Origin of the sequence: Stenotrophomonas sp. 22692 (assembly GCF_052045015.1) — a bacterium.
Classification (GTDB): Bacteria; Pseudomonadota; Gammaproteobacteria; order Xanthomonadales; family Xanthomonadaceae; genus Stenotrophomonas; species Stenotrophomonas geniculata.
The window spans coordinates 1-55,644 of sequence record NZ_JBQEMR010000008.1 but is presented as its reverse complement, the minus strand read 5'-3'; the positions used below and the strand labels follow the sequence as shown (position 1 = coordinate 55,644).

Here is a 55,644-nt window from a genome sequence, read left to right as displayed (position 1 = left end):
ACCACGTGCAGTGCAAGAACTCGCCGGGCATCGTGCCGATCCGCGACGGGGAAGTGACCTGGGGTGACCTGGATCGCGTGCTCGATGCGGCCAAGGCGGTGGCGATTCCGGCCGACCAGAAGATCCTGCATGCGATCCCGCGCGAGTACGTACTGGACGATTCGCAGGAAGGCATCCGCAACCCGGTCGGCATGACCGGCGTGCGCCTGGAGGTGCACGCGCACCTGGTGGTGTGCGCGCAGTCGGCCGCGGCCAACATCAGCAAGTGCGTGCAGCGCTGCGGCCTGCAGGTGGATGACCTGGTGCTGTCCTCGCTGGCCTCCAGCGTGGCGGTGCTGACCGCCGACGAGCGCGAGCTGGGCGTGGTGCTGGTCGACATGGGCGCCGGCACCACCGACATCGCGGTGTTCGTGCAGGGTGCGATCTGCCACACCGCCTCGCTGCCGATCGCCGGCGACCACGTCACCAACGACATCGCGCACATGCTGCGCACGCCGACCCCGGAAGCCGAGCAGATCAAGGTGCGTTACGCCTGCGCCCTGGCCCAGCTGGCCACCGCCGAGGAAAGCATCCAGGTGCCGTCGGTGGGTGACCGTCCGCCGCGCCGCATGCCGCGCCACTCGCTGGCGCAGGCGGTGCAGGGTCGTTACGAGGAGATCTTCGAGATGGTGCAGGCCGAACTGCGCCGCTCCGGCTTCGAGGAACTGGTGCGCGCCGGCATGGTGCTGACCGGTGGCGCTTCGAAGATGGAAGGCGTGGTCGAGCTGGCCGAGGAAATGCTGCAGATGCCGGTGCGCGTGGGCATTCCGCAGCACGTCACCGGCCTCGGCGAAGTAGTCGGCAACCCGGTGCATGCCACCGGCGTGGGCCTGCTGCTGATGGGCAGCCAGATCGAGCATCCGCGCCGGCCGTCGCTGCCGACCGGGCGCGCTGGAAGCATGTTCAAGAAACTCAAGACCTGGTTCCGCGGCGAGTTCTGACGCGGAACCCGTAATGCCGGGCCTGGCCCGGTCGCAGTACCCGCAGTACCCGCATCACAAGGCAACACCGGCAACACACAACCCACACAGCCGCAACGTTGGCATGCAGCAGGACGGCAGGACGCCCGAATGCCCATGCCAGCCAAAGCGGATACAACGAGGACACGGACATGGCGCATTTTGAACTGATCGAAAAGATGGCACCCAATGCGGTGATCAAGGTGGTTGGCGTGGGCGGCGGCGGCGGCAATGCCGTGGCGCACATGGTCAACTCGGCGGTGGATGGCGTGGAATTCATCACCGCCAACACCGACTCGCAGGCCATCAAGAATTGTGGTGCCAAGCTGCAGCTGCAGCTGGGTACCAACGTGACCAAGGGCCTGGGCGCAGGCGCGAATCCGGAAGTCGGCCGCCAGGCCGCGCTGGAAGACCGTGAGCGCATCATGGACGCGCTGCAGGGCGCGGACATGGTCTTCATCACCGCCGGCATGGGCGGTGGCACCGGCACCGGCGCGGCACCGGTGGTGGCACAGCTGGCCAAGGAAATGGGCATCCTGACCGTGGCCGTGGTCACCAAGCCGTTCCCGTTCGAAGGCCGTCGCCGCATGCAGGTGGCGCTGAAGGGCATCGAGGAACTGAGCCAGCACTGCGACTCGCTGATCACCATCCCGAACGAGAAGCTGATCACCGTGCTGGGCCGCAACGCGACCATGATCCAGGCCTTCCGTGCCGCCAACGACGTGCTGCAGGGCGCCGTGCAGGGCATCGCCGACCTGATCGTGCGTCCGGGCCTGATCAACGTCGACTTCGCCGACGTGCGCACCGTCATGTCCGAAATGGGCCTGGCGATGATGGGTACCGGCACCGCGCGTGGTGATGACCGCGCCCAGGCCGCCGCCGAAGCCGCGATCCAGAACCCGCTGCTGGACGATGTGAACCTGGCCGGTGCCAACGGCATCCTGGTCAACATCACCGCCGGTGCGGACTTCACCATGGCCGAGTTCGACGAGATCGGCCGCACCATCGATGGCTTCGCTTCCGAAGACGCCACCGTGGTGGTCGGTACCGTGCTGGATCCGGACATGCAGGACGAAGTGCGCGTGACCGTGGTCGCTACCGGCCTGAACCGCGTGTCGGCCAGCAAGACCCAGCGTCCGGGCGAGCGTGCGCCGATCAAGCTGGTCCGCAATGCCACCACCGGCCAGCCGGAATTCGGTGACTTCGACAACGGCGGCGACGCTGTGTCCAAGGCCGTCGGTGGCATGGGCCTGGGCCTGCGTCGTGCCAGCAGCGATACCGCAGCGGCTTCGGCCCCGTCGGCCCCGTCGGCTTCGGCACCGGCTGCGGCGGAACTGCCGAACGACTACCTGGACATCCCGGCGTTCCTGCGCCGCCAGGCGGACTAAGCGGGGCGGCCCGGGGTTGTCCTCCCCGGGTTGCGCCACCATGTCCTGAAAATGCGGGCGCCGGGCCAGGATGGGCCCGGCCGCCCTGCTTCATGTGCGTCCCATTGGCGCGCCGGTGCGTCCTGCCTGCTTTCAGCCGGGGTAGGGGACCTTGCGTGTTAATCTAATGTGTCACTTCCGGTCCATCCCCCATGATCCAGCAACGCACCCTCAAGAACACGATCCGCGCCACCGGCGTTGGCCTGCACAGCGGTGACAAGGTCTATATGACCCTGCGCCCGGCACCGGTCAACCATGGCATCGTGTTCCGCCGCGTGGACCTGGACCCGGTGGTGGAAGTGCCGGCCAAGGCCGAGCTGGTCACCGAAGTGACCCTGTGCACCGGCCTGACCTGCAACGACGCCAAGATCCAGACCGTCGAACACCTGATGTCGGCGCTGGCCGGCCTGGGTGTGGACAACATCATCGTCGAACTGTCCTCGGCCGAGCTGCCGATCATGGACGGTTCGGCCGGCCCCTTCGTGTTCCTGCTGCAGTCGGCGGGCATCGTGGAACAGGATGCGCCCAAGCGCTTCATCCGCGTGCTGAAGACCGTGGAAGTGACCGAGGGCGACAAGGTGGCCCGCTTCAGCCCGTACGAGGGCTACAAGCTGGGCTTCACCATCCAGTTCGACCACCCGATGATCCCGGCCAAGCAGTCGCGCCAGGAAATCGAGTTCTCGACGCTGGCCTACACCAAGGAAATCTCCCGCGCGCGCACCTTCGGCTTCATGCGCGACCTGGAATACATGCGCGAGCGCAACCTGGGCCTGGGCGGTTCGATGGACAACGCCATCGTGCTGGACGAGTTCCGCGTGCTCAACGAAGACGGCCTGCGCTACGCCGACGAATTCGTGCGCCACAAGATCCTCGACGCGATCGGCGACCTTTATCTGGCCGGTGGCCAGGTGCTGGGTGCCTACGAGGGCTTCAAGTCGGGTCACGCGCTCAACAACAAGCTGGTGCGCGCGCTGATGGCCGATGCCACCGCCTGGGAATGGGTCAGCTTCGACTCGCCGGCCACGCCGGATCCGGTCGAATATGCCACTCCGGCCTACGCCTGATTTCTGCAGGTTGTTGAATTTAAAGACAAAAACGCCGCCTTCCAGGGCGGCGTTGTCGTTTCAGGTATCTTCGTCGCATTCAGCATGCTTGACGCGCATCAAGGCCGGTTCGAGGTCACGGTTTTGTGAACCTGTTGGATCGGAAGCCTGAATTTAACGTAGTTTTAACAACAATCTAACGACAGGCCCCCGGATGGCAGCTAGGATGCGACCCGGCCCCCGAAATGTTTCACGCCGTGGTGACACGTGCGACGGGGAGCGGAGCCGGATGCTCCGTTGTCGTCAGGACCGCTTCTTCGGCTTCGAAGGAACGTCCTGCAGGCAAGCCAAGGCGTCGCGTAGCCCTTTGTGCGTGGCGGCTGAAACTGCGTGGGGTCCATTCCGGTTGTCGAGCGCTGGGGAGCGCGTGGGAGTGGGAGACGCAGTCTTGATGGTCACCTTGGTGGCCTTCAGCCCGATGGAACGGGCCGCGTCGAGCAACTGGGCTTCGGCAAGCCGCAACTTGGCATGCCAGACCGGGGACTCGACGAGAAAAACGAGGTGTTCCCCGTCCACATTGGCCAGCCGGCAACGGCTGCGCAGAGGTGGCGGCAACTGGGGGCGCAACTGACGGTCCAGCGCGTCGAGCCACAAGGCACGCCGCAGCGGGTTCCCGCTTTTGTCCGCCATCACCGCATCCAGCGCCGGCTTCGGCACTGACGCGGGGCGAACGCTGGATTTCGGCTCAGACATGAAAACTCACTGATGGCATTCAAAAAGATCGTAATCAAAACGCGTGAAGGACAGGCCAAATCGTCGCCCATCGCGCGTTTGCGGTTCTATTTCGAGGACCGCCCCCGCGCCCTGCTGGGCAGCGTGCTCGGGGTAGGCTGCATTATCGGCCTTGCCGGTGGCATTGGCGCCAGCGCGCTGAATGACTCCCGCCTGCAGGCCAAGGTCGAGCGCCAGGATGCGGAGCTGGCCAAGGTCAAGCGCGATGCGCAGACCCAGGTCAACGCGCTGGCGGCCCGCCTCGGCGAGCTGCAGGCCCAGGCCACACGCCTCAACGCCCTCGGCGAACGGCTGACCCAGATGGGCAAGCTGGAAGACGGCGAGTTCGACTTCAACGAGACCCCCGGCCTCGGTGACGGTGACGCCGGCGGCCCGACCAGCGACATCCCGGTCAAGGACGTCAACGCCGACTTACAGGTGCTGGAGCAGCGCTTCGCTGCTTCAGGCCGCCAGTTGTCGGTGATGGAATCGCTGATGTTCGACCACCAGCTGCAGCAGAACGCCGTGCCCTCGCGCATGCCGATCCGCAACAGCTATGTGACCTCCGGTTTCGGCACCCGTGCCGACCCGTTCGGCCGCGGTGCCGCCACCCACAAGGGCATGGACTTCCACGCCAAGGTCGGTGACCCGGTGATGGCCGTGGCCGAAGGCGTGGTCAGCTTCGCCGGCGTCAAGGGCGGCTACGGCAACGCGGTCGACGTCGACCACGGTAACGGCTACGTCACCCGCTACGCGCACAATTCGCGCCTGGTGGTGAAGGTCGGCGACCTGGTCCGTGCCGGGCAGGAAGTGGCCAAGGCCGGTTCCACCGGTCGTTCGACCGGCGCCCACGTGCACTTCGAGGTGTGGGAGAACGGCAACGTGGTCAACCCGCGCAAGTTCCTTGGCGACGGCGGCAATACGCCGGTTGGCCGCATCAGCCGCGGTTGAACCCAACGCCGGGCATGGCCCGGCGCTACCGGCACGCCGTCGGATCCCGGCGGTAGCGCGGGGCCATGCCCCGCGAGCGCGAAGCGCGGCCGCCAGGACCCCGGTCCCGGCCGCCTGGACGACCGCAAAGGGTTGAAACCCCTCACGGCCGTCCCAAGCTACAATGGGTGTTGCCATCGACAGGGCGCCAGGCGCCCTGTTTCGTTTGCGGCGGACGGATCCCAAGGGGGAGGCCGGGCGTCGTGTCCATCCAACCCGGTTCCTTCAATGATCAACAGCCTGCTTACCCGCGTATTTGGCAGTCGTAACGAACGACAGCTGCGCCAGCTCAACCGCATCGTCGCCAAGATCAATGCGCTGGAACCGGAGATCGAGAAGCTTTCCGACGAGCAGCTTCAGGCCAAGACGCCGGAGTTCAAGCAGCGCATCGCCAATGGTGAAGCCCTGGACAAGGTGCTGCCGGAAGCGTTCGCGGTCTGCCGCGAAGCCGGCCGCCGCGTGCTGGGCATGCGCCACTACGATGTGCAGCTGATCGGCGGCATGGTGCTTCACCTGGGCAAGATCGCAGAAATGCGCACCGGTGAAGGCAAGACCCTGGTGGCGACCCTGCCGGTGTACCTCAACGCGCTGGAAGGCAAGGGCGTGCACGTGGTCACCGTGAACGACTACCTGGCGCGCCGTGACGCCGCGCAGATGGGCAAGCTGTACAACTGGCTGGGCCTGAGCGTGGGCGTGGTCTACCCGGGCATGCCGCACAGCGACAAGCGCGAAGCCTACGCCTCGGACATCACCTACGGCACCAACAACGAATTCGGTTTCGACTACCTGCGCGACAACATGGCGCTGTCCAAGGCCGACCGCTACCAGCGCGGCCTGCACTACGCCATCGTCGACGAAGTCGACTCCATCCTGATCGACGAAGCGCGTACCCCGCTGATCATCTCCGGCCCGGCCGATGATTCCCCGGAGCTGTACATCCGCGTCAACCGCGTCGTGCCGAACCTGGTCAAGCAGGAAGTGGAAGACGGCGAAGGCGACTTCTGGGTCGACGAGAAGGGCAAGCAGGTGCACCTGTCCGAAGCAGGCATGGAGCACGCCGAGCAGCTGCTGGTCGAGGCCGGCATCCTCGACGGCGAGACCGAAGGCCTGTACGCGCCGCAGAACCTGACCGTGGTCCACCACCTCAACGCCGCACTGCGCGCGCACGCGATCTACCAGCGTGACGTGGACTACATCGTGCGCGATGGCGAAGTGGTCATCGTCGATGAGTTCACCGGCCGCACCCTGTCCGGCCGCCGCTGGTCCGATGGCCTGCACCAGGCGGTGGAAGCGAAGGAAGGCGTGCCGGTCCAGCGCGAGAACCAGACGCTGGCGAGCATCACCTTCCAGAACCTGTTCCGCATGTACAAGAAGCTGTCCGGCATGACCGGTACGGCCGATACCGAAGCCTTCGAGTTCCAGAGCATCTACGGCCTGGAAGTGGTGGTGATTCCGACCAACCGCCCGACCATCCGCAAGGACAGCCCGGACCAGGTGTTCCTCAACCGCAAGGGCAAGTTCAATGCGGTGCTGGCCGACATCGAAGAGTGCGCCAAGCGCGGCCAGCCGGTACTGGTGGGTACCACCTCGATCGAAACCTCGGAAATGCTGTCCGAGCACCTGCGCAAGGCGGGCGTGAAGCACGAAGTGCTAAACGCCAAGCAGCATGACCGCGAAGCGACCATCGTCGCCAATGCCGGCCGTCCGGCAGCCGTGACCATTGCCACCAACATGGCCGGCCGTGGTACCGACATCGTGCTGGGCGGTTCGCTGGAAGCGGAAATCCACGAGCTGGGCGAAGGTGCCACCGACGAGCAGAAGGCCGCGGTCAAGGCCGAATGGCAGAAGCGCCACGAGGCCGTCAAGGCTGCCGGCGGCCTGCACATCGTCGGTACCGAGCGCCATGAATCGCGCCGTATCGACAACCAGCTGCGTGGCCGTTCGGGCCGCCAGGGTGACCCGGGTTCGTCCCGCTTCTACCTGTCGCTGGAAGACAACCTGATGCGCATCTTCGCCTCCGACTGGGTGCAGAAGGCCATGCGCATGATGGGCATGAAGGAAGATGACGTCATCGAGGACCGCCTGGTCAGCCGCCAGATCGAGAAGGCGCAGCGCAAGGTCGAGGCCCACAACTTCGACATCCGCAAGAACCTGCTGGATTTCGACGACGTCAACAACGACCAGCGCAAGGTGATCTACGCCCAGCGCGACGAGCTGCTGGACGCCGAGTCGGTGAAGGACAACGTCGACGGCATCCGCGACGACGTGATCTTCGACGTGGTGGCCCGCTTCGTGCCGCCGAACTCGATCGACGAGCAGTGGGACCTGCGTGGCCTGGAAGCGACCCTGGAGTCGGACTTCGGCCTGCAGATGTCGCTGACCGACCTGGTCAAGTCGCACGAAGAGCTGGACGCCGAAGCCATCGCCGCCAAGGTGCAGGAACGCGTCAACCAGCACTTCGCCGAGAAGGAAGCCGGCGTGGGCGAAGAGACCATGCGCGCGCTGGAGAAGCACGTGATGCTGACCGTGCTGGACCAGAGCTGGAAGGAGCACCTGGCCCGCATGGATTACCTGCGCCAGGGCATCTACCTGCGTGGTTACGCGCAGAAGCAGCCGAAGCAGGAGTACAAGAAGGAAGCCTTCGAACTGTTCTCGGACATGCTGGAGAACGTCAAGCGCGAAGTGGTGACCCTGCTGTCGCGCGTGCGCATCCGCAGCGACGAGGAAGTGCAGGCGCTGGAAGCGGCCGAACGCCAGCAGGCCGAAGCCCGCCTGAGCCAGTCGCAGTTCCAGCACCAGGACGTGGGCGGCTACAGCGCCGACGAGGAAGCTGCGCAGGTGCAGGCTGCCCAGCAGGGCAACGCACAGGTGCAGCGCGACGAGCCGAAGATCGGCCGCAACGATCCATGCCCGTGCGGCAGTGGCAAGAAGTACAAGCACTGCCACGGCCAGCTGAGCTGACCCCGAAGAGCCCCGCGAAAGCGGGGTTCTTCTTTTATGGCGGCTGTTTCGCAGGGCTGATCCGGCCGGATCCGAGATTGCACGGGCCGCCCTGTTCTGGGCATGCTTCCTCCATGCCTTCCCCCACCCGATCGATCCACGTTGTGGCCGCCGTCATCACCGACGCCCGTGGCCGCGTGCTGCTCAACCGCCGTACCGAGAACCGCGACATGGCTGGCCTGTGGGAATTCCCCGGCGGCAAGCGCGAATCCGGCGAGACCTCCGAGCAGGCCCTGGTGCGCGAGCTGCGCGAGGAACTGGGCATCGAGGCCGATGTCGGCGAGTGGCTGATGGACGTGCCGCAGCGCTATCCGGACAAGCACCTGACCCTGGAAGTACGCCACGTGCGCAGCTGGAAGGGAACCCCCCGCGGCCGTGAAGGGCAGGCGATCACCTGGGTGGCGCCGGACAAGCTGGGCCGCTATTCAATGCCGCCGGCAGACCTGCCGGTGGTGGCCGCCCTGCGCCAGCCCGACAGCTACCTGATCACCCCGGCGCCGGCCGATGATGAGGGCGGCATGCAGCATTGGCACGAACAGCTGCAGCGCGCGGTGGCCGCGGGCCAGCAGCGCATCCAGCTGCGCTTGCCGACGGCGCATCCGCAGCGCCAGGCGATGGTCGAGCAGGCCCTGCGCGCGCATCGTCGCAGCGGCGTGCAGTGGCTGCTCAACCGCGATATCGAGCTGGCACGCGCACTGGGCGTGGGCGTGCATCTGGGCAGCGAACAGCTGCTGGAGCTGTCGCAGCGTCCGCTGCCCGAAGGCCAGCTGGTGGCCGCGTCCTGCCATGACCTGCAGCAGCTGCAGGCCGCACAGCAGTTGGGCTGCGACTTCGCCGTGCTGGGTCCGGTGCAGGCCACGGCCAGCCATCCCGATGCCGTGCCGCTGGGCTGGGATGCCTTCGCCGAGCTGCGTGCGCAGGTGTCACTGCCGATCTACGCGCTGGGTGGCATGGGCAGTGGCCACATCAGTGAGGCGCGTCGCCATGGTGGGCAGGGCATCGCCGCCATTCGCGCGCTGTGGCCGGCGTGATGTCAGGGTCGGATCATCGCAACGCGGGGCTCTGACCCTCCCGATCACAACGTGATCCAGAAACACCCGTACTGCCGCCGCAACCCCAGCACCGTCGAAGCGCGCGACACGCTGCCGGGCAAGGTCTGTTCCAGGCGCAGGCCGATCGGATGCCGCGCCACAGAGGCCACAGAGTCGGATCCCTGCGCGGCAGGGCTCTGGCCCTCATCCTGCGATTGCGGCAGCGCCTGCGAGGGATACACCGGCACCACGTCCACCAATGGCCGCCGCGCCAACGATTCCAGTTGGCCGAGGATGCGCTGCGCACCCGCATCAGAGACCGCGCCCCACAGGTACAGCGAGGACAGCCGGTTCACATCGTTGCTGAGGATGCCAGTACGCAGCGCATCCACCAGTTCGCTCAGTCGCCGCGGGCAGCGTGCCCCCAGGGTGTCGCGCTGCAGGGTGTTGCCGGCGGGCGCAGGCGGCGGCAGCCGCGACTGCGCACCCAGGCTGTCGCAGGGACGGTCGGTATACACGCTCTGACCCTGGGCATCGGTACAGCGGTTCAGGCGCGTGGACTGCGCCTGGGCGACGCTCGACAGCACGCACAGCGGCAGCAGCAACAGCAGGAAGGAAAGCCGGATCATTCCTGCAGGGTAGCGCCGATCACGCTTGCGCGTCGTGCTCTCAGCCCTGCAGCAGCTTCAGCACCGAGGTGGTCGGCTTGGCCAGGTTCAGGGTGTAGAAGTGCAGGCCGGGTGCGCCGCCCTCGATCAGGCGCTGGCACAGCCGGGCCACCACTTCAGTGCCGAATGCACGCACGGACTCCGCGTCATCGCCATAGGCCTGCATCTTGCGGCTGATCCAACGCGGAATCTCCGCACCACATTGTTCGGAGAAGCGACGCAGCTGGCTGAAGTTGGCAATCGGCATGATGCCGGGGGTGATCGGTACCTGCACGCCCAGCCGCCGTACTTCGTCGACGAAATGGAAGTACGCGTCCGGGTTGAAGAAGTACTGGGTGATCGCCGCATCGGCACCGGCATCGATCTTGGCCTTGAAGTGCTTCAGGTCGGCCAGTGCGTCGGAGGCCTGCGGATGCGTTTCTGGGTACGCGCCTACTTCGATATGGAACGCATCGCCGTGCTCGGCGCGGATGAAGTCGATCAGTTCGGCGGCATAGCGCATGTCGCCGGGAAAGCCCATGCCCGACGGCAGGTCGCCGCGCAGCGCGACCAGGCGGCGGCAGCCGATGGCGCGGTACAGCTTGAGCAGCTCGCGGATTTCCTGGCGGGTGCCGCCCACGCACGACAGGTGCGGCGCGGCATCGAAACCGTGGTGCTGGTTGAGATGGCGCACGGTTTCGGAGGTATAGCTCAGGGTCGAGCCACCGGCGCCGAAGGTACACGACACGTACTCGGGACCGTAGTCCTTCAGCTTGGCCGCGGCGCGGTCCAGCTGGCTGCGCTGTTCGTCGGTCTTGGGCGGATAGAACTCGAAGCTGATGGCAGTCATGACACGGGCGGTGGCGGCGGGTGCGGGTCAGTATATCGCTTCATCAAGATAGATGTTTGACGGCTGCGTGAGGGCAGGCCATCCGTGGCACGTGACCGTTCGCCCAGGTGTCCGGCCGTTGCTCCGAAATCGTAACCGGGGGCACTGGCCCGGCGGCACGCTGTTCCCATCCGGCACCACCCACCCGACGAAGGAGCAGACGATGAAGATCTTCCTGGCACTGTGGTACGCAATGAAGGCCTTGGCCCGGCTGGCGATGATCGGCATGGCGATGGCCGTGCTTGGCTCCGGTCCGGCCCATGCGGCGGCCGCCACAGGCACCGGCAAGGTGCAGGTCGAGGTGGTCGGCAAGGGCCGTCCGCTGCTGATGATCCCCGGTCTCAACAGCAGCGCCGAGGTCTGGCGCGAGACCTGCCTGGCGCTGAAGGACGTGCAGTGCCATCTGGTGCAGCTGCCCGGCTTTGCCGGCGCCGCAGCCGCTGATCCGCGCCCGGCCGACTTCCTGCCGGCCATGCGCGGGCAGCTGCTGGCCTACCTGCATGACCGGCACCTGGGCCCGGTGGTGGTGATCGGACACAGCCTGGGTGGCCTGCTGGGCCTGCAGATGGCGCAGGCCGAGCCGGCGGCGGTCAGCGCCCTGGTGGTGGTCGATGCACTGCCGTTCCTGCCAGCCGCGCGTGACCCGAAGGCCACCGCAGACAGCGTGCGGCCGATGGCCGACCAGCTGCGCAAGGGCATGCTCGCTGCCGACGCCGCGCAATGGCAGGCGCAGTTGAAGGCGGGCCTTCCGGGCATGACCCGTGATCCGCAGCGCCAGGCCGAGCTGGGCCGCTGGGGCGAAGGCAGTGACCGCCAGACCACCGCCGATGCCATGCATGCGGTGATGACCACCGACCTGCGCGACAGCATCGCCTCGATCAGCGCACCGACGCTGGTGCTGGGCAGCTGGGCCGGTTACCAGCCGATGGGCGGCACCGAGGCCAGCACGCGCGCGGTGTTCCAGGCCCAGTACGCGAAGCTTCAGGGCGTGCAGATCGCGATGAGCGCGCAGGGGTTCCACTTCCTGATGTGGGATGATCCGCGCTGGCTGCAGGAGCAGGTGCAGCGTTTCCTCGCCGCGCACCCCTGACCCTTGTCCTCGCCGAGAGCCCGCATGGACGCCACTACCTCATCCCGCCGCTTCTGGACGCTCAATGCACTGGCATGGGCGGGTTATGCGATGTACGGGCTGTGGGCGGGGATGCGGATCGGCGGCGGCGTGGTGTTCAGCGGCATCGTGTTGATCACCGTCAGCGTGGCCGCCTGCCTGTGGCTGTGCAGTGGCATGCTGCGCGCGGTGGCGCTGCGCCAGCGCTGGTGGGAGGGGAGCCTGGGCAGCCTGGTGTTGAAACTGGCCGCCGGTGTGGTGGCCGGTGCCAGCGTCGCACAGGCGATGACGGCGGCGCTGCTGCTGCCGGCGCTGGCACTGGGCTGGGTGCAGCTGCCCGGTGGCCACGCGGATTACCGATGGTCTTCGCTGTTGGTGTACTGGATGAACACCGCGCTGTTCCTGCTGATGTGGACCGGCCTGTGGGCCGGCCTGCACGGTCTGCGCCGGGCGCGCCACAGTGAACTGGCCCGGCTGCGAGCCGAAGCCGAACGCAGCGCACTGGAGCGCGATGCACTGCGCGCACGGCTCAACCCGCACTTCATGTTCAATGCGCTGAACAACCTGCGCGCGCTGATCCTGGAAGACCCCGAGCGCGCCCGCGACATGGTCACGCGCCTGTCGCGCACACTGCGCCAGGCGCTGGCGCACAACCGCAGTGAGCAGGTCACGCTGGCCGAAGAACTGGCGGTGGTGGACGACTATCTGGCGATCGAGGCCATCCACTTCGAGCAGCGCCTGCAGGTAGCTCGGCGCATCGATGCTGACGCCCTGCAGGCGCAGTTGCCGGCGATGGCGCTGCAGCTGCTGGTGGAGAATGCGATCAAGCACGGTATTGCCAGCCGCCCCGCTGGTGGCGAGGTACAGATCCAGGCCACGCTGGACGGCGATGTATTGCGACTGCAGGTGGACAACCCGCTGGGCAGCGCCAGCGAGCCTGCCGACGGGCATGGCGTCGGCCTGGCCTACCTGCGTGCGCAGCTCGGTTCGCGCGGCCGTTTCACCCTGCAACCGGTCGGCGACCGCATGCAGGCCCTGCTGGAGATTCCACAATGAGTGCCACGCTGCGTGTGTTGATCGTTGATGATGCGCGGCTGGCGCGGCAGGAGCTGCGCACGCTGTTGTCGGCGCTGCCCTGGGTGCAGTGCGTGGGTGAGGCCGACGATGTGCCTGCCGCGCGCGAGGCGATCGCCACGCTGGCGCCGGACCTGGTACTGCTGGATGTGCAGATGCCTTCCGGCAGTGGGTTCGATGTGCTGGACGGCCTGGAGACGGTGCCTGCAGTGGTGTTCGTCACCGCCTACGACACCTACGCCGTGCGCGCGTTCCAGGCCAATGCGCTGGATTATCTGGTGAAGCCTGTCGAGGCGCCACGCTTGCTGGAGGCGCTGGAGCGGGCGCGCCAGCGCGAGGTGGTGGCGGGCGAAACGCGGGAGCCGCGCAGCACACTGGGCGCGCAGGACCAGGTGTTCGTGCGCGAGGGAGAACGCTGCTGGTTCGTGGCGGTCTCCGAGATCCGACGGCTGGTGGTGGATGGCAACTACACGCGGCTGTGGTTCCGCGACCAGAACGCCTTGCTGACCCGCAGCCTGAGCGCGTTGGAAGCACGCCTGCCGCAGGATCTGTTCTTCCGTGCCAACCGCAATACCCTGGTCAACCTGCGCCGCATCCGTGGCGTAACGCCCAGCATTGCCGATGGTTACGAGCTGACGCTGGATGATGGCAGTGAGGTGGAAGTGTCGCGGCGGCAGGCACGTGAACTGCGCGAGCGGATGGCGTTGTAGCTGCCGCTACAGCTCGGCACTGACCGGGCTGGTGATGAAGCCCCACAGCAGGCGTGCCATTACGGCGGGTGAGCGTGCCTGCCCGCGCGCATAGGCCAGCAGCGCATCCAGCCGCGGGCGGTCATAGAGGTGGCCGGCCAGCAGTACCGCATGCACGCGACGGGTATTGGCGGTGTCGTGCAGCGGGTTGCCATCAAGCAGCACCAGGTCTGCGGCTTTGCCGACTTCGACGCTGCCATGCGATGCCTGCAACTGCAGATGACGCGCGGCCTGCAGCGTGGCTGCGCGCAGCACGTCGGCCTGGCTCAGGCCAGCGTGCCGCAGCCACTGCAGTTCATCGTGGTAGCGGAAGCCGCCCAATCCGGTATCGGTGCCGACCAGCACGGTCACGCCGGCACGATGCGCCGCACCGGTCAGTGCCAACCCATGCTCGAAGTAGGTCTTCAGTGCGTCTTCGCCGCGTCGGCCGGGATAGCGCGCCACGGTGGCCTGCAGGTCATCACGCCACGCCCAGCGTGAGAGCGGGTCCAGATAGGCCAAGCGCGGATCGTTGACGAAGGCGGGGTCGCGTGCACGTGCATCTTCTTCGCGGGTGACATGCGTTGGCACGAATGCTGCAGCACTGGCCTGCATCAAACCGAACGCTTTGCTGCAGAGCGCGGGCTGATAGCTGGCCACCATGCGTTCGGCCAGTCCAGTCGGGTCTTCGCCGTCAAGCGCGCCACCGCGCCATGCCGCCGCGTTGTCGAAGCAGTGGCGCACGAACAGATGGGCGTGTTCGAAGCTTCGCTGGCCTGCCTGCACCGCGTCTTCCAGAGGCACAGCCCTGGGCAGGTGGCCGACCAGTGGACGGTGCAGCTGCCGTGCCTCGGTGGCCAGCCGCTGGTAGGTATCCGCACGCAGCTTGTTGTAGACCTTCAACGCGTCGACGCCACGGGCGCTGTACGCGTGCGCCCGCAATGCGGCAGCCTCTGGCGAGAGTGATGGATCCTCGAAATAGAAGCTGGCGATCTGCACGAAGCGGGGTGCGACCTGTTGCCCTGCGATGGCCTGTGCAGTCCAGCGGCGCTTGTCAGCCACGCAGGCGATCAGCGGGTCGGTAGCCTGCGGGCAGTCCATCATGTCGCGGGTGCCGGTAATGCCATTGGCCAGCATCAGTGCGAACTGCAGTTGCGGTGACAGCTGCAGTGCATGGGTATGCATGTCCCAGAAGCCGGGCACCAGCCAGCGGCCACCGGCATCGAGCACCGGCAATGTGGTGTCCCGTGGAGCTTTGCCAATGGCAGTGATCGTGCCGTCGCGCACTGTCACTGTGGTGGGGGCGCTGACCTGGCCACGCGCGACGTCCACCACCCGCGCGTTGACGATCACGCGGCTGTTGCCCGGCTCGGGCAACGGCGGTGCCGACAGCGGCCAGAGCAGAGCGGCGGCGAACAGCAATGGCGGCGCCAGCAGGAGGATGGCCAGAACGATCGGCCATCGCCGACGGTGGGCGGAACGGGGCAACGCGCGTGCTGCATCCATGAGCCGGCAATCCTTGCATTGGGTCGTCCGCAGGGTGCTGCAAGCCGGACACGGGCACCAGTGACCATCGGCATCTGGCCCGGCCTGGCTCCGGGGCGGTTACCCTGTGCGGTGGAACTCCTGATCACGCCCTGCCATGTCCATCGTCCTGACCGATTTCGCCCGTCCCCGCCTGTTCCCGCGCGTGCCGCGCGGCAACACCATCCAGGACTGCACTGCCGAGCAGTTCGAGGCACACCTCAATGCGCACGCACCGCTGAAGGTGCTCGACGGCTACGCGCCGTTCTGCAAGTTGTTCGTCTACGAGAACTGGACCAGCACGCGCTGCCTGACGGTGCCGGTCACCGAGGCCAACCGCCATCTGCTGCGCAGCGGCTACGAAGCGCGCAACCGTGAGGAACTGCCGGTACTGGTGCGCTGGTTCGAGGGTGTGGAGTCCCCGCGCGCGAACTACCTGGTGGTGATCCTGTACAGCGCCGGGCAGCTGGCGAGGGAAGGTTCACCGATCGAGGCCGACTGGGGCATCGTCGGCTGCATCTACACCGCCGAACCGGAAGAGGTGCCGATGGCGCCGATCACGATGATGCGCAATGCGCTGGGCGTGGAGGAGGGCGGTTCCGGTGTACCGCTGGACCGGGAGGCCTACCGGCGCTCGGTGGAGTTCTGGGAGAACAACGCCAACTGGCGGCCCTGAGCCGACGCTGTGGCCGGACAGCCGGCATGTGAACAGGGTGACGGCAGTGGAGCGCTACCATGGCGGTGAATCAACGCAGGGAGCACAGGGATGGATGTTCGACGTTGGATGCCGTTTGCATGGGTCGCCGCAGGCCTGTTGGCCGCAAGTGAAAGCTCGGCAGCAAAGTACGATGCAGGCGCTGCCTGTGGGGCCCTGTCCGACGTGACGCAGATCCGCGACGCGGGCGTGGGGTCACTGCAGGCTCAGGCAACCTCGGGGCGTTGCACGTTCCATGTGGAAGCGGATGACGCAGCAGCGCTTTCGCGTCAGCAGTCATTGCTCCAGAGCGTGTCGGCGATTGCCTGTGGTGGGCCAGCCACCACCCGGCCTTCGCAAGGGGCTGGGGGCTTCGACCTGCAGATGCCTGCCCGTTGCCCGCTCTCTTCCAGCACGCCGTTGATTGCCCGGGAAGGAGGCTGGCACCAGCGGCGGCTCTCGTCGGTCCCGGCGTATCCCGCGGCCGCCATGCGCGAAGCCCAGCAGGGCGGTGTCGAGCTGATGCTGCTGCTGGATGCACAAGGCAAGACCCAGGCGATCATCCTGTCCCGGTCCAGTGGGTACCCACTGCTCGATGCGGCGGCGCTCAAGCACGCGCGCGACTGGCGTTATGAGCGTGAAGCGGCGGGCAAGGCGCCAGACATGAGCCTGATACGCGGAACGGTCACGTTCAAGCTCAACTAGGGCATCTGCAGGGCGGGCTCGGCCTTCCACTCCCACCAGCGGTAGTGGTACTCGCGCTCGGTCGCGCTCCATTGCCGCGCGCAGCAGGTGCACGTCAGCCGGTAGCATTCGCCCCAGCCATCCTCCGCTTCGCCCCGTGCACGCAGCTGCACGTGACCTTGTTCCAGCAGCGGCTCGGGGCTGAAGAACACATAGGAAGGGTAGAGCGCACACAGGCAGCCTTCGCGCGCCTGCCAGTAGCGCAGCCGTTGCAGGGCCGCCTTGAGGTGAGCCTGGTTGCTGATCAGCATGCCGCCAAGGGCGACGCCCTGGCAGCTGCGTTCAATCGTATCCACATGCGCGCTCAACGCCTCCAGGGATGCGGGGGTGAACAATCGGGCGACGGTGCGTGCGGCATCGGTGATGCGCGTTGCGTCGCGCGACAACAGGCCCTGCAGCAGCACATCGGCCTGTGCATCGTCGAGCCGGGGAATCGGCGCTGCAGACCACGGCCAGCGCATCAGCGTGACTTGCCGATGGCAGCGTAGTGGCCGGCGGTGAGGCGCAGCAGGTCAGCCGGCGCCAGTTCCACTTCCAGGCCGCGGCGACCGGCGCTGACATGCAGCGCGGGCAATGCCTGCGCGCTGGCGTCCAGGAAGGTGCGCAGGCGCTTCTTCTGCCCGAGCGGGCTGATGCCACCGACCAGGTAACCCGTCGCGCGCTGTGCGGCGTCGGCGGCGGCCATCTCGCACTTCTTGCAGCCGGCCGCTTCGGCCAATGCCTTCAAGTCCAGCTGGCCGGCCACCGGCACGATCGCCACCAGCAGTTCGTGTGCCTCGGTGCTGGCCAGCAGGGTCTTGAACACCTGGGCCGGATCGAGGCCCAGCTTGTCGACGGCTTCGCCGCCATACGATTCGGCGTGGGCGTCGTGCACGTAGCTGCGCACGGTGTGGGCGATCTTCTCGCGCTTGAGCAGGTTGATGGCCGGTGTCATGGGGGCATCGTAGCGCGCAGAAATAGGATTGCCTTGACCGAGGCTACTGAGTTCTCTCTCTGAAATAACACTCTACTGAGGCTGGCTGAGTTGGATTGGCGTTGACGAGAGTGCGAAGATTGGTGCGGATACTAAGGTTCGTCCGTGCGAGAAATCTATGTATCTGTTTGGTTCTTTGATGATCCGATGCGAAGGATGCTTTCGCTCTTAAATTATTTGATCGTGAAATTAATTACGACTCATTTCCTCGCGGAAATAATGGAAGTGTAGGTCCTTTCAGCGACGATTCTGCATAGCGGCCTTTATAGCCATGCTCTGATGGTGTGCTGCACTTGATGAGATACATCTGAGCCACTTGAGAGCCAACTGGCAAGGAAATTTTCCATGGGGAAAGATTGACGATTTCCAATGTTATGTGGCCGTGAAATCCAGGCTCAATTTGCCCGTCATTGCATGTGGCTTGGACGAATAGTCGTGCTAGCGTTCCCTTTGTTTGAACGATTCCAAGGTGATTCAAGGGGATTCGATAAATGTCTTTGCTGCATGCAAGTATCTGTTCGCCAGGAGCTATGTCAATGTTCTGTTCCGCTGTCTTTAGTTCGGAGAATAGTGTCGAGGAATTTGGGTGGGATCCATAGACAATGCTTGCGGGTCCGCCTCCAAGTGGTCTGTAGAATTTCTCGCCGAGTTCGATTTGTATGGAAAATTTATCAACCAGATTATCTCTGCAAATCTCTTTCTGATTTACTAGTGATTTCAAGTTGGCTTCAATGCAGATCATTTGCTTGCTGCGCCCTTGATGTTGGTGTTTTGGGGGTCGGGTGATTTCGTAAGCGTTGTTAGTGCGTAAACGGCGAGCGAGCTGCAAGCAAGTTGGATTAACCAGCTTATTATTTGATTTCTATTGGTGGATGACCACTTAATGATTTTGTTGATTCTTGAGATGGGTCTTTCTGAAATCGTGCTGTTCCTGTGGATGGCATTGTGATGCTTTGTTGATTCTGTTGCAAAAAATATTACAGAACCTATTTTTTCTCCTTTTGCTATTTTGGTTCTATTCTGAGTTGTGTTGTAAATGCGCAACTTAAGCTTTCCGGAAAAGGCTGGTTCAACCTTCGCTGGCGCAATTAGTAGTCCCTTGGTTAGGAATAGACTGCCCGTCGGCAATACTATTCCATATCTGTTGTTCGGAATGATTAGCTCTTCGGCTGCCTCAACTACGATAGATCCTTGTGGGCCGATCGTAATATCCTGGTCTATCGACCACATTCGACTGTCGTGGGGTGAGTATCTGTCATTCCAGCCGTCTCCAAGGGTGATCTCAATGGAGAATTCTTCGATTCTTTGCGGGTCAGCATCCGCATATATGCGGCTGTCAATGGATGAGGCGAACCTCCAGAAATCCTCTTTGCACTTCGTCGTGTTTCCAGAGATTTTTACGACTGTCATCAGATTTGATCCTCGTCCTCGGGCTGACTAGTTCTTCCGTGATTCCATTGGCCACGATATCTCGTAACTTCTCCCATTACACGGTGGAAAACTACATGTGCAAAGCGAGCCCCGATCTCGATTTCGAATGCGCACGAATGTTGGTTGAACAGTGAGAAGGTCATTGGCCCTCTGTAGCCAGGTGGCGTCACACCGGAGCCCATCATTACGCCGCTTCGAAACAGCGTACTCCTTAGTGTGAAGGTGGCTGCCAGATCGTCAGGTAGTAAGAACTCTTCGGTTGTCCTTGCGAGATAAACGATTCCTGGATCAATCTTTAGAATTTTTCCGATGGGATGAGTCTCGTGACTGTCAGGTGTTCTTCTTTGCTTTACGCTGAGGCGGCCGTTTGATTTATCTAGTGTGGAGAGTGACTTAAGTCTTAGGTCAAAACCAACACCCTCTGGTTCGTAAAGCTCTCTGCTGTCGAGATTCTGAATTATCTTTCCCATTCTAATAAGGGGGATAAGTTCTCGCGGAGGGATGATCATGGCCGTCTTCTCTCAATATTTCTGTCGCGTTGGAGATCGCGTAGCGCTGGTGTCCAGCGGCGGAACGGGCACCCGAAGGCGCCCGTTCTGTCTGCATCCGTTGCTGGGGTCAGAGCCCTTTCCTGCGGAAAGGGATCCGACCCCGGGGCGCTGCATCAGTAGCGGTAGTGGTCCGGCTTGAACGGGCCTTCCACCGGCACGCCGATGTAGTCGGCCTGTTCCTGGCTCAGGGTGGTCAGCTTCACGCCGATCTTTTCCAGGTGCAGGCGTGCCACTTCTTCGTCCAGCTTCTTCGGCAGCAGGTAGACCTTCTTCTCGTAGCTGTCCTTGTTCGCCCACAGGTCGATCTGTGCCAGGGTCTGGTTGGCGAAGCTGTTGGACATCACGAAGCTCGGGTGGCCGGTGGCGCAGCCCAGGTTCACCAGGCGGCCTTCGGCCAGCAGGAAGATCGCGTTGCCGTTCGGGAAGATGTACTTGTCCACCTGCGGCTTGATGTTGACGTGCTTGATGCCGGCGAACGACACCAGCGCATCGACCTGGATCTCGTTGTCGAAGTGGCCGATGTTGCAGACGATGGCCTGGTCCTTCATCGCGCTCAGGTGCTCGATGCGGATGATGTCCCTGTTGCCGGTGGTGGTGACGTACAGGTCGGCACGGCCCAGGGTCGATTCGATGGTGTTGACCTCATAGCCTTCCATCGCCGCCTGCAGGGCGCAGATCGGGTCAATCTCGGTGACGATCACGCGCGCGCCATAGGCACGCAGCGAGGCGGCGCAGCCCTTGCCCACGTCACCGTAGCCGCAGACTACGGCCACCTTGCCGGCCAGCATCACGTCCATCGCGCGCTTCAGGCCATCGGCCAGCGACTCGCGGCAGCCGTACAGGTTGTCGAACTTGCTCTTGGTGACCGAGTCGTTGACGTTGATCGCCGGGATCAGCAGGGTGCCGGCCTGGGCCAGCTGGTACAGGCGGTGCACGCCGGTGGTGGTCTCTTCGGAGACGCCCTTCCAGTCCTTGACCACGCGGCCCCAGTAACCCGGGCGCTCCTTGGCGACGCGCTTGAGCAGGTTCTTGATGACCTGTTCTTCGTGCGAGGAGGACGCGGTGTTGACCCAGTCGCTGCCGTTTTCCAGCTCGTAGCCCTTGTGGATCAGCAGGGTCACGTCACCGCCATCGTCGACCACCAGCTCCGGGCCGGTCAGGGTGCCGTCGGCCAGGGTGAAGGTCAGCGCGTCCAGAGTGCAGTCCCAGTACTCTTCCAGGGTCTCGCCCTTCCAGGCGAACACCGGGGTGCCGGTGGCGGCGATGGCCGCGGCAGCGTGGTCCTGGGTCGAGAAGATGTTGCACGAGGCCCAACGCACGTCGGCGCCGATGTCCTTCAGGGTCTCGATCAGCACCGCGGTCTGGATGGTCATGTGCAGCGAGCCGGTCACGCGCACGCCCTTCAGCGGCAGGCTGGCGGCATGCTTGCGACGGATCGACATCAGGCCCGGCATTTCGTGCTCGGCGATGTCCAGTTCCTTGCGGCCCCAGTCGGCCAGCGTGATATCGCGGATCTTGTAATCACCTTCGGTGGAGAAGGTCTTGGCAACAGCGTTCATTCGTGTGCTCCGGTTGTGGACGAGCGGGTGCTCGCATCTAGCCGGGCGCCGTTGTTACAAAGCCACCTTACCGAGCCTGGCCGGGCCTCATGGGATCCGGTCGCAGCGCCCCTCGGCAGGGGAGAACGCCCAGTATATCGCGGCCCCGGCATGACATCGGAACGACCCAACCATCGGCAGATGGGATCGCGTGCACAGACTGTTAAGGTCGGTGTTTTCACGCATCACACAGGTGGAACGATGAGCATGCACGCGCGCCGCACACGGCGCTGGACCGGCCTGGTCCTGTCGATGGGACTGCTGGCGGTGGCCCCGCTGGCCTGGGCGGCAGCGCCGCAGCCTGTGGCCGCACAGGCCCAGGGCGTCAACGGCTACGAACTGCCGTCGGCCGCGCTGCAGGCGGTGGTGGACGCGCCCCGTGCGCCCTCGTTGTACCTGTCGCCACGCCGCGACGTGGCCGCGATGATGCAGATGCCGTCGCTGCCGTCGATCCAGGTGGTGGCGCAGCCGGAACTGAAGCTGGCCGGCCTGCGTATCAACCCGCGCACGTTCTCCGACAGCCGCTTCAGCTTCGGCGAGAAGCTGTGGCTGATGAACGTTGCCGACGGCAAGGAACGGCAGATCAGCGGCCTGCCGGCCAAGCTGTCGATCGCCAGTGTGATGTGGTCGCCGGACCAGAAGTGGCTGGCCTTCAACCAGGTCGATGCCGCCAGTGGCGCCAATGAACTGTGGCTGGTGGACGTGGCCGGTGGCAGTGCCCGCCGTCTGGTTGCCGGCCTGAACACGGTGATCGGCAGCGGCTACCAGTGGCTGCCGGACAGCCGCGGCCTGGTGGTGTTCACCCGCCCTGCCAGCCTCGGTGCGGCCCCTGCCGCCGACGGCATTCCGACCGGCCCGGCCGTGCAGCAGACCCGCCAGGGCGGCGGCGTGGTGTCGATCCGTACCTACCAGGACCTGCTGAAGAACGAGGCCGACGCCCGCCAGTTCGATTACTACGCCACCACCCAGCCGATGGAAGTCAGCCTGGATGGCAGCACCCGCGCGATCGGCGCGGCCGGCATCTTCATGGGCTTTGCAGTGTCGCCGGATGGCCGCTTCGTGCTGCGCCAGCCGGTGCAGCGCCCGTACTCCTACGTGGTGCCGGTGAGCAGTTTCCCGCGCCGCATCGAAGTGATCGACCGTGCCAGCGGCAAGCTGGTGCACACCGTGGCCGTGCGTCCGCTGGTGGAAGGCCTGCCGACCGGCAACGACGCCGAAGTGACCGGCGTGCGCGACATCAGCTGGCGGGGTGATGCCGATGCCACCCTGGTCTGGGCCGAGGCACAGGACGGTGGTGATCCGAACCGGGAGGCCAAGATGCGCGATGCGGTGCTGATGCAGGCCGCGCCGTTCGACAAGCCGCCGGTGACCCTGGCCCAGCTCGGCAGCCGTCTGGTGGGTATCAACTGGGGCCGTGGCGACCTGGCCCTGCTGACCGAGTCGTGGTGGAAGACGCGCAAGACCAGGACCTGGCTGATTGCCCCGGACAATGCAGGTGCCGAGCCGCGCCTGCTGTGGGATCGTGACGCGCAGGACCGCTATTCCGATCCGGGCCGTCCGCTGTTGTCCAGCGACGACCGCGGGCGCTCGCTGCTGCAGACCACCGCCGATGGCAGCAGCCTGTACCTGGCCGGTGCCGGTGCATCGCCGGAGGGCGACCGCCCGTTCGTGGACCGCTTCGACATCTCCACGGGCAAGGCCACCCGCCTGTTCCACTCGCAGGCGCCCAGCTACGCCGCGCCAGTGGCGCTGCTGGACGACCAAGGCAGCTCGCTGCTGCTGAGCCGTGAAAGCCCGGATGAGCCGGCCAACTTCTACGTGCAGTCGCTGGCCGATGCCGGTGCCGCACCGCGCGCGCTGACCCATTTCGCCCATCCGCTGCCGCAGCTGAAGGGCGTGCAGAAGGAGCAGATCCGCTACAAGCGCAAGGATGGCGTCGACCTGACCGCGACCCTGCTGCTGCCGCCGGGTTACGACCCGAAGCGCGATGGTCCGCGTCCGCTGCTGATGTGGGCCTACCCGGGTGAGTTCAAGAGCGCGGCGGCGGCCAGCCAGGTGACCGATTCGCCGTACCGCTTCAATGCGGTCAGCTACTGGGGCCCGCAGGCGTTCCTGGCCAAGGGCTATGTGGTGCTGGCCAGCCCGTCGATGCCGATCATCGGTGAGGGCGACAAGGAGCCGAACGACACCTACATCGAGCAGCTGGTGGCCAACGCGCAGGCCGCGGTGGATGAAGTGGTGCGTCGTGGCGTGACCGATCGCGAGCACATCGCCATCGGTGGCCATTCCTACGGTGCGTTCATGACCGCCAACCTGCTGGCGCACACCCGCCTGTTCAAGGCCGGCATCGCGCGCAGCGGTGCCTACAACCGCACGCTCACCCCGTTCGGTTTCCAGGCCGAGGAACGCAACTACTGGCAGGCGCAGGACGTCTACCAGAAGATGGCGCCGTTCAATTATGCCGACAAGATCAAGGACCCGATCCTGTTCATCCACGGCGTGGACGACAACAACTCTGGCACCTTCCCGATCCAGAGCGAGCGCATGTTCGCCGCGGTGAAGGGCCTGGGTGGCACCGCGCGGCTGGTGATGCTGCCCAACGAATCGCACGCCTACCGCGCACGCGAATCGATCATGACCATGCTGGCCGAAAGCGAGCGCTGGCTGGAACAGACCATCGGCCCGGCCGAGCAGGGCAAGGCGAAGAAGAAGCGCTGACTAGTGTGACGGCGGCCCCCGCAACGGGGCCGCCTGTGCGGCTGCGCCGCCGCCCGAGCATGGGCTCGGGCGCTACACGGTGTCACGCGCCACGACGCTTGTAGAGCCGAGCCCATGCTCGGCTGCGTCCGTCATGGATACGTGCAGATGAAACCATTTTTGCATCGCAGCACGACGCCCGTTCTGGTTTAGGCTTGGGGCCTGGATCCGTTGACCGAGGCCTGTGCGTCGCCGATGAACGAGTACCGCAGCAGCATCGAGTTTGCTTCTCCCGATCTTCCGCTTCGCGATGACGTGCGCCGGCTCGGCGCGCTGGTCGGTGACCTGCTGGTTGAACAGGTGTCCGCCGCGTTTCTCGACGACGTCGAAGACGTGCGCACCCGCGCCATCGCCCGCCGCGAGAATCAAGCTCCATTGTCGGAGCTGGCCGATGGCCTGGCCGGGCGCACGCCGCAGCAGGCCGAAACCATGGTGCGTGCGTTCAGCACGTACTTCCAGGTGGTCAACATCGCCGAGCGCGTGCATCGCATCCGCCGTCGCCGTGACTATCAGCGCGCCGGTACCGCAGGTGCACAGCCTGATGGCCTGCAGGACGCGCTGCAGCACCTGAAGGCGCAGGGCGTGGGCCTGGACGAACTCGCGCAGTGGCTCCCGCGCATCGACATCGAACCGGTGTTCACCGCGCACCCAACCGAGGCGGTGCGCCGCGCGCTGCTGGAAAAAGAGCAGCTGATGGTGGCCAGCCTGGTCGACAACCTCGACGGCCAGCGCACGCCAGGTGAGGCCGCGGCCGACGCCGCGCGCTTCCGCATGGCGCTGACGGCCTCGTGGCAGACCACCGACTCCTCGCCGGTGCGGCCCACCGTGGATGACGAACGCGAGCACGTCGGTTTCTATCTGGTGCAGGTGCTGTACCGCGTGATTCCGGTGCTGTACGAATCGCTGCAGCAGGCACTGCGCGATACCTACGGCGAGGAGCTGCCGCTGCCGCGCCTGCTGCGTTTCGGCACGTGGGTAGGTGGCGACATGGATGGCAATCCGAATGTGGATGCCACCACCATCCGCAACACGCTGGATGCGCAGCGGCAGGCAGTGCTGGGGCGCTACCAGAAGGAACTGCTGCAGCTGGCCAGCCTGCTCAGCCAGTCTACCGAGCGGGTGGGTGTGAGTGATTCGCTGCAGGCACGCGTGGCGCAGTACCAGCAGCTGCTGCCGCAGGTGCAGTCGCGCCCGCGTCATGCCGACATGCCGTACCGCCTGCTCAATGACCGCATGCGCGCACGCCTGCAGGCGACGCTGGATGATGGCAGGGGCGCCTACGCCGGCCCCGCCGAACTGATCGACGACCTGCAGCTGATCCTCGACAGCCTGCGCGCCAATCGCGGCGAACATGCAGGCGGCTTCGCCGTGCAGCGCCTGCTGTGGCGGGTGAAGACCTTCGGCTTCCATCTGGCGCGGTTGGATGTGCGCCAGGAATCGAGCGTGCATGCGCGCGCACTGGCTGCGGTGCTGGGCGGCGAAGAAAGCTGGCAGGCGCTGGATGCGCTGGGCCGTGCGCGCCTGCTGGGCCGGCATGCCAGCGGGGAAGACACGCTGCCCAATGGCGATGACGAGGGCAACCAGCGGCTGGATGCGGTGTTCGCTGCACTGGCCGATGCGCGCGCGCGGCATGGCAGCGATGCACTGGGCAGCTACATCATCTCGATGGCACACGACCGCAGCGATGTGCTGGCGGTGCTGGCGCTGGCACGCCGTGGCGGTTTGGTAGAGGAGGGCGGTGCGGTGCCGCTCGACATCGCGCCACTGTTCGAGACCGTGGATGACCTCAAGCGCGGCACCGCGACCCTGCGTGACCTGCTGGCCGACCCGGTCTACCGCGCCCATCTGCGCGCGCGCGGCGACGTGCAGATGGTGATGCTCGGCTACTCGGACAGCAGCAAGGACGGTGGCATCGCCGCCTCGCGCTGGGGCCTGCAGCGCGCGCAGGTGGAACTGCTGGAGGTGGCGGCCGAGGCCGGCATCCGCCTGACCTTCTTCCATGGCCGTGGCGGTTCGATCAGCCGTGGCGGTGGCAAGACCACGCACGCGGTCGATGCGTCGCCGCGCGGCAGCATCGATGGCCGCCTGCGGGTGACCGAGCAGGGCGAGGTGATCCATCGCAAATACGGCATCCGCGCGCTGGCCCTGCGCTCGCTGGAACAGGCCGCCGGTGCAGTGCTGCGCGCCAGCCTGCGCCCGCGTGCCGCCGAGCCCCGCGAGGATGAGTGGCGGCCGGTGATGGACGCGGTGGCCTCGGCCAGCAGCGAGGTGTATCGCGCGTTCGTTGGCCAGGCCGGCTTCATGGACTACTTCCGTACCGCCACACCCATCGACGTGATCGAGCGGATGACGCTGGGGTCGCGTCCTTCGCGTCGGCTCGGCCAGGACGCGGCACTGGGCAACCTGCGCGCGATTCCCTGGGTGTTCGCCTGGAGCCAGGCACGCGCGGTCATCCCCGGCTGGTACGGCGTGGGCAGTGGCCTGCAGGCGGCGGTCGATGCCGGCCACGAACAGACCCTGCGCGATATGGCGCGTGACTGGCCGTTCTTCCGCACCTTCCTGGACGACATCGCGATGGTGCTGTCCAAGGGCGATATCACCATCGCCGAGCAGTTCTCGCTGTTGTCGGGCGACCTGCATGGGCGTTTCTTCCCGCAGGTGCAGCGTGAACTGGAACTCACCCGGCACTGGCTGCTGGCGTTGATGGACCAGCAGACGCTGCTGGACCACGATGCGCGGCTGGCGCTGTCGATCCGCCTGCGCAATCCCTACGTCGATCCGATCAGCGTGCTGCAGGTGGATCTGCTGCAGCGTTGGCGGGCCAGCGGACGCGAGGATGACGATCTGCTGCGCGCGCTCGTGGCGTGCGTGAACGGTGTTTCGCAGGGCGTGCAGAACACCGGGTGATGCGTATCCGCCGGGCATGGCCCGGCGCTACCTGCCTCGGTGGGTGCGGGGCGTGCCCCGCACACCCTCACTCCTCCGGCGACGGCGGATTCGACGCCAGCAGTTCCAGGTGCCGCTGTTCCATTTCCTGGCGCAGCTGGCGGCGGATCTGTGCGGCGGCCTGGCGGCGCTTCTCGTCGGAGGTGGCCGGTTGCAGTGGCGGTACCGGCGTCGGCCGGCCTTCCTCGTCCACCGCCACCATCGTGAAGAAGCAGCTGTTGGCGTGGCGCACGCTGCGCTTGAGGATGTCCTCGGCCACCACCTTGATGCCGATTTCCATCGACGAGGTACCGGTATGGTTCACCGAGGCCAGGAAGGTGACCAGCTCGCCCACCGCGATCGGCTGGCGGAACATCACCTGGTCGACCGACAGGGTGACCACGTAGCTGCCGGCGTAGCGGCTGGCACAGGCATAGGCGACCTGGTCGAGCAGCCGCAGGATCGCGCCACCGTGGACCTTGCCGGAGAAATTGGCCATTTCCGGCGACATCAGCACGGTCATGGACAGCTGGTGGGTTTTCAGTTCGGTCGACATGGGGCGATTGTATCGGCGTGGCGTAGCTCTTGTAGAGCCGAGCCCATGCTCGGCTGCTCTTGTCGCAGGAAAAAGAAAGCCGAGCATGGGCTCGGCTCTACAGAAAGCAGAAGGGCCGCGTGAGCGGCCCTTCGTGCTTCTTACTTCAGCTTCGCATCGGCGCGCAGGGCGGCGGCGCGATCGGTCTTCTCCCAGGAGAAGGCCGTGGCGTTGACGGTCTCGCCTTCGCCGTTGAGGTAGCTGAACTCCTTCGGCTTGCGGCCGAAGTGACCATAGGCCGCGGTCTGCTGGTACATCGGGTGCACCAGGTCCAGCATCTTGATGATGCCGTACGGGCGCAGGTCGAAGTGCTTGCGGATCAGCTTCTCGATCTTGTCGTCGCTGATCTTGCCGGTGCCGAAGGTGGTGACCGAGATCGAGGTCGGCTCAGCCACGCCGATGGCGTAGGAGACCTGCACTTCGCAACGGTCGGCCAGGCCGGCGGCAACCACGTTCTTGGCGACGTAGCGGGCCGCGTAGGCTGCCGAACGGTCGACCTTGGACGGGTCCTTGCCGGAGAAGGCGCCACCACCGTGACGGGCCCAGCCGCCGTAGGTGTCGACGATGATCTTGCGGCCGGTCAGGCCGCAGTCGCCCACCGGGCCACCGATCTCGAACTTGCCGGTCGGGTTGATGTGGAACTTGGTGCCCTTGTGCAGCCACTTCGCCGGCAGCACCGGCTTGATGATTTCTTCGCGGACGGCCTCGATGAGGTCCTTCTGCTTGATGCCCGGGGCATGCTGGGTCGACAGGACCACGGCGTCGATGGCCGAGACCACGCCGTTTTCATAGCGCAGGGTGACCTGGCTCTTGGCGTCCGGGCGCAGCCACGACAGCGGCGAGTTCTTCTTCTTGCGGATCTTGGCCTGCTGCTCGACCAGGCGGTGCGACAGGTGGATCGCGGCCGGCATGTAGCTGTCGGTCTCGTTGGTGGCATAGCCGAACATCAGGCCCTGGTCGCCAGCGCCCATTTCTTCCGGCTTCTTGCGGTCCACGCCCTGGGCGATGTGCGGCGACTGCTTGCCGATCAGGTTCAGCACGCCGCAGGTGGCGCCGTCGAAGCCGACGTCGGAGCTGTCGTAGCCGATGTCCGTGATGACCTTGCGGGTCAGTGCTTCCAGGTCGATCCAGGCGCTGGTGGTGATTTCACCGGCCACGATGGCAACACCGGTCTTGACCATGGTCTCGCAGGCCACGCGGGCGCGCTGGTCCTGGGTCAGGATCGCGTCCAGCACCGCATCGGAGATCTGGTCGGCAACCTTGTCCGGATGGCCTTCGGAGACCGACTCGGAGGTGAAGAGATAGCTGGACATCAGGCGTAATATCCCTTGATTCGGATGGAAAGATGGGCGCGAATGATACACGGGGTGCGCCGCCTGTGCATTGTGAACCGGTACCGGTTGCCGGTGGTTAAGCCCGCGTAGGCCTGGCAAGGGCCGTCGTGACGGGATTGGGTCCGGCCTCGAGGCCCAGTGTTCCACCAGCGTGACGACGGACGGGGCTGTCCAACCCCGGACCGCGCAGGCCGCGACCCTGCCAGGCCGGCCGTCATCGTTCTGCCCCGAAACCGCCATCTGGCTGCCGCCTGCCGGGCGCAGGCTGTCGGCCAATCCGGCCGCCGGGCATCAGTGGATCCGCCATGCAGGAACTCGAACAGCGTCTCCAGCAACGTTTCCCCGATTGGTTCCATGGCCGTCGCGGCCAATTGGCGCGGCCGTTGCTGCGCAGCGTCGGCCGCTGGTCGCGGTTGGACCAGATCGAAGCGTTCCTGCAGCGCAGTGCGGGATTGCGCGGATTCGGCTTCGTCGCCGCCGCCCTGGAGTTCATCGATGGCCAGTACCAGGTGGATCCGGCCGCGCTGGCGAAGATTCCCGCCACCGGCCGCCTGCTGATCGTCGCCAACCACCCCTCGGGGGCGCTGGACGCCCTCGCACTGCTGGACGCGGTCGGCCGCATCCGTCGTGACGTGCGGATCGTGGCCAACGATCTGTTGGGGGCCATCGCGCCACTGCAGGACCTGCTGTTGCCGGTGCGCATCCTTGGCGGCAAGGCCCAGCGCGGCAGTCTGCACGCGGTGGAGGAGGCGCTGGCCGCCGAGCAGTGCGTGATCGTGTTCCCGGCGGGTGAGGTCTCGCGCCTGTCGCTGCGCGGCATCCGCGATGGCCGCTGGCAGCGCGGGTTCGTCCGCTTTGCCCGTGCCGCCGGTGCGCCGGTGCTGCCGGTGCGCGTGGAAGCACGCAATTCGGCACTGTTCTACGGCGCCTCGACCCTGTTCAAGCCGGCTGGCACCGCGCTGCTGGCGCGCGAGATGTTCACCCGCCGTGGCCGCCCGCTGCGCCTGAGCATCGGCGAGCCAATGCAGCTGGGCAAAGGCGGCGACCCGGGCGCACAGCTGCTGGCGGTACGCCGCGCGCTCTATGCGCTGGGCCGCAATGGCGCAGCCGGTAATGCCGCTGCCTGCGCAGGTCCGGAGCCGCTGGCTGCCCCGGTCCCGCCCTCGCAGGTCGCCGCAGGGATTGCCGCAGCGACCCAGCTGGGCCAGACCGCCGATGGCAAGCAGATCCTGCTGGCCACCTGTACCGCTGATTCACCGCTGCTGCTGGAGCTGGGCCGCCTGCGCGAACTGACGTTCCGCCAGGTGGGCGAGGGCACCGGGCGCAGCCGCGACCTGGACGACTACGACCTGCGGTACGAGCACATCGTGATCTGGGACGCGGCCGCGCAGCGCATCGCCGGCGCGTACCGGATCATGCGCGGCGCCCATGCGCTGGCCCGGCACGGCCTGTCCGGGCTCTACAGTGCGTCGCTGTTCCGCTATTCCGACGATGCCATCACCCACATCGCCGAGGGCCTGGAACTGGGCCGCAGCTTCGTGGTGCCCGATTACTGGGGCAGCCGCAGCCTGGATTACCTGTGGCAGGGCATCGGCGCCTACCTGCAGTGCCGGCCGGGTATCCGCTACCTGTTCGGCGCCGTGTCGATCAGCGCGGCGCTGCCACGCGATGCGCGCGAGCAGCTGGTGGCGTACTACCAGCGCTATTACAGCGGTACTGCTGGCCTGGTCGAATCGAACCGCCCGTTCCAGTACTTCGCCGCGCCGCCCAGTTTCGGCGAGCTGGATGCAGGCGCCGCGTTCGAGGTGCTCAAGGCCAACCTGGCTGCGCTCGGTACCGGCGTACCCACGCTGTACCGCCAGTACACCGATCTGTGTGAACCCGGTGGTGCCCGCTTCCTCGCCTTCGGTGTCGACCCGGACTTCAGCGATTCGATCGACGGCCTGATCGAAGTGGACCTGTGTGCGATCCGGCCGAACAAGCGCAAACGCTACCTGCGCGACGCGGGGACGCCGGCATGAGCGCGCTGGCGAACCTGTCGCCGCACCGGCGCGCAGTGTTCGTCTCCGATGTACATCTGGGTTCACGTCACTGCCATGCCACCGAGCTGGCACGGTTCCTCTCGCAGCTGCGCTGCGAACGGTTGTATCTGGTCGGCGACATCATCGACCTGTGGTGGATGGCGCACCGCCGGGCCAACTGGCGGCAGTCACACAGCGAAGTCATCCAGGCCCTGCACGCGTTGCGCCGTGCCGGAACCGAGATCGTCTACATCCCCGGCAACCACGATGCTTCGCTGCGCCAGGTCTGCGGGTTGATGCTGCCGGCGATGCAGGTGCGCCGCCGCGCCATCCACGTGACCGCCGATGGCCGCCGGCTGCTGGTCGCGCATGGGGACGAGTACGACGGCGTGACCCACTTCGGCGGCCTGCAGGAGAAATTCGGCGATTGGCTGTACTACCGCATCCTGACCGGCAACCAGGCGTTGAACGCGGTGCGGCGCCTGCTGGGGATGCGCTACTGGTCATTGTCTGAATTCCTGAAGAAGCGCAGCGGCGCCGCCGAACGCTACATCGAACGCTTCGTGCAGGCCGGGCTGGACGATGTCCGCCGTCGCGGACTGGATGGCATCATCTGTGGCCACATCCACCGCGCTGCGTTGATTGAACGCGATGGCCTGGTCTACGCGAACGACGGCGACTGGGTGGAAAGCCTGACCGCGCTGGCCGAAGACCACGATGGCGCGCTGCGCCTGCTGGACCACAACGGCCAGACGCTGGTGGAGCTGCCGGGCGCGCGCCTTTCGCAGGCGGCGTAACCCGCGTCTGTCCCCTTGTAGAGCCGAGCCCATGCTTGGCTGCTCTTCATTGCGTGTAACGGCAGCCGAGCATGGGCTCGGCTCTACATGCACCGCCCGCAAGCCGCTAGCATCGGTCCATGGATTCCCTGACCCAGATCGTGCTCGGCGGCGCCGTCGCCGCTGCCATCGCTCCGCCCGGCCAGCGCCGCGCGGCCCTGTTGGCCGGTGCCGCGCTCGGCACCCTGCCGGACCTCGATGCCCTGTGGCTTGGCTTCACCGCCGCCGACCCCGTGGTGAACATGATCGAGCACCGCAGCTTCAGCCATTCGCTGCTGGTGCTGCCCTGGGTGGCAGCGCTGATCTGGTGGCTGTTCAAGCGCTTCGGCAACGGCCGCGTTGCGCAGTCACCGGTGCGCTGGTTCTGGGCGATCCAGCTGGCGCTGGTCACCCATCCGCTGTTGGATGCATTCACCGTTTACGGCACCCAGTTGTGGTGGCCGTTGCGGCCACACCCGACCATGGGCTCCAGCGTCTTCATCATCGATCCCGGCTACACGGTGTGGCTGCTGCTGGGCTGCGTGCTGGCCTGGTTTGGCCGCGCCCGCCCCTGGGCTGGCAAGGTGCTGGGTGTGGCGTTGCTGGCCAGCAGTGCCTATCTGGGCTGGGGCCTGATCGCCAAGGCCCAGGTCGACCGTGCTGCCCAGCAGAGCCTGGCGGCGATGGGCCTGGGCGATGCCCCGCGCTTCTCGGTGCCGATGCCGTTCAACACCCTGCTGTGGCGGGTGGTGGCGATGACGCCGAACGGCTATGTGGTGGGCGACCGCTCGCTGGTGGCCGACCATGGGCCGATGCAGTTCGAAGGCCACGCGTCCAACGTGCAGGCACTGCGTGAAGCAGGGGGCATCCCGGCGGTGCAGCAGCTGACCTGGTTCAACCGTGGCTTCATGCGTGCGCAGGTGATGGACGGCCGGCTGGTGCTGAGCGACCTGCGCATGGGCCTGGAGCCGGACTACACCTTCAACTTCGCCGTGGCAGAGCAGGTCGACGGGCAGTGGCGGCCAATCACGCCCGAGCAGCTGCGGGCGGATTACAGCAGTCCCGCCGCGCGCGCTGATGCCGGGCGCCGGCTGGCGGCGATGTGGCAGCGGATCTGGCATGCGCCCGTAGTCGGCGCTGTCGAGTAGATCCACGCCATGCGTGGATGCGGGAGCATTGGTGCCGCGTCGGCTCAATACACCGTGGCGCGGCCCTGCACGAACGAATAGAAGAACACCGCATTCGGGTCGTTCTGCACCAGGCGGAACTCGCGACGCATGCCTTCCACGGTTTCCTCGTCCACCGAGCCGGCCTGCAGCAGTTGGTCGGCGGCCGACAGCAGCAGCTGCTCCCAGAACGCGATCATCGTCTTGCGCCGCGCCGGTTCGCGGTTGTCCAGGTGGATGGTCTTGATCTCGGTGTGCACGTCGCGGAAGCCGCCGGCCAGCAGCAGGTTGCCCAGCTTGGCGCCAACGAACGGGTCGCCCCCGTGGTCGTACTGGAAATCGTTGAACGCCATCCAGTAACGCCAGATGTGCGGCGAATACGGGTCGAGCAGGAACGAGGCATTCATCACCTCGGTGATGTAGACCGGCGAACCCGGTGCCAGCACCCGGCGCACCTCGCTCAGCACGCGCGCCGGTGACGGCACGTGCTCCAGTACCCAGCACAGGAACGCCGAGTCGAAGCTGCGTGCCTCGAACGGGAGCTCGCCGGCGTCAGCCTGCTGCAGGGTGTAGCGATCGCTGCACCACGGCGTGCGCGCCAGGTTCTCGCGCGCGGTGGCCAGCTGGGTCTCGCTCAGGTCCACACCGGTCACGTGCAGCTCGGGGAAGCGGCGCAGCAGGATCTCGGTCTGCGCACCCACGCCGCTGCCGACTTCCAGCAGGCGCCGCGCGCCGCTGTAGTCGATCTGGCCGAAGATGCTCGATTCCAGCAGGCGCGCCTGGGTCATCAGGCGCTGCTGCTCGGTGCCGGAGAACCCGTGCAGGTAGGTCGGGGAGGAGATCGGCGGGGTCATGGGGCGGGCTCTTGTAGCGTCGAGCAGGCTCGACTGTCCGGAAACGCAGGATTGGCGGCTCAGGCCGCCGAAGACAACGCCGGTTCCCCGGCGATCAGGCGGTCGAAGTACTCGGTGGTCAGCGCGACCTGGCTCTGCGGGTCTTCGGCTCGGTTGACCACGGCGCGGAAGGCCGCATTCTCCGGCCGGTCCTTGGCATACCAGCCCAGGTGCTTGCGCGCGATGCGCACGCCCTGCGGCTCGCCATAGAACGCATGCAGTGCGTGCAGGTGGCCGAGCAGGATGTCGCGCACTTCCGCCAACGACGGTGGTGGCAGTTCCTCGCCGGTGGCCAGAAAGTGTGCCACTTCGCGGAAGATCCACGGCCGGCCCTGTGCCGAGCGGCCGATCATCACCGCGTCCACGCCGGTCTGCTGCAGCACGTATGCCGCCTTCTGCGGCGAATCGATATCGCCGTTGGCGATCACCGGAATGCGCAGCGCGGCCTTGATCTCGCCGATCGTGGCGTACTCGGCCTGGCCGGTGTAATGCTGGTCGCGGGTGCGGCCATGCACCGCCAGCGCGGCGATGCCGCTGTCCTCGGCGATGCGGGCGATCACCGGGCCATTGCGATGGTCGCAGTCCCACCCGGTGCGGATCTTCAGGGTGACCGGAACGTCCACCGCGTTGACCACGGCCTCGAGGATGCGCGCCACCAGCTGCTCGTCACGCATCAGCGCCGAGCCGGCCCAGGCGTTGCACACCTTCTTGGCCGGGCAGCCCATGTTGATGTCGATGATCTGCGCGCCGTGGTCGACGTTGTAGCGTGCGGCCTCGGCCAGCTGCTGCGGCTCGGTGCCGGCGATCTGCACGCTGATCGGGGCCGGCTCGCCATCATGATCCATGCGGTGGATCGACTTGCGCGTGTTCCAGAAACGCGGGTCACTGATGGTCATTTCCGAGGCGGCCAGCCCCGCGCCCAACCGTTTGCACAGCAGGCGGAAGGGCTTGTCGGTGACGCCGGCCATGGGCGCCAGCACGACGTTGGGGGCAATGGTGTACGGGCCGATCTGCATGCGCCCATTGTAGGGCGCGGGCGGCGGTACGGCCGTGTCGGCGCGGCTCGGGTTCAGGCCGATCGGCACCGACCTCATGCCGTACCGGCATCAGCAGATGCTTGACGGTTGCTTCCGCCGCCCCCAACGGGCGGGCGATGGTAGGCGGCTACCCCAGGCTCTGCCAGGCCTGGCGGGTACCCAGGGCGAAGGCCAGCCCCAGGCTGAGGCACACCAGTGAACTGACCACCCAGAAGCGCCGGCCGTTGTCGCCGGGCTGGAGCAGGGCCAGCCCGAAGCCCATCGCCGCGCGCAGCAGCGACAGCAGGGCGATGCCCGACAGGACCAGACGGCTGGCCGGCAGCGGCGAATGCCAGCCCGCGGCGGCCAGTGCGTACAGGGTCCAGGCCACCAGCACGGCCGTAATGCCGGCGGTCATCAGCGGCGGCCACCAATGCCCGGCCTGTGCCAGCCGGACCATGCGCGGGCCAGCACCGAAGTACCTGTACCACGCGGCGCCGAAGGCAATACAGCCGATATGCAGCAGGGCCGCAATGGCACTACCGGCGGCGGCAACCAGCAACCAAGGGAATCCGTCCATGTCCTGCCCACGCTGAAACGCTGCGCGGATGGTGGGTGAGGGGCGGGATGCGGGCAATGCGACCGGCAGTCGCAGCCGTCCGATGCGACCACAGGTGATAGCGCTGCGCTCAGCGCGGCGGATCGATCTGCAACCCGGCGCCGAGACGGTCCAGGGCCACGTCCACGCGTGGCAGCCGCTGCCGGCCCTGCGGCCACAACAGGCGCAGCGGCAGGCCGCGGCAGTCCAGCGACGGCAGGATCGAGACCAGGCTGCCGCGCGCCAGCGCGTCATCGACAAGCCAGGTGGCCAGCTGCGCGATGCCGAAGCCGGCCTCGACCGCCGCCACCTGGGCCTCGGCGCTGCCAACCACCAGGCGCGCGCGGGCCTGCAGCGGTGTACTGCGCTGCCCGCCATCGGCCACCTGCCACGGCCCGATGCTGCCGTCCGCGCGTCCGAACAGCACACCGTCATGCCCAGCCAGCTCGGCGGCCGAGCGGGGCTGGCCATGCCGGAGCAGGTAGGCCGGGGAGGCGCAGAAGCGCAGGCATTCGTAACCGAGCTGGCGGCTGCCCAGCGTGGCGGGCAGCGGCTCGGGACCGCCGATGCGTACGGCGAGGTCGACGCCGTCCTCGGCGAGGTCGCTGAAGCGGTCGCTGAAGGTCACCTGCGGATGCAGCTGTGGAAACTCGGCGGCCAGCTGCAGCAGCAACGGCCAGACTTTGAGGCGCCCGAAGGTGGCCGGCGCATCCACCCGCAGGCGGCCCACGGGAGCGTCTGCGTGCGAGACCAGCACTGACTCGGCATCGGCCAGTTCGCCCAGCACCCGCACGCAGGTGCGGTAGAAGCCCTCACCGGCCTCGGTCAGGCGAAGGCGGCGCGTGCTGCGTTCGAACAACCGCGCTCCCAGCCGCGCCTCCAGCCGCGCGATGGTCTTGCCCACCGCCGAACTGGTCAGGTGCAGGCGTTCGGCGGCGGCAGTGAAACTGCCGGCATCGGCGGTGGCGACGAAGGCCTCTATGCCGCGCAGGCGCTCGGTGGGAAGCATGGGGAGAAATTTTGTCCGGAATCGATGGAAAACATAGCAGCAATCGGAACTCACGGAGGAAATAGGCTGGCGACCCCTGTTCTGATGCCCGCCCATGTCCTCCCTTGATTCCGCCGTGACCGCTGTCCACGCAAACGCTCGCGCACGTCTTTCAGTCGTCCTGCTGGCGGTGTCCGCCTTCGTCATCGTCACCACCGAGTTCCTGATCGTCGGCCTGTTGCCCGCGCTGGCGCGCGACCTTGGCCTGGGCATCGCCCGAGCGGGGCAGCTGGTCACCTTGTTCGCGTTCACCGTGATGCTGGCCGGGCCACCCTTGACCGCGCTGCTGTCACACGTCGGCCGGCGCCGCCTGTTCGTGGTCATCCTGCTGTTGTTCGCGGCTTCCAACGCGCTGGCCGCGATGGCCACGCAGCCGTGGCTGCTGGCGCTGGCGCGGGTGCTGCCGGCACTGGCCCTGCCGGTGTTCTGGGGCACCGCCAGCGAGACTGCTGTGCAGCTGGCTCCTGCAGGGCAGGGAGGCCGTGCGGTCGCGCGGGTCTACCTGGGTATCACCGCCGCAATGCTGTTCGGTATCCCACTGGGGACGTTGGCCGCCGACGCCCTCGGTTGGCGCGGCAGCTTCTGGCTGTTGGCGGCCCTGTCGCTGTTGATGGCGGGCGCGCTGGCGTTGTGGATGCCGGACACCGTGGCCGGGCCGCGGCGCGCGCTGGGCGAGCAGGCACGTGTACTGCGCCAGCCGCAGTTGCTGGGCCATGTGCTGCTGTCGGTGCTGGTGTTCACCGCGATGTTTGCTGCCTACACCTACCTGGCCGATGTACTGGAGCGGCTGATGCGGGTACCGGCGGCACAGGTGGGCTGGTGGTTGATGGGCTTCGGCGCCGTGGGACTGCTCGGCAATGCACTGGGTGGGCGCTGGGTCGATCGTGCGCCCCTGGGCGCGACCCTGGTGTTCTGCGCGGTGCTGGCGCTGGGCATGCTGGCCAGTGTCGGGCTGGCCGGCCACGGCGCATTCGTGCTCATCGCATTGGTCCTGTGGGGTGTGGCGCATACCGCATTGTTCCCGCTGTGCCAGGTGCGGGTGATGCGTGCAGCGCCCCAGGCACAGGCGCTGGCCGGAACCTTGAATGTGTCTGCGGCCAACGCCGGCATCGGCCTGGGTGCGCTGCTGGGAGGTGGGGCCATCGAACGCTTCGGCCTGGCATCGCTGGGCGCGGTGGGCGCGGCCGTCGCGTTGCTGGCGATTGCCGCTGGCCTGTTGCTGGGATGGCTTGCGCGGTCTCGTTCATCCACGCATGGTGTGGATCTGCCTCATTGAAAAGCAAACAGAAAAGCCCGGGTGTCTGCACACCCGGGCTTCTTCATCCACGCATGGCGTGGAATTACTTTGCTTCGGCGTCGGCCGGGGTGAAACGCGGCATTGCCGCAGCGGCACCTTCCTTCTCGGTCGAACGACCGGCGAACTGGTTGGCGAAGCGCACGTGACGGGCGAACGGGGCGTCGGCCACCTGTGCCAGCGATGCGGCCAGCGCACCGTTGAAGGCGTCGCCGGCGCCGGTGGTGTCGATCGCCTGCACCTGTTCGGCACCCACGCGGTAGTACGGCTGGGTATCGCCGCGCAGGTTCTCGTCGGCATGCGACACGAACACGCCCACCGAACCCAGGGTCACCACCACCGTGCCGTTGCCGACCAGCTTGCGGCACAGCGCGTGCAGGCTGGCGCCATCCAGCGCGGCGACGTCGTTGGCATCCACGCGCTCACCGACATGACGGCCGAGCAGGGCGGCGAACTCGGTCTCGTTCGGGGTGATCACATCGGCCAGCTTGAGCAGGCCGATGGTGGAGGGGGCATCGGCCGGTGCGGTGTTGAGCACGGTGGTGACGCCGGCCTCGCGGGCCGTGGCCAGTGCCGCTTCGATGGTCTGCACCGGCGATTCCAGCTGCACCAGCACCACCTTGGCGCCGGTCAGCAGCGCCTGCTGCTGTTGCAGGAAGTCGGTGCTCAGCGCGGCGTTGGCACCCGGGCCGATCACGATGGTGTTGCGGCCGCGCGCGTCCACATAGATGCCGGCGGTGCCGGTCGGTTCGCTGCTGGCTTCGGCGATCAGACCGAAGCCGTCCTGCGCGGCCAGCTCACGGGCGGTGGCGCCACCGGCGTCGTCGCCCAGCGCGCACACGAAGTGGGTGTCGGCACCGGCGCGGCAGGCCGCCACGGCCTGGTTGAAGCCCTTGCCACCGGGGCCGGTGCTGTAACGGCCGGCAATGGTCGCACCCGGTGCCGGCAGCGACTCGCACCGCCACACGTGATCGACATTGAAGGAACCGACGACAACGACACTGCTGCTCATAGGGAATCTTTTCTCAACCAAGGGTTCAACTGAAGTGCGTCAGCACGCCGGCGATGGTCGCCGTCATGAAGGTGGCAATGGTACCGCCCAGCACGGCGCGCAGGCCGAACTTGGCCAGGTCGTGGCGACGTTCCGGGGCCAGCCCGCCGATGCCGCCGATCTGGATCGCGATCGAGCTGAAGTTGGCGAAGCCGCACAGCGCGTAGGTAGCGATCAGGCGACCTTCCTCGGACAGGCTCACGCCGGCGATCTGGCCGTTCACGATCTGCGACAGCTCGGTGTAGGCCACGAACTCGTTGATCACGACCTTCTGGCCGATCAGCGAACCGACGGTGGTGGCATCGGCCCACGGGGTGCCGATCACCCAGGCGATCGGGGCCAGTACGTAACCGAAGATGGTCGACAGGTTGGTCGGCTTGCCGATGGCAGCGGCCAGGCCGGTCACATCGCCAATCCAGGTAAGCGGTGCGTTCAACAGCGCGATCAGAGCGATGAAGGCCAGCAGCATCGCACCGATGTTCAGCGCCAGCTTCAGGCCGTCACCGGCGCCGGCAGCGGCCGCGTCGATGATGTTGCTGGAGGTCTTTTCGACTTCCATCTTCACCGTGCCGCGGGTCAGCGGGGTGCCGGTTTCCGGGATCAGCAGCTTGGCCACGACCAGGGTGGCCGGGGCCGCCATGATGCTGGCCGCCAGCAGGTGCTTGGCATAGAAGGCCTGCTGCGCCGGATCACCGCCGCCGAGCATGCCCACGTAGGCCGCCAGCACGCCACCGGCGATGTGTGCCATGCCGCCGATCATCATGGTCAGCAGCTCGGACTGGGTCATCCTGGCGATGTACGGGCGCACGGTCAGCGGCGCCTCGGTCTGGCCGATGAAGACGCTGGCGCAGACGCTGGTGGTTTCCGCGCCGGACACGCGCATCACCTTGGTGATCGACCACGCCATCACGCGCACAATCGCTTGCATGACGTTGAGGTGGTACATCACCCCCATCAGTGCAGAGAAGAAGATGATGGTCGGCAACACCTGGAAGGCAAAGATGAAGCCGTAATTCTTGGTGTCCATCAACGAGCCGAAGATGAAGCCCGAGCCCTCGTTGACGTAGCTGAGGATCTTGACGAAGCCCTTGCCCAGCGCGTCGAACACGTCGCGCCCGCCCGGCACCAGGATCACCAGCGCCGCAAAGGCGATCTGCAGGGTGATACCGGTGGCAACCAGCTTCCAGTCAACCGCGCGCTTGTTATTGGAAAACAACCAGGTGATGCCGATCAGCACCGCCAACCCGAACAGGCCGAAGCCGATCCTGCCCAAACCTTCGACCATGTGAGTGACTCCCCTGGGGCGTCGCGAAAAACGGGAAGCCTAGTGCAGGGCAGGGGCCGGGGCAAGAAAAAGCAGCGTGTGCGCGGCCATCGGTGCCGATCAGGCCAGCAACGGCAAGGGCTTGCGGCTGGCGGCGGCAGGTAGAATGGGGTTTGATCCCGGCCCGGATGCGGGCCCGCAGCAGGAGATTCGCATGCAATACCGTCGCCTGGGCTCCACCGGCCTGCCGATTTCCGCCTTGTCCTTCGGCGCCTGGGTGACCTTCGGCGATCAGGTTCCGCGCGATGAGGCCCGCAACCTGGTGGCCGCCGCCTGGGATCATGGCGTCAACTTCTTCGACAACGCCGAGGGCTATGCCAACGGCCGTGCCGAACAGGTCATGGGGGACGTGATCACCGACCTGCGCCTGCCGCGCGACGGCTTCTGCGTGTCCAGCAAGGTGTTCTTCGGCAGCGCCAAGGACCCGCGACCGACCCAGCGCGGACTGTCGCGCAAGCACGTGACCGACGCCTGCCACGCTGCACTCAAGCGCCTGCGGGTGGACTACCTGGACCTTTATTACTGCCACCGCCCGGATCCGGACGCGCCGATCGCCGAGACCGTGCACGCCATGGATACCCTGGTACGGCAGGGCAAGATCCTTTACTGGGGCACCTCGGAGTGGTCGGCGGCGCAGATCCAGCAGGCGCTGGACATCGCCGAGGCGCGCAACCTGCAGGGCCCGTCGATGGAGCAGCCGCAGTACAACCTGCTGCACCGCGAGCGGGTCGAGGTCGAGTACGCGCCGCTGTATGCCGGTGCCGGCCTGGGCACCACCATCTTCTCGCCGCTGGCCTCGGGCCTGCTCACCGGCAAGTACGACCAGGGCATCCCGGCCGATGCACGGCTGGGGCGCGAAGGCATGGAGTGGTTGCAGGACCTGGTGCTGGGGGCCGACGCCGGGGCCCGCCTGGGTCAGGTGCGCCGTTTCAGCGAAGTCGCGCGCGCGCTGGGCCAGGCCCCGGCCACGCTGGCGATTGCCTGGTGCCTGCGCAACCCGAATGTCTCCAGCGTGATCCTCGGCGCCAGCCGGGTCAGCCAGCTGCTGCAGAACCTGCAGGCACTGGACGTGCTGGAGCAGGTCGACGCCGCCGGCTGGGCCCAGGTCGAAGCCGTCTTCGCCTGAACCCCGGGGGCCGACCGGGCCTGGGGCCTCGGCCAGGTCGGCTCGGCCGAGGGATCGGGAACGGGATCGGTAGAGTCGACTGTTAGTCGACTGCTTCGAATAAACGACTGCTTCGAGCAACAGCAGTCGACTAACAGTCGACTCTACACATCTACGCCGCTATTTGATTGACAAAAGCTATCGAATTTCCCAATTCGATCATTAATCTCATCAATGAAATTGAGAATGGTTGTTGATTGTCAACTGAGAATCATTATCATTTAACTCGTCCCTCGCACGAGTCCAGATGCTCATGAATGCTCAACCTGTACTGCTGCGCCCCGAAACGCTGACGCTCCGCGATCGACCGGTCCGCGTCGTTCCGCCGGAAGAGGTCATCGACAGCGAAGCCCTGCTCAAGGGCCGTCGTGAAATCCTGATCCAGCACGGCGACCGCTTCTATCGCCTGCGGCACACCAGCAACGACAAGCTGATCCTGACCAAGTAATCGCGGTCTGGTCGCCCGCCTCCCTCCCTCCTGCCGGCAGCGCCGACAGGGTGGGCGACCCGTCCGCTCCCGCTCTCTCCCCCTCGGTCTACCGCGTGCACCTTCCGGGTGCGCCGGTAACCGGGGGTTCCCCTGCCTGACCGAACGAACCCGATGACCCGCCATACCGCCCTTTGCCTTGCTGTCTGGATGGCGCTGCCGCTGTCCGCCCACGCTGCTGCCACTGCTGCCCCCGATGCGCGCGAATTCGATCGGGTGCAGGTCACCGCCACCCGCACCGAGCGGGCGCTGAGCGACGTGGCGGCCACCGTGGACGTCATCGACCGTGAGCAGATGGACCGGCACCTGGTGCAGGACATCAAGGATCTGGTGCGCTACGAACCGGGCCTGTCGGTCACCCGCAGCGCGACCCGCTTCGGCCTGGATGGTTTCCGCATCCGTGGCCTGGACGGCAACCGCGTGCGCATCCAGACCGACGGCATCGTCATGCCGACCCGGTTCGACATCGGTTCGTTCGCCAGTTCCAACCGCAACTTCACCGACCTCGATACGCTCAAGCGGGTCGAGATCGTGCGTGGCCCGGCCAGCTCGCTGTACGGCTCCGATGCACTGGGCGGCGTGGTCGCGTTCGTGACCAAGGACCCGGCCGACTACCTCAAGGACGGCAAGAACAGCTACTTCGGCCTGAAGTTCGGCTACGACGGTGAGTGGAAGGGCCTGCTTGGCGGTGCCACGGCGGCCTTTGGTGGTGACCACTGGAGCGGCCTGGTCAACGTCAACCACCACCAGGGCCAGGAAACCGACAACAAGGGCGCGGTGCGCAGCGACAACGACACCCGCACCGCGTCCAATCCGCAGGATCGCGACGGCCGCAGCCTGCTCAGCAAGCTGGTCTATGCACCGAGCGAGGACCAGCGCTTCCGCCTGACCGTGGAAGGCAACGAAGACACCACCGATACCAATGTGCTGTCGGCGATTGCCAGTGTTGCGCCGCGTCCCGGCGCGACGGCTGCGGCCACTGGCATGAAGTCCCACGACACCCAGAAGCGCAATCGCGTGTCCTTCGCCCACGAAATGGATGCGCTGGACCAGCCGTTCGCCGACAGCCTGCACTGGCAGGTGTACGCGCAGAACAGCGAAACCCGGCAGCAGACCGACGAAACGCGCACCGACGGCACCCGACGCCACCGCGTGTTCTCCTTCGACCAGCATGCCTATGGCCTGCAGGCGCAGTTCAACAAGGCGTTCACCACCGGCAGCGTCGAGCACGCAGTGACCTACGGTTTCGAAGGCACCCGTACCGAGATCCGCCAGAAGCGCGACGGCTACCAGGTCAGCAAGGCGGGCGTGGTCAGCAACACGGTGTTGCCGGACACCTTCCCGGTGCGTGACTTCCCGATCAGCAAGACCACCGAGCTGGGCCTGTATGCACAGGATGAGATGCGCTTTGCCGATGGCAGGCTGTCGCTGGTGCCGGGCGTGCGCGTGGACCGCTACGAGCTGAAGCCGGAAGTGGACAGCATCTTCGCCGAAGACAACCCGACCACGGCCGTGGCGCAGCTGAAGAAGACCAGCGTGTCGCCGAAGCTGGGCATGGTCTGGCGCTTCACCGACCAGTGGTCGTTGTTCGCCGGTTATGCGCATGGCTTCCGATCGCCGCCGTACAACGACGTCAACATCGGCCTGACCAATGTCGCCTTCCGCTATACCGCCATCGCCAATCCGGACCTGAAGCCGGAAACCAGCGACGGCTACGAACTGGGCCTGCGCTTCATCGCGCCGGCGGCGTACGTCAGCGTCAGCGGCTACTACAACGACTACAAGGATTTCATCCAGTCCAACGTCGATACCGGCCGCAACGCACAGGGTTTGACCGTGTTCCAGTCGCAGAACATCGCCGAAGCACGCATCTATGGCGCGGAAATGAAGGCCGGCATCGAGTTCGGCGAGCTCAGCCCGGCGCTGAAGGGCTGGGCGCTGCGCAGTGCGTTGGCATGGTCGCGTGGTGACAACCGGACCGATGACGAACCGCTGGCCTCGGTCGATCCGCTTCGCGGCACGCTGGGCCTGATGTACGACACCGATACCTGGGGCGTCGAACTGGCCGGCACCTTCGTACAGCGCAAGAAGCGCCTGCCGCCGCCTGCTGCGCAGACCAATCCGAACGCACCGGCGCCGTTCGTCTACCAGCCGGCCGGCTACGGCGTGCTCGACCTGATGGCGCACTGGAACTTCGCACCGGGTGCCACCTTCAATGTCGGCGTGTTCAACCTGGCCGACAAGCGCTACATCGAATGGTCGTCGATCACCCCGAGCCTGATCACCAATCGCGCACTGAGCGATCGTTTCAGCAGCCCGGGCCGCACCTTCTCCGCCAGCCTTGCCGTTTCCTGGTGACCTCATGAGCCGAGCACTGTCCGCACGCAGGAATGACTCCATCGCCGCGCCGCACAGCGGGGCCTGGCCGACCCCGGCACAGCTGGCCACGCTCGGCACCGTGTTGTGCCTGTACCACGCTGACGGCAACGAGCTGGGTGGCTGGCGCCAGGCCGTACGCGTGCACGCCTGCCAGGGCGTGGACAGCGAGGGCCTGCGCGAAAGCCTGTGCTTCCTTGACGCCCGTGGCCGCTGCGTATGGCGCCTGTACCTGCTGCCGGACAGCGATTTCCTGGCCTGGGACCGGTTGGTGGCCGCGCTGCCGCCGGGTCCACAGCATGACAGCGACGGCAGTGTCGGCGAACGCCTGTGGCGGCGCCTGGCCGGTCATCTCGGCGGCCAGCGCTGGCGCCTGTGTGCGTTGCGCCTGCATGCCGCCGATGATGGGCGCACACTCGCGGCCAGCCTGTCGACGCTGTCGTCGCTGGGCGCAGCCACCGCACGCCGCATCGCCCGCCTGGAAGGCGCCGAGGGCGAGTTGGCCATCGACGACTGCTGCTGCGCCGACGCCGCACGCCGGCCGGCACCGCGGGCTCCCGGCGACCTGCCGCTGATCCGCCTCTGATCCTTTTCTGATGGAACGCCCGACGGCCATGGATGGCCCCTCAATGAATCTGCACCCCCGAAGGAAGACCCCGATGAAGCTCCAGACAGCCAGCGTACTGCTGTTGCTCGCCGCCAGCGGCGTGGCCAGCGCGCAGCCCTCCGACATCGCCCGCGACCACGACAGCATCCTGGCCATGCAGGGTGAGTACACCGTGGACTTCGCGTTCGACGAGACCGTGCTGCTGAAGCCGGGCTACGAGCGTGCACCGGCGATGCGCAGCGGTGGCAGCGAAGTGGTCATCGTGGTCGAGGACACGCCGAAGCGCATCGTGCTGCAGCACCTGCTGCTGGACGAGAAGAGCGGCCACATCACCAAGCACTGGCGCCAGGACTGGGTGTACGAGGCACCGAACCGTTTCGAGTTCAGTGCCGACCAGACCTGGAAGGTGCGCAGCATTCCGGCGGCGGTAAACCAGGGTGCCTGGACCCAGTGCGTGTATGAAGTGAGCGATGCACCGCGCTACTGCGGCACCGGCAAATGGACCTACACCAACAACGTGCCGAGCTGGACCAGCGACCTGAGCTGGCGTCCGCTGCCGCGTCGTGAGTACACCAAGCGCAGCGACTACAACGCGCTGGCCGTGATCAACCGCCATACGCTGACCCCGAACGGCTGGACCCATGAGCAGTTCAACACCAAGGTGCAGCGCAACGCCGATGGCAGCCAGGTGGAGATCGCGCGCGAGTTCGGCTTCAACGACTACGTGAAGACCACCGAGATCGACTTCACCCCGGCGCGCAACTACTGGAAGGCCACCGCTGGGTACTGGGCCAAGGTGCGTCAGCGCTGGGACGGCTTCCTCGGCCAGGCCCCGGGCGTGCACCTGAAGACCAGGATCGACGGCATGGCGATGATCATCCCGCTGTTCACCCAGGCCGAAGAGATCCAGGCCGGCAAGAAGGTGAAGGACACGCAGATCGACGACGTGTTCGCCAAGTACGTGGAAAAAGCCCAGTAGATCCACGCCATGCGTGGATGTGCTTGTTCCTTGAACACTGGCAACGCCGTCATGTGTTCTTGGTAAGTGCCGAGCTTGCTCGGCACGCGCCCCGGTCCGGCGCCGCCTCAGGCCTCGCGCAGGGCCAGTGCCGGTGGCGTATGCAGGATCGCCCGCGTACCCCACCAGCCGGCCAGCAGGCTCAACCCGATACCGGCCACGCCGCCGATCAGCAGGCCCGGCCACGGCGGCAGCAACGGCAGCTCGAACACCTTCTGCGAGACCGCCACACCGATGGCGGCCGCCGCCCCCACTGCCAGCAACGCGGCCAGGGTGCCCAGCGCGCCGAATTCCACCAGCACCGCGCCGCGCAGCTGCCGCCGGGTCGCGCCCAGCGTGCGCAGCACCGCGCTGTCGTAGCGACGCTCGCCCGCCGTGGCCTGCAGCGCGGCCAGCAGCACCAGTACGCCGGCCAGCAGGCTGAACACCATCACCAGCTGCACCGCCTGTGCCACCCGTTCCATCACATCGCGCACCTGCGAGATCACCGCATCCACGTCCAGCAGCGACAGGTTGGGCTGCGCGCGTACCAGCTCGCCCAGCCCGGCCGCCTTGCCGGCCGGCAGGTGGAATGCCGACAGCAGGTTGTGCGGGGTGTCACCCACGGCGTTGGGGTTCAACAGCACGAAGAAGTTGGGCCGGAAGGTGTTCCAGTCCGCCTTGCGCACGCTGGTGACGGTGAATTCGCGTTCCTGCTCGCCCACTGCAATGGTGATGCGGTCGCCCGGATGCACGCCGTAGCGTTTGGCCCAGCCGATCTCCACCGAGGCTTCCGGCGCGGTGCTGTCGGCCTTCCAGAACGTGCCGTTCAGCAGCGTGTTGGCCGGCGGGAAGCTGCTGCGCCAGCTGAAGTTCAACGGCCGGTTTTCATCATCGTCGTCCCGCTGTGCTTCGCCTGACGCTGGCTGCCCGCTCTGTTCCGGCGAGCGGTCCACGCGCAGCGGCGGCTTGCCGTTGATCGCGATCAGGCGGCCGGTGGCCATCGGTTCGATGCTGGCGTCGTTGGCACCCAGCCCGCGCAGCGTTGCCAGCACATTGTCGCGCTGTTCGGGCTGGATGTTGATCAGGAAGTAGTTCGGCGTGTCAGCGGGCAGCCGCTTGCGCCACTGCTGCAGCAGGCCGGGGCCGGTCACAGCCAGCAGCAACAGCGCGCACAGCGACAGCGACAGCCCGACCAGCTGCATCACCGCCAGCAGGCGGCGCCGGGTCAGTGCGGCCAGGCCCAGTCGCCAGTTGCCATGCAGGCGATGCTGCAGGCCGCGCAGCAACTGCAGCAGCACGAAGCCGACCACCCCGGCCGCCACCGCCAGCGCGGCCAGACCACCCAGCACCCACAGCGCCAGCTTGAGGTCACCGGTGACCTGCACCGCCAGCAATAGGCTCGCCCCCAGCGCGGCCACATAGGCCAGCAGCGAGGCCGGCGGCAGGGAGGCGAAGGAACGGTTGAGCACGCGCATCGGCGGCACCCCGCGCAGGCGCAGCAGCGGTGGCAGGCCGAAGCCGAACAGCAGCAACAGGCCGATGCCGGCACCGGTCAGCGCCGGCATCGCTTCCGGCAGCGGCAGGCGCTGCGGCACCAGGCTGCCCAGCACCTGCACCAGCCCTTCCTGCGCGGCCATGCCCAGGCCGATGCCAAGCGCGCAGGCCGGCACTGCCAGCATCAGCAGCTGCAGTGCCAGGCCGAGCAGTATGTCGCGCTGGCGCGCACCCAGGCAGCGCAGGATCGCCACCTGGTCGATACGGCGCAGGGCAAAACGGTTGGCCGCCAGCGCGGTCGCCACGCCGGCCAGCAGTACTGCCAGCAGCGCGCTCAGGCCGAGGAAGCGGCCGGCCAGATCGAAGGCCTGGCGCACGCCGCGCTGGGTGTCATCCACGCTCAGCAGGCGCAGGCCCTTCACCTGTGGCAGCAGCCACTCGCGCAGGGACGCGATCTGCCCCGCCGGTCCCGCAAACATCAGCCGGTAGTTGATGCGGCTGCCGGGGCCGAGCAGGCCGGTGCCCTCCACGTCAGCACGGTTGACCAGCAGGATGGGGGATAGGGTCAACAGGTCGCCACCGGCATCCGGCTCGGCCTCGATGATGCCGGCAATACGCAGCGTGCCGGCGCCGAATTCGAGGTCATCGCCGGTCTTCAGCCCCAGCCCCTGCAGCAGGCGCGGGTCGGCATAGGCCTGGCCCTTGGGGGGCATGCCGGCCTCGGCGATCAGGGCGCCGCCAGGTGTGGCACGCACCCGCAGCGTGCCGCGCAGTGGATAGCCCGCCTGCACCGCCTTGATGCTGGCCATCTGGCTGGCATCACCGTTGAACAGCACGCTGCCGAAGCTGGCGATGCGGGTGAAGGCCAGTCCACGCCGCTGCGCCTCGTCGGCGAACGCCTGCGGCGGGTCATCGCGCCCGGCAATGCCGAGGTCACCGCCGAGCATTTCCGCTGCGCTGCCGGTCAGGGCCAGGTTGACCCGGTTCACCAGCGTGCCGACTGCGGTCATCACTGCCACGCCCAGCACCAGTGCGGCGAACACGGTCAGCAGGTCGCCGGCCAGCGCCTCGCGGCGCAGCGCGCGCCACGCGTGCCGCAGCAGGTTCATGCCTGCGCCCCACGCTCGACCGGCAGCAGGCGGCCGTTGTCGATGCGGTGGATGTACTGGCAACGCTGGGCCAGGCGCAGGTCGTGGGTGACCAGCACCAGCGTGGTGCCGCTGCTCGCGTTGAGTTCGAACAGCAGGTCGCTGATGTGCTGGCCGGCGGCGTGGTCCAGCGAGCCGGTCGGTTCGTCGGCGAACAGGATGCGTGGGCGGGTGACGAAGGCGCGCGCCAGTGCCACGCGCTGCTGCTCGCCGCCGGACAGCTGGCGCGGGTAGTGGCGGGCGCGATGGGCCAGGCCAACCTGGGCCAGCACTTCATCGACCCGTACGCGGTCCTCGCGCCCGGCCAGCTCCAGTGGCAGCGCCACGTTCTCGGCGGCGGTCAGCGCCGGCAGCAGGTGGAAGCTCTGGAACACGAAACCGACCTCACGTGCGCGCAGCTGGGCACGTGCTTCCTCATCCAGTGCCGCCAGATCCTGCCCGGCCAGGCCTATGCGGCCGCGGCTGGGCAGGTCCAGCCCGGCCAGCAGGCCGAGCAGGGTGGTCTTGCCGGAACCGGAGGCGCCGACGATGGCCGCGCTGGTGCCTTCATGGACGGTCAGGGTGATGTTGTCCAGTATGTGGACTTCACCCTCCGGGCCCTGCACGGATTTGCCGACCTGGTCGACGGCGATGGCAACGGACGCGCTGCGGGGGGACAGGCTGTCGATGAGGAGACTCCAATGCGCAAGACGGGATGGAGCCGGCGAGCCGGCGTGATGATGGTGCTGCTGCTAGGGTTCCTGCTGCTGCCCGGGCTGGCCTGTGCCAAAGGTCCGGCCGGCACCGTGCTGGTCCTGGGCGACAGCCTCAGTGCAGCCCACAATATCCCCGTCGACGCCGGCTGGGTCAGCCTGCTGCAGCAGCGGGTCAGGCAGCAGTCGAAAACCCCGGCACGCATCGTCAACGCCAGCATGAGCGGGGAAACCACCGCCGGCGCGCTGACCCGCCTGCCGGGCCTGCTGGCGAAGGAAAAACCGACCGTGGTGGTGATTGCCCTCGGCGGCAATGACGCGCTGCGCGGACTGACCCCGGCGCAGGTGCAGGGCAACCTGGAAAAGATGGTGCAGGCCAGCCAGAAGGCCGGTGCCAAGGTGCTGCTGCTGGGCATCGACGTGCCGCCCAACTACGGCCCGGCCTACCGCCAGCGCCTGGCCGCGGCCTATAAGGCGCTGGCCACGCAGTACAAGGTGCCGCTGCTGCCGTTCTTGCTGGAGGGCGTGGCCCTGCAGCCGGGCATGATGCAGGCCGATGGCCTGCACCCGACCGCACAGGCGCAGCCGAAGGTGCTGGACAACGTCTGGCCGCTGCTGCGCCCTCTGCTCTGAACGATTTACTTCCCTCTTGACGGAACTTCACATCGCGTCCACCGTCGATCCGGCATGTTTCACAAAGCTGAAGTTAGAGGGAATCACATGCGTCAGACGAAGGAGACCTCCGGCTTGGTGCTGGTGGTCGAAGACAACCGCAACATCTCCGAGATGATCGGGGAATACCTGGAAGGTCGCGGCTTTGAAGTCGACTATGCACAGGACGGCCTGGATGGCTACCGCCTTGCGGCGGAAAACAGCTATGACGTCGTGGTGCTCGACTTGATGTTGCCGCGCCTGGATGGCATCGAAGTGTGCCGTCGCCTGCGCAACGATGCGCGCAAGTCCACCCCGGTGCTGATGCTCACGGCACGCGACACGCTGGACGACAAGCTCACCGGCCTCGGGTTCGGCGCCGACGACTACCTGACCAAGCCGTTCGCGATCCAGGAGCTGGAAGCCCGCCTGCGCGCGCTGATCCGCCGCGAACGTCGCCAGGTGGGGTCGGAAGTGCTCAAGGTCGCCGACCTGGTGCTCGATCCGGTCAGCATGCGTGCCACCCGTGCCGGTACCGAGCTGCAGCTGTCGCCGATCGGCCTGCGCCTGCTGACCATCCTGATGCGCGAATCGCCGCGCGTGGTCACCCGCCAGGAGATCGAACGCGAGATCTGGGGCAACGGCCTGCCGGATTCGGACACCCTGCGCAGCCATCTGTACAACCTGCGCAAGATCATCGACAAGCCGTTCGACCGTCCGCTGCTGCATACCGTGCAGAGTGCCGGCTACCGCATTGCCGACATCGCCCAGCCGATGGCCTGAGCAGGCCCGCGCCGGTGCAGCCGCAGGCCGGGCCGGGCTGCGGCCCGGCACAAGGGCAGGGGATGATCGTCCGGCAGTGCCGCCGGTCATCGCCCGTGCATCCCAACGGCGCGGTGCGCTGCCTATAATCGCAGCGCTCTGACCGGGACTCCGCAATGCCGCACGGCCTGCCGCGCAAGATCCGTATCGCTTTCATCCTGCAGGCAGTGCTGGCCAGCCTGGGCATCCTGCTCGGTGCGTGGCTGGTTTCGCTGGTGATCAAGCACAGCCTGGTCGGCGCCGCCCTGCGCGAAGAGGCGGCGTACTTCTGGACGCTGCACGAGGCCTCGCCGGTGCAGCCCCCGCCCAACACCCAGAACATCCGTGGCTACCTGCTGGAAAGCGGGCAGTCGGCCCTGTCGCTGCCGGCCAACCTGCGCAATCTGGAACCCGGCTTCCACGAACTGCCCAAGGACGACCAGCTGGTGCTGGTCGATGTGCGCCCGGCCGGCCGCCTGTACCTGGTGTTCCTGCGTTCGCGCGCGGAGATGCTGGCGTTCTGGTTCGGCATCGTGCCGGTGCTGCTGACCCTGCTGGCGGTGTATGGCGCCAGCTGGGTGACCTATCGGGCCTCCAAGCGCCTGGTGTCGCCGGTGAACTGGCTGGCGCGGCGCGTCTCACGCTGGGACCCGGGCCACCCGGAGGCAGCCGACCTGGAACCGAACAAGCTGCCGGCGGACATGCAGGGCGAGACCCGGCAGCTGGCGGCCGCACTGCATTCGCTGGCCAACCGGGTCAGCGCGCATGTGGCGCGCGAGCGCAATTTCACCCGCGACGCCAGCCATGAACTGCGCACACCGCTGACCGTCATCCGCGTCGCCAGCGACATGGCACTGGGCGATGACAGCCTGGAGCCGCGCCTGCGCCGCAGCCTGCAGCGCATCCAGCGTGCCGGCCGTGACATGGAGGCGGTGATCGATGCCTTCCTGATCCTGGCACGCGAGGCCGACGTCGAGCCCCAGGTCGAGCTGTTCGACGTCAACGACATCGTCCGCTATGAAGTGGACAACGCCAACGAACTGCTGGGTACGCGCCCGGTGTCGGTGCACCTGCACAGCGATGGCCCGGTGCAGCTGCATGCGCCGCCGCGGGTGCTGCAGGTGGTGGTCAGCAACCTGGTGCGCAACGCCTGCAGCTACACCGACGAAGGGCGCATCGACGTGCATGTGCACAACGACCGGGTAGTGGTGCGCGATACCGGTATCGGCATGTCGGCCGACGCGCTGTCGCGGGCCTTCGAGCCGTTCTACCGTGCCGAGCCGAGCCGTCCGCAGGGCACCGGCCTGGGCCTGTCGATCGTGCGCCGGCTGTGCGACCGCTTCGGCTGGAAGGTCAGCCTGGCCAGCGAGCCAGGCCAGGGCACCGAGGCCACGGTGGTGTTCCGCTGACGCGGCACCTGCTGCCTCGGTAGATGCCGACCTTGGTCGGCGCTTTCAACAGGAGTCACGCCGGTGCCCGATGCCAACCAAGGTTGGCATCGACCGGAAGGCGTGCGCGTGGCGCCTCTGCGGCGTCCGCAGTCCCTAGTTGCAGTTGACCTTCGGCGCCAGCGCCCTGGCCCAGATCGCATAGCCGGCCGGGGTCATGTGCAGCATGTCCTCGCGGAACAGCGACGCATCCGGCTGGCCATCGGTGCCGAGCATGGGTGTGTAGACGTCGGTGAAACCGGTATTGGGCAGCTTGGCCAGGGCGGCCTTGATCAGCGCGTTGGCTTCGTTGATCGCCGGCAGCAGATGCGCACGCGACGGGCTCGGCTTGATCGACAGGTACTCGACCCTGGTCTTCGGCAGGTCGCGATGCACGCGCTGCACGAAGGCAACCACATCGTCGCGCACCTGCACGGCGCTGCGGCCGCTGTTGAGGTCGTTGTCACCGGCGTAGAAGAACACCTTGCACGGCGCATACGGCACCACGATGCGGTCGGCATACCAGGTGCTGTCGCGCACTTCCGAACCGCCGAAGCCGCGGTTGAACACCGGCTGGCCGGGGAAGTCGGCTGCCAGGCCTTCCCACATGCGGATCGAGGAGCTGCCGATGAACTCGATGCCGCCCCGTGGCGGCGGGTTGGCCTGGTCGGCGCTGGCGAAGCGGGCCATGTCGCCGGCCCAGGCCACGTTGGAGACCTGCTCGGGCACGCGCGGCGGCTTGGCCGGGCTCAGCGCCTGGGCCAGGGGGGCGACGGTCAGCAGGCCCAGCATCAGCAGGCGGGTACGGTGACGGGACATCAGGCGCTCCAGCAGGGAAGGGGAAAGCCATCATAGAAGCTGGGGCGGGCCGGGGCTTGCCCTAGGCAGTCCATTCACCGGGCCGCTGCCGGGATGCGGCTGGCGGCCTTGTGGCAAAATGGCGGCCATCTGCCTATCCCTGTGCACCCATGATTCCCTGCCGTGCGTCTGAGCGGTCGCTGCGCCGCGCCCCTGTTGCTGGATGTTCCACCCGTGGCTGATCAGTTCGGCCATCTGCCCCGCGGCCCGCGCCGCATCGTCCAGGCCGCCCGCTGGTCCTGGCAGGGCCTGCGCGCCGCCTGGCTGCACGAGTCCTCGTTCCGGCTGGAGGTCTACCTGCTGATTCTGCTGACCCCGGTCGCGATCTGGCTGGGCCAGACCCCGGTCGAGCGCGCGCTGCTGATCGGCTCGATGCTGCTGGTGCTGGCGATGGAACTGGCCAACTCGGCCATCGAAGCGGTGATCGAACGTTACGGCAGCGAGATCCATGAGCTGGCCGGCCGCGCCAAGGACATGGGCTCGGCGGCGGTCTTCGTGCTGATGATGAACGTGCTTCTGTGCTGGGCGCTGGTCGTGGTCCCGCATGCAATGGCCGGCAATTACGGCTGATCCCTCATTCCCCCTTGTTGAAGACTTCCCATGTCCCTTGAGTTTCTTGCCGATCCGAATGTCTGGTTGACCCTGTTCACGTTGAGCGCGCTGGAAATCGTGCTCGGCATCGACAACCTGGTGTTCATCTCCATCGCCGTCAGCAAGCTGCCAGAGCACCGCCGCCCGTTCGCGCGTCGGCTCGGCATCGCGGTGGCCTGTATCACCCGTATCTGCCTGCTGGTATCGCTGGCGTACCTGGCGCACATGCAGGCGAACCTGTTCACCGTGGCCGGCATGGGCATTTCCATCCGAGATCTGGTGCTGATCGTTGGTGGCCTGTTCCTGATCATCAAGGGTTGGATGGAGATCAAGGAACTGATCAGCGGTGGCGAGGACGAAGACCCCAGCACCACCAAGGCGTCGGCCGTGTTCGGCTACGTGATCGCGCAGATCGCGGTCATCGACATCGTGTTCTCGCTGGACTCGGTGATCACCGCGGTCGGCATCGCTGACCACGTGCCGGTGATGGTCGCCGCGATCCTGCTGTCGGTGGCGGTGATGCTGCTGGCTGCCAACCCGCTGGGCCGCTTCATCGATGCCAACCCGACCGTGAAGATGCTGGCGCTGGCCTTCATCCTGCTGATCGGTGCGGTGCTGATCCTGGATGGCCTGGATGTGCACATTCCCAAGCCCTACATCTACGCTGCCATGGGCTTCTCGGTGCTGGTGGAGTGGCTGAACCTGCTGATGCGCCGCCGCGCCCGCGAACACAATGTGCCGGGCGCCGGTAACTGGTAAGCGCGCCGCTGGCGTGTGCGTCCCTCAGAACCCCCGGCCTGGCCGGGGGTTCTGCGTTGTGGGGCCCGGTTCTACACCGGCGCTGCGGTTTTTGCATCTGCAGCAGGGTTGCTGCCGCCACTTGTGAACCAGGATCAACAGTGTTTTCCCGGGGCGAGGCTTAATCCGGAACAGCAGAGCGCGCAGGCTACGCACTCCCGATTCCCGCCCCCAGGAAAACCTCCCATGAATTCCAGAGCCGCCTTGCTGGCGCTTGCCGTCGGCGCCTTCGCCATCGGAACCACCGAGTTTGCGCCGATGGGCCTGTTGCCAGTCATCGCCGACGGCGTGGGCGTGGGCATTCCCACCGCCGGCATGCTGATCACCGCCTACGCCGTGGGCGTGATGCTGGGGGCCCCGGTAATGACGCTGCTGATGGGACGGTTCGGCAAGCGCACCGCGCTGATGCTGCTGATGTCGATCTTCGTGGCTGGCAACCTGCTCTCGGCACTGGCCCCGAACTACGGCCTGCTGCTGCTGTCGCGTCTGGTCACCAGTCTCAATCACGGTGCCTTCTTCGGCATCGGTGCGGTGGTCGCCGCCAGCCTTGTGCCGAAGGACAAGCAGGCTGCTGCCGTGGCCACCATGTTCATGGGCCTGACCATCGCCAACATCGGTGGCGTGCCGCTGGCCACCTGGGTGGGCCAGCAGCTGGGCTGGCGCCTGTCCTTCGCCGGGACTGCGGTGCTGGGCCTGGTCGCGATCACTGCGCTGGGCTTCGCGCTGCCGGCATCTGCGCCGGGTCCGCGCCCGGACGTGCGCCGCGAACTGAAGGCGATCCTGCAGCCGCAGGTGTTGCTGGCGATGGGCACCACGGTCCTCGGCGCGGGCGCGATGTTCACCCTCTACACCTACGTGGCGCCGGTGCTGACCGAGTTGACCGGCGCCTCCAATACCTTCATCGCGATCTCGCTGGCCCTGATCGGCATCGGCTTCACCCTCGGCAACGGTATCGGCGGGCGCATGGCTGACTGGTCGCTGGATGGCGCCACGCGCATCCTGCTGGCGGTCCTGGCCGTACTCATGTTCGTGCTGCCACTGGCCTTCATGCACCATGCTACTGCGGCGCTGGGCGTGCTGCTGTTCGGCGCAGCGACCTTCGCTATCGTGCCGCCGCTGCAGATCCGGGTGATGCAGGCGGCCAGCGAGGCGCCGGGCCTGGCGTCGTCGATCAACGTCGGTGCGTTCAACCTGGGCAATGCGGTGGGCGCCGCGCTGGGTGGTGCGGTGATCAGTTCGGGGCTGGGTTACGCGGCGATCCCGGTGGCCGGTGGCCTGCTGGCGGCCACGGGGTTGCTGCTGGCATGGCTGGGGCGTCCCCGCACTGCGGTGGCTGAGGCCTGCTGAGGGGTGTTGGATTCCGGCAGGGCTGCGCCCTGCACCCGCAGAGGCAACGTCAAAAGCTGGGCTACTGAGGGATGGCGGGGCGGGTCCGGTGGCGGGGGACGCCGTAAACCCGTCCCTGGGGGCTTGGCCGCGGCATCCATGCCG

The 55,644-nt window shown here is 66.6% G+C and carries 49 protein-coding genes and 1 riboswitch (1 of these 50 only partly in view); of the genes, 28 read left to right on the top strand and 21 right to left on the bottom strand.

Translation table 11 applies throughout. From position 1 onward, the window contains the following. The 3 genes from ftsA to lpxC all read left to right on the top strand — a co-directional run. Positions 1–980 carry the 3' portion of a cell division protein FtsA gene (ftsA, locus tag ACTJJM_RS09165; RefSeq protein WP_005408083.1) on the top strand. It extends 256 nt beyond the left edge of the window, so 980 of the gene's 1,236 nt are visible here — the last part of the coding sequence; its start codon lies beyond the left edge, outside the window; it ends in the stop codon at positions 978–980. A 170-nt stretch (positions 981–1,150) separates the two neighbouring features. Beyond that, entirely contained in the window at positions 1,151–2,386 is a 1,236-nt protein-coding gene (gene ftsZ / locus ACTJJM_RS09160; RefSeq protein ID WP_010481920.1) for a cell division protein FtsZ, read from the top strand. 191 nt (positions 2,387–2,577) lie between these two features. Next, the gene (gene lpxC, locus ACTJJM_RS09155; RefSeq protein WP_005408085.1) at positions 2,578–3,489 is read left to right on the top strand and encodes a UDP-3-O-acyl-N-acetylglucosamine deacetylase; all 912 of its coding nucleotides are present in this window, start codon (positions 2,578–2,580) and stop codon (positions 3,487–3,489) included. A gap of 282 nt (positions 3,490–3,771) precedes the next feature. Here the strand turns inward: lpxC and ACTJJM_RS09150 are convergent, their stop codons facing one another. Next, positions 3,772–4,221 (bottom strand): DUF721 domain-containing protein, encoded by a 450-nt coding sequence (locus ACTJJM_RS09150; protein WP_029379786.1) that lies wholly within the window; start codon positions 4,219–4,221, stop codon positions 3,772–3,774. Positions 4,222–4,233: 12 nt separating this feature from the next. On the opposite strand from ACTJJM_RS09150, the gene ACTJJM_RS09145 reads away from it, so the two are divergent. The 3 genes from ACTJJM_RS09145 to ACTJJM_RS09135 all read left to right on the top strand — a co-directional run bounded on the left by ACTJJM_RS09145 (position 4,234) and on the right by ACTJJM_RS09135 (position 9,260). Then, positions 4,234–5,190, top strand: a complete 957-nt coding sequence (locus tag ACTJJM_RS09145; protein ID WP_440865417.1) for a M23 family metallopeptidase — start codon at positions 4,234–4,236, stop codon at positions 5,188–5,190. 267 nt (positions 5,191–5,457) lie between these two features. Further along, positions 5,458–8,190 carry a preprotein translocase subunit SecA gene (gene secA / locus ACTJJM_RS09140; protein WP_049411268.1) on the top strand — a complete coding sequence of 911 codons (2,733 nt, stop codon included), beginning with the start codon at positions 5,458–5,460 and terminating at the stop codon, positions 8,188–8,190. A gap of 113 nt (positions 8,191–8,303) precedes the next feature. Next, positions 8,304–9,260, top strand: a complete 957-nt coding sequence (locus tag ACTJJM_RS09135) for a Nudix family hydrolase (RefSeq protein WP_010481915.1) — start codon at positions 8,304–8,306, stop codon at positions 9,258–9,260. A gap of 44 nt (positions 9,261–9,304) precedes the next feature. Here the strand turns inward: ACTJJM_RS09135 and ACTJJM_RS09130 are convergent, their stop codons facing one another. Further along, the gene (locus tag ACTJJM_RS09130; RefSeq protein WP_019338075.1) at positions 9,305–9,889 is read right to left on the bottom strand and encodes a DUF4124 domain-containing protein; all 585 of its coding nucleotides are present in this window, start codon (positions 9,887–9,889) and stop codon (positions 9,305–9,307) included. A 40-nt stretch (positions 9,890–9,929) separates the two neighbouring features. Then, positions 9,930–10,757, bottom strand: a complete 828-nt coding sequence (gene metF / locus ACTJJM_RS09125; RefSeq protein ID WP_004143823.1) for a methylenetetrahydrofolate reductase [NAD(P)H] — start codon at positions 10,755–10,757, stop codon at positions 9,930–9,932. Positions 10,758–10,959: 202 nt separating this feature from the next. Between metF and ACTJJM_RS09120 the strand changes: the two genes are divergently transcribed. Genes ACTJJM_RS09120 through ACTJJM_RS09110 form a run of 3 tightly spaced genes read left to right on the top strand, consistent with a single transcriptional unit; the run spans position 10,960 to position 13,688 of the window. Further along, positions 10,960–11,886 (top strand): alpha/beta fold hydrolase, encoded by a 927-nt coding sequence (locus tag ACTJJM_RS09120; RefSeq protein WP_099560062.1) that lies wholly within the window; start codon positions 10,960–10,962, stop codon positions 11,884–11,886. A 24-nt stretch (positions 11,887–11,910) separates the two neighbouring features. Next, complete coding sequence (locus ACTJJM_RS09115) at positions 11,911–12,960, top strand: sensor histidine kinase (protein WP_440865416.1); 1,050 nt, start codon at positions 11,911–11,913, stop codon at positions 12,958–12,960. Further along, positions 12,957–13,688, top strand: a complete 732-nt coding sequence (locus ACTJJM_RS09110) for a LytR/AlgR family response regulator transcription factor (protein ID WP_043397977.1) — start codon at positions 12,957–12,959, stop codon at positions 13,686–13,688. Before ACTJJM_RS09115 ends, ACTJJM_RS09110 begins: the two co-directional genes overlap by 4 nt. Positions 13,689–13,694: 6 nt before the next feature. Here the strand turns inward: ACTJJM_RS09110 and ACTJJM_RS09105 are convergent, their stop codons facing one another. Next, positions 13,695–15,212, bottom strand: coding sequence for an amidohydrolase family protein (locus ACTJJM_RS09105; RefSeq protein WP_049453434.1), 1,518 nt, complete (start codon positions 15,210–15,212; stop codon positions 13,695–13,697). 136 nt (positions 15,213–15,348) lie between these two features. Here ACTJJM_RS09105 and ACTJJM_RS09100 point away from each other — a divergent pair, with 136 nt between their 5' ends. Beyond that, positions 15,349–15,906 (top strand): DUF3228 family protein, encoded by a 558-nt coding sequence (locus ACTJJM_RS09100; protein ID WP_043397983.1) that lies wholly within the window; start codon positions 15,349–15,351, stop codon positions 15,904–15,906. Positions 15,907–15,996: 90 nt separating this feature from the next. After that, positions 15,997–16,629 (top strand): TonB family protein, encoded by a 633-nt coding sequence (locus tag ACTJJM_RS09095; protein WP_100050077.1) that lies wholly within the window; start codon positions 15,997–15,999, stop codon positions 16,627–16,629. Here ACTJJM_RS09095 and ACTJJM_RS09090 read toward each other — a convergent pair. The 6 genes from ACTJJM_RS09090 to ahcY form a co-directional block, all read right to left on the bottom strand. Then, the gene (locus ACTJJM_RS09090) at positions 16,626–17,129 is read right to left on the bottom strand and encodes a hypothetical protein (protein ID WP_049482050.1); all 504 of its coding nucleotides are present in this window, start codon (positions 17,127–17,129) and stop codon (positions 16,626–16,628) included. The two genes, ACTJJM_RS09095 and ACTJJM_RS09090, sit on opposite strands and share 4 nt — an antisense overlap. Beyond that, complete coding sequence (gene ybaK, locus ACTJJM_RS09085) at positions 17,129–17,602, bottom strand: Cys-tRNA(Pro) deacylase (RefSeq protein WP_019338083.1); 474 nt, start codon at positions 17,600–17,602, stop codon at positions 17,129–17,131. Before ybaK ends, ACTJJM_RS09090 begins: the two co-directional genes overlap by 1 nt. 232 nt (positions 17,603–17,834) lie before the next feature. Beyond that, positions 17,835–18,383: a dCTP deaminase gene (locus tag ACTJJM_RS09080; RefSeq protein WP_440865415.1), complete on the bottom strand. Its 549-nt coding sequence runs from the start codon at positions 18,381–18,383 to the stop codon at positions 17,835–17,837. Then, complete coding sequence (locus ACTJJM_RS09075; protein WP_440865414.1) at positions 18,380–19,051, bottom strand: dCTP deaminase domain-containing protein; 672 nt, start codon at positions 19,049–19,051, stop codon at positions 18,380–18,382. The genes ACTJJM_RS09080 and ACTJJM_RS09075 overlap by 4 nt, the downstream gene beginning before the upstream one ends. Beyond that, positions 19,051–19,581 (bottom strand): dCTP deaminase, encoded by a 531-nt coding sequence (locus ACTJJM_RS09070; RefSeq protein WP_440865413.1) that lies wholly within the window; start codon positions 19,579–19,581, stop codon positions 19,051–19,053. Before ACTJJM_RS09070 ends, ACTJJM_RS09075 begins: the two co-directional genes overlap by 1 nt. A 155-nt stretch (positions 19,582–19,736) precedes the next feature. Further along, positions 19,737–21,182, bottom strand: a complete 1,446-nt coding sequence (gene ahcY, locus ACTJJM_RS09065) for an adenosylhomocysteinase (RefSeq protein WP_440865412.1) — start codon at positions 21,180–21,182, stop codon at positions 19,737–19,739. Positions 21,183–21,218: 36 nt separating this feature from the next. Further along, positions 21,219–21,302, bottom strand: a riboswitch (S-adenosyl-L-homocysteine riboswitch). A 120-nt stretch (positions 21,303–21,422) separates the two neighbouring features. Here ahcY and ACTJJM_RS09060 point away from each other — a divergent pair. Together ACTJJM_RS09060 and ppc are read left to right on the top strand one after the other, a co-directional pair. Beyond that, positions 21,423–23,939, top strand: coding sequence for a S9 family peptidase (locus ACTJJM_RS09060; protein ID WP_440865411.1), 2,517 nt, complete (start codon positions 21,423–21,425; stop codon positions 23,937–23,939). A 234-nt stretch (positions 23,940–24,173) separates the two neighbouring features. Further along, positions 24,174–26,885, top strand: coding sequence for a phosphoenolpyruvate carboxylase (gene ppc, locus ACTJJM_RS09055; protein WP_440865410.1), 2,712 nt, complete (start codon positions 24,174–24,176; stop codon positions 26,883–26,885). A gap of 67 nt (positions 26,886–26,952) precedes the next feature. Here ppc and ACTJJM_RS09050 read toward each other — a convergent pair whose 3' ends face one another. Further along, positions 26,953–27,459: an acyl-CoA thioesterase gene (locus tag ACTJJM_RS09050; protein WP_010481883.1), complete on the bottom strand. Its 507-nt coding sequence runs from the start codon at positions 27,457–27,459 to the stop codon at positions 26,953–26,955. A 140-nt stretch (positions 27,460–27,599) separates the two neighbouring features. Next, positions 27,600–28,811 carry a methionine adenosyltransferase gene (metK, locus tag ACTJJM_RS09045; protein WP_010481882.1) on the bottom strand — a complete coding sequence of 404 codons (1,212 nt, stop codon included), beginning with the start codon at positions 28,809–28,811 and terminating at the stop codon, positions 27,600–27,602. A gap of 326 nt (positions 28,812–29,137) precedes the next feature. Here metK and ACTJJM_RS09040 point away from each other — a divergent pair, with 326 nt between their 5' ends. The 3 genes from ACTJJM_RS09040 (at position 29,138) to ACTJJM_RS09030 (ending at position 32,816) form a co-directional block, all read left to right on the top strand. Further along, positions 29,138–30,853, top strand: a complete 1,716-nt coding sequence (locus ACTJJM_RS09040; RefSeq protein ID WP_440865409.1) for a lysophospholipid acyltransferase family protein — start codon at positions 29,138–29,140, stop codon at positions 30,851–30,853. Continuing rightward, positions 30,850–31,650, top strand: a complete 801-nt coding sequence (locus tag ACTJJM_RS09035) for a UDP-2,3-diacylglucosamine diphosphatase (RefSeq protein ID WP_019338088.1) — start codon at positions 30,850–30,852, stop codon at positions 31,648–31,650. Before ACTJJM_RS09040 ends, ACTJJM_RS09035 begins: the two co-directional genes overlap by 4 nt. A gap of 119 nt (positions 31,651–31,769) precedes the next feature. Then, complete coding sequence (locus ACTJJM_RS09030; protein ID WP_440865408.1) at positions 31,770–32,816, top strand: metal-dependent hydrolase; 1,047 nt, start codon at positions 31,770–31,772, stop codon at positions 32,814–32,816. A 44-nt stretch (positions 32,817–32,860) separates the two neighbouring features. Here the strand turns inward: ACTJJM_RS09030 and ACTJJM_RS09025 are convergent, their stop codons facing one another. From ACTJJM_RS09025 to ACTJJM_RS09010, 4 genes are all read right to left on the bottom strand, one after another. Continuing rightward, positions 32,861–33,688, bottom strand: a complete 828-nt coding sequence (locus tag ACTJJM_RS09025) for a class I SAM-dependent methyltransferase (protein ID WP_005415318.1) — start codon at positions 33,686–33,688, stop codon at positions 32,861–32,863. A 59-nt stretch (positions 33,689–33,747) separates the two neighbouring features. After that, positions 33,748–34,743 carry a tRNA dihydrouridine synthase DusB gene (dusB, locus tag ACTJJM_RS09020; protein ID WP_049453467.1) on the bottom strand — a complete coding sequence of 332 codons (996 nt, stop codon included), beginning with the start codon at positions 34,741–34,743 and terminating at the stop codon, positions 33,748–33,750. Positions 34,744–34,891: 148 nt separating this feature from the next. Next, positions 34,892–35,323 (bottom strand): hypothetical protein, encoded by a 432-nt coding sequence (locus tag ACTJJM_RS09015; protein WP_440865407.1) that lies wholly within the window; start codon positions 35,321–35,323, stop codon positions 34,892–34,894. A gap of 109 nt (positions 35,324–35,432) precedes the next feature. Next, on the bottom strand, positions 35,433–36,350 hold the full coding sequence (locus tag ACTJJM_RS09010) for a LysR family transcriptional regulator (protein ID WP_010481875.1): 918 nt from the start codon (positions 36,348–36,350) through the stop codon (positions 35,433–35,435). A gap of 94 nt (positions 36,351–36,444) precedes the next feature. Between ACTJJM_RS09010 and ACTJJM_RS09005 the strand changes: the two genes are divergently transcribed. Beyond that, positions 36,445–37,665: an MFS transporter gene (locus tag ACTJJM_RS09005; RefSeq protein ID WP_049482036.1), complete on the top strand. Its 1,221-nt coding sequence runs from the start codon at positions 36,445–36,447 to the stop codon at positions 37,663–37,665. 64 nt (positions 37,666–37,729) lie between these two features. Here the strand turns inward: ACTJJM_RS09005 and ACTJJM_RS09000 are convergent, their stop codons facing one another. Together ACTJJM_RS09000 and ACTJJM_RS08995 are read right to left on the bottom strand one after the other, a co-directional pair. Continuing rightward, positions 37,730–38,695 carry a ribokinase gene (locus ACTJJM_RS09000; protein ID WP_010481872.1) on the bottom strand — a complete coding sequence of 322 codons (966 nt, stop codon included), beginning with the start codon at positions 38,693–38,695 and terminating at the stop codon, positions 37,730–37,732. 25 nt (positions 38,696–38,720) lie between these two features. Beyond that, positions 38,721–40,019 carry a NupC/NupG family nucleoside CNT transporter gene (locus ACTJJM_RS08995; RefSeq protein ID WP_049453452.1) on the bottom strand — a complete coding sequence of 433 codons (1,299 nt, stop codon included), beginning with the start codon at positions 40,017–40,019 and terminating at the stop codon, positions 38,721–38,723. Positions 40,020–40,212: 193 nt separating this feature from the next. Between ACTJJM_RS08995 and ACTJJM_RS08990 the strand changes: the two genes are divergently transcribed. The 5 genes from ACTJJM_RS08990 to ACTJJM_RS08970 all read left to right on the top strand — a co-directional run bounded on the left by ACTJJM_RS08990 (position 40,213) and on the right by ACTJJM_RS08970 (position 45,672). Continuing rightward, positions 40,213–41,184 carry an aldo/keto reductase gene (locus ACTJJM_RS08990; RefSeq protein ID WP_010481868.1) on the top strand — a complete coding sequence of 324 codons (972 nt, stop codon included), beginning with the start codon at positions 40,213–40,215 and terminating at the stop codon, positions 41,182–41,184. 292 nt (positions 41,185–41,476) lie between these two features. Continuing rightward, positions 41,477–41,671 (top strand): hemin uptake protein HemP, encoded by a 195-nt coding sequence (gene hemP / locus ACTJJM_RS08985; RefSeq protein WP_005412278.1) that lies wholly within the window; start codon positions 41,477–41,479, stop codon positions 41,669–41,671. 153 nt (positions 41,672–41,824) lie between these two features. Continuing rightward, positions 41,825–44,068: a TonB-dependent hemoglobin/transferrin/lactoferrin family receptor gene (locus ACTJJM_RS08980; RefSeq protein WP_440865406.1), complete on the top strand. Its 2,244-nt coding sequence runs from the start codon at positions 41,825–41,827 to the stop codon at positions 44,066–44,068. A 4-nt stretch (positions 44,069–44,072) separates the two neighbouring features. Further along, on the top strand, positions 44,073–44,672 hold the full coding sequence (locus tag ACTJJM_RS08975) for a Hemin transport protein (RefSeq protein ID WP_423161735.1): 600 nt from the start codon (positions 44,073–44,075) through the stop codon (positions 44,670–44,672). A 73-nt stretch (positions 44,673–44,745) separates the two neighbouring features. Continuing rightward, a complete protein-coding gene (locus tag ACTJJM_RS08970; protein WP_440865405.1) occupies positions 44,746–45,672 on the top strand; it encodes a DUF6607 family protein in 927 nt (308 codons plus the stop codon). Between the two features lie 107 nt (positions 45,673–45,779). Here ACTJJM_RS08970 and ACTJJM_RS08965 read toward each other — a convergent pair whose 3' ends face one another. Further along, positions 45,780–48,296 carry an ABC transporter permease gene (locus ACTJJM_RS08965; protein ID WP_440865404.1) on the bottom strand — a complete coding sequence of 839 codons (2,517 nt, stop codon included), beginning with the start codon at positions 48,294–48,296 and terminating at the stop codon, positions 45,780–45,782. Beyond that, the gene (locus ACTJJM_RS08960; RefSeq protein WP_440865403.1) at positions 48,293–48,940 is read right to left on the bottom strand and encodes an ABC transporter ATP-binding protein; all 648 of its coding nucleotides are present in this window, start codon (positions 48,938–48,940) and stop codon (positions 48,293–48,295) included. Before ACTJJM_RS08960 ends, ACTJJM_RS08965 begins: the two co-directional genes overlap by 4 nt. 75 nt (positions 48,941–49,015) lie before the next feature. Here ACTJJM_RS08960 and ACTJJM_RS08955 point away from each other — a divergent pair, with 75 nt between their 5' ends. The 3 genes from ACTJJM_RS08955 to ACTJJM_RS08945 all read left to right on the top strand — a co-directional run bounded on the left by ACTJJM_RS08955 (position 49,016) and on the right by ACTJJM_RS08945 (position 51,888). Further along, on the top strand, positions 49,016–49,660 hold the full coding sequence (locus ACTJJM_RS08955; RefSeq protein ID WP_043398033.1) for an arylesterase: 645 nt from the start codon (positions 49,016–49,018) through the stop codon (positions 49,658–49,660). 87 nt (positions 49,661–49,747) lie between these two features. After that, entirely contained in the window at positions 49,748–50,461 is a 714-nt protein-coding gene (locus ACTJJM_RS08950; protein ID WP_002811889.1) for a response regulator transcription factor, read from the top strand. Between the two features lie 155 nt (positions 50,462–50,616). Next, positions 50,617–51,888, top strand: a complete 1,272-nt coding sequence (locus ACTJJM_RS08945; protein ID WP_049399778.1) for a sensor histidine kinase — start codon at positions 50,617–50,619, stop codon at positions 51,886–51,888. Positions 51,889–52,023: 135 nt separating this feature from the next. Here ACTJJM_RS08945 and ACTJJM_RS08940 read toward each other — a convergent pair whose 3' ends face one another. Beyond that, the gene (locus ACTJJM_RS08940; protein ID WP_053442536.1) at positions 52,024–52,725 is read right to left on the bottom strand and encodes an SGNH/GDSL hydrolase family protein; all 702 of its coding nucleotides are present in this window, start codon (positions 52,723–52,725) and stop codon (positions 52,024–52,026) included. Between the two features lie 213 nt (positions 52,726–52,938). Between ACTJJM_RS08940 and ACTJJM_RS08935 the strand changes: the two genes are divergently transcribed. The 3 genes from ACTJJM_RS08935 to ACTJJM_RS08925 all read left to right on the top strand — a co-directional run bounded on the left by ACTJJM_RS08935 (position 52,939) and on the right by ACTJJM_RS08925 (position 55,500). Beyond that, positions 52,939–53,334 (top strand): diacylglycerol kinase, encoded by a 396-nt coding sequence (locus tag ACTJJM_RS08935; protein ID WP_010481854.1) that lies wholly within the window; start codon positions 52,939–52,941, stop codon positions 53,332–53,334. Between the two features lie 30 nt (positions 53,335–53,364). Further along, on the top strand, positions 53,365–54,114 hold the full coding sequence (locus ACTJJM_RS08930; RefSeq protein ID WP_440865402.1) for a TerC family protein: 750 nt from the start codon (positions 53,365–53,367) through the stop codon (positions 54,112–54,114). Between the two features lie 225 nt (positions 54,115–54,339). Beyond that, the gene (locus tag ACTJJM_RS08925) at positions 54,340–55,500 is read left to right on the top strand and encodes an MFS transporter (RefSeq protein WP_010481852.1); all 1,161 of its coding nucleotides are present in this window, start codon (positions 54,340–54,342) and stop codon (positions 55,498–55,500) included. The last annotated feature ends 144 nt before the right edge of the window (positions 55,501–55,644 follow it).

What these genes read in the sequence shown, in the direction of transcription:
- ftsZ (WP_010481920.1), top strand. Translation starts at nt 1,151, where the DNA reads ATGGCGCATTTTGAACTGATCGAAAAGATGGCACCCAATGCGGTGATC.
- lpxC (WP_005408085.1), top strand. Translation starts at nt 2,578, where the DNA reads ATGATCCAGCAACGCACCCTCAAGAACACGATCCGCGCCACCGGCGTT.
- ACTJJM_RS09150 (WP_029379786.1), bottom strand. Translation starts at nt 4,221, where the DNA reads ATGTCTGAGCCGAAATCCAGCGTTCGCCCCGCGTCAGTGCCGAAGCCG.
- ACTJJM_RS09145 (WP_440865417.1), top strand. Translation starts at nt 4,234, where the DNA reads ATGGCATTCAAAAAGATCGTAATCAAAACGCGTGAAGGACAGGCCAAA.
- secA (WP_049411268.1), top strand. Translation starts at nt 5,458, where the DNA reads ATGATCAACAGCCTGCTTACCCGCGTATTTGGCAGTCGTAACGAACGA.
- ACTJJM_RS09135 (WP_010481915.1), top strand. Translation starts at nt 8,304, where the DNA reads ATGCCTTCCCCCACCCGATCGATCCACGTTGTGGCCGCCGTCATCACC.
- ACTJJM_RS09130 (WP_019338075.1), bottom strand. Translation starts at nt 9,889, where the DNA reads ATGATCCGGCTTTCCTTCCTGCTGTTGCTGCTGCCGCTGTGCGTGCTG.
- metF (WP_004143823.1), bottom strand. Translation starts at nt 10,757, where the DNA reads ATGACTGCCATCAGCTTCGAGTTCTATCCGCCCAAGACCGACGAACAG.
- ACTJJM_RS09120 (WP_099560062.1), top strand. Translation starts at nt 10,960, where the DNA reads ATGAAGATCTTCCTGGCACTGTGGTACGCAATGAAGGCCTTGGCCCGG.
- ACTJJM_RS09115 (WP_440865416.1), top strand. Translation starts at nt 11,911, where the DNA reads ATGGACGCCACTACCTCATCCCGCCGCTTCTGGACGCTCAATGCACTG.
- ACTJJM_RS09110 (WP_043397977.1), top strand. Translation starts at nt 12,957, where the DNA reads ATGAGTGCCACGCTGCGTGTGTTGATCGTTGATGATGCGCGGCTGGCG.
- ACTJJM_RS09105 (WP_049453434.1), bottom strand. Translation starts at nt 15,212, where the DNA reads ATGGATGCAGCACGCGCGTTGCCCCGTTCCGCCCACCGTCGGCGATGG.
- ACTJJM_RS09100 (WP_043397983.1), top strand. Translation starts at nt 15,349, where the DNA reads ATGTCCATCGTCCTGACCGATTTCGCCCGTCCCCGCCTGTTCCCGCGC.
- ACTJJM_RS09095 (WP_100050077.1), top strand. Translation starts at nt 15,997, where the DNA reads ATGGATGTTCGACGTTGGATGCCGTTTGCATGGGTCGCCGCAGGCCTG.
- ACTJJM_RS09090 (WP_049482050.1), bottom strand. Translation starts at nt 17,129, where the DNA reads ATGCGCTGGCCGTGGTCTGCAGCGCCGATTCCCCGGCTCGACGATGCA.
- ybaK (WP_019338083.1), bottom strand. Translation starts at nt 17,602, where the DNA reads ATGACACCGGCCATCAACCTGCTCAAGCGCGAGAAGATCGCCCACACC.
- ACTJJM_RS09080 (WP_440865415.1), bottom strand. Translation starts at nt 18,383, where the DNA reads ATGATCTGCATTGAAGCCAACTTGAAATCACTAGTAAATCAGAAAGAG.
- ACTJJM_RS09075 (WP_440865414.1), bottom strand. Translation starts at nt 19,051, where the DNA reads ATGACAGTCGTAAAAATCTCTGGAAACACGACGAAGTGCAAAGAGGAT.
- ACTJJM_RS09070 (WP_440865413.1), bottom strand. Translation starts at nt 19,581, where the DNA reads ATGATCATCCCTCCGCGAGAACTTATCCCCCTTATTAGAATGGGAAAG.
- ahcY (WP_440865412.1), bottom strand. Translation starts at nt 21,182, where the DNA reads ATGAACGCTGTTGCCAAGACCTTCTCCACCGAAGGTGATTACAAGATC.
- ACTJJM_RS09060 (WP_440865411.1), top strand. Translation starts at nt 21,423, where the DNA reads ATGAGCATGCACGCGCGCCGCACACGGCGCTGGACCGGCCTGGTCCTG.
- ppc (WP_440865410.1), top strand. Translation starts at nt 24,174, where the DNA reads ATGAACGAGTACCGCAGCAGCATCGAGTTTGCTTCTCCCGATCTTCCG.
- ACTJJM_RS09050 (WP_010481883.1), bottom strand. Translation starts at nt 27,459, where the DNA reads ATGTCGACCGAACTGAAAACCCACCAGCTGTCCATGACCGTGCTGATG.
- metK (WP_010481882.1), bottom strand. Translation starts at nt 28,811, where the DNA reads ATGTCCAGCTATCTCTTCACCTCCGAGTCGGTCTCCGAAGGCCATCCG.
- ACTJJM_RS09040 (WP_440865409.1), top strand. Translation starts at nt 29,138, where the DNA reads ATGCAGGAACTCGAACAGCGTCTCCAGCAACGTTTCCCCGATTGGTTC.
- ACTJJM_RS09035 (WP_019338088.1), top strand. Translation starts at nt 30,850, where the DNA reads ATGAGCGCGCTGGCGAACCTGTCGCCGCACCGGCGCGCAGTGTTCGTC.
- ACTJJM_RS09030 (WP_440865408.1), top strand. Translation starts at nt 31,770, where the DNA reads ATGGATTCCCTGACCCAGATCGTGCTCGGCGGCGCCGTCGCCGCTGCC.
- ACTJJM_RS09025 (WP_005415318.1), bottom strand. Translation starts at nt 33,688, where the DNA reads ATGACCCCGCCGATCTCCTCCCCGACCTACCTGCACGGGTTCTCCGGC.
- dusB (WP_049453467.1), bottom strand. Translation starts at nt 34,743, where the DNA reads ATGCAGATCGGCCCGTACACCATTGCCCCCAACGTCGTGCTGGCGCCC.
- ACTJJM_RS09015 (WP_440865407.1), bottom strand. Translation starts at nt 35,323, where the DNA reads ATGGACGGATTCCCTTGGTTGCTGGTTGCCGCCGCCGGTAGTGCCATT.
- ACTJJM_RS09010 (WP_010481875.1), bottom strand. Translation starts at nt 36,350, where the DNA reads ATGCTTCCCACCGAGCGCCTGCGCGGCATAGAGGCCTTCGTCGCCACC.
- ACTJJM_RS09005 (WP_049482036.1), top strand. Translation starts at nt 36,445, where the DNA reads ATGTCCTCCCTTGATTCCGCCGTGACCGCTGTCCACGCAAACGCTCGC.
- ACTJJM_RS09000 (WP_010481872.1), bottom strand. Translation starts at nt 38,695, where the DNA reads ATGAGCAGCAGTGTCGTTGTCGTCGGTTCCTTCAATGTCGATCACGTG.
- ACTJJM_RS08995 (WP_049453452.1), bottom strand. Translation starts at nt 40,019, where the DNA reads ATGGTCGAAGGTTTGGGCAGGATCGGCTTCGGCCTGTTCGGGTTGGCG.
- ACTJJM_RS08990 (WP_010481868.1), top strand. Translation starts at nt 40,213, where the DNA reads ATGCAATACCGTCGCCTGGGCTCCACCGGCCTGCCGATTTCCGCCTTG.
- hemP (WP_005412278.1), top strand. Translation starts at nt 41,477, where the DNA reads ATGAATGCTCAACCTGTACTGCTGCGCCCCGAAACGCTGACGCTCCGC.
- ACTJJM_RS08980 (WP_440865406.1), top strand. Translation starts at nt 41,825, where the DNA reads ATGACCCGCCATACCGCCCTTTGCCTTGCTGTCTGGATGGCGCTGCCG.
- ACTJJM_RS08975 (WP_423161735.1), top strand. Translation starts at nt 44,073, where the DNA reads ATGAGCCGAGCACTGTCCGCACGCAGGAATGACTCCATCGCCGCGCCG.
- ACTJJM_RS08970 (WP_440865405.1), top strand. Translation starts at nt 44,746, where the DNA reads ATGAAGCTCCAGACAGCCAGCGTACTGCTGTTGCTCGCCGCCAGCGGC.
- ACTJJM_RS08965 (WP_440865404.1), bottom strand. Translation starts at nt 48,296, where the DNA reads ATGAACCTGCTGCGGCACGCGTGGCGCGCGCTGCGCCGCGAGGCGCTG.
- ACTJJM_RS08955 (WP_043398033.1), top strand. Translation starts at nt 49,016, where the DNA reads ATGCGCAAGACGGGATGGAGCCGGCGAGCCGGCGTGATGATGGTGCTG.
- ACTJJM_RS08950 (WP_002811889.1), top strand. Translation starts at nt 49,748, where the DNA reads ATGCGTCAGACGAAGGAGACCTCCGGCTTGGTGCTGGTGGTCGAAGAC.
- ACTJJM_RS08945 (WP_049399778.1), top strand. Translation starts at nt 50,617, where the DNA reads ATGCCGCACGGCCTGCCGCGCAAGATCCGTATCGCTTTCATCCTGCAG.
- ACTJJM_RS08940 (WP_053442536.1), bottom strand. Translation starts at nt 52,725, where the DNA reads ATGTCCCGTCACCGTACCCGCCTGCTGATGCTGGGCCTGCTGACCGTC.
- ACTJJM_RS08930 (WP_440865402.1), top strand. Translation starts at nt 53,365, where the DNA reads ATGTCCCTTGAGTTTCTTGCCGATCCGAATGTCTGGTTGACCCTGTTC.
- ACTJJM_RS08925 (WP_010481852.1), top strand. Translation starts at nt 54,340, where the DNA reads ATGAATTCCAGAGCCGCCTTGCTGGCGCTTGCCGTCGGCGCCTTCGCC.